The 50,112-nt window shown below is 68.6% G+C and carries 44 protein-coding genes and 1 pseudogene; 17 read left to right on the forward strand and 28 right to left on the reverse strand.

The annotated features are described in order from the left end of the window. The coding region (locus SCI24_RS06450) for an NnrS family protein (RefSeq protein ID WP_318724595.1) at window positions 1–393 on the reverse strand (393 nt) is incomplete at its 3' end. 149 nt (window positions 394–542) lie between these two features. Here SCI24_RS06450 and SCI24_RS06455 point away from each other — a divergent pair. The 10 genes from SCI24_RS06455 (at window position 543) to SCI24_RS06500 (ending at window position 10,397) form a co-directional block, all read left to right on the forward strand. Beyond that, window positions 543–995 (forward strand): Rrf2 family transcriptional regulator, encoded by a 453-nt coding sequence (locus SCI24_RS06455; RefSeq protein ID WP_318724596.1) that lies wholly within the window; start codon window positions 543–545, stop codon window positions 993–995. 184 nt (window positions 996–1,179) lie between these two features. Continuing rightward, window positions 1,180–1,497, forward strand: coding sequence for a cytochrome c (locus SCI24_RS06460; RefSeq protein WP_318724597.1), 318 nt, complete (start codon window positions 1,180–1,182; stop codon window positions 1,495–1,497). Window positions 1,498–1,580: 83 nt separating this feature from the next. Then, the gene (gene nosR, locus SCI24_RS06465; RefSeq protein ID WP_318724598.1) at window positions 1,581–3,719 is read left to right on the forward strand and encodes a transcriptional regulator NosR; all 2,139 of its coding nucleotides are present in this window, start codon (window positions 1,581–1,583) and stop codon (window positions 3,717–3,719) included. A 4-nt stretch (window positions 3,720–3,723) separates the two neighbouring features. Continuing rightward, a complete protein-coding gene (nosZ, locus tag SCI24_RS06470) occupies window positions 3,724–5,598 on the forward strand; it encodes a TAT-dependent nitrous-oxide reductase (RefSeq protein ID WP_318724599.1) in 1,875 nt (624 codons plus the stop codon). A gap of 55 nt (window positions 5,599–5,653) precedes the next feature. Further along, complete coding sequence (locus SCI24_RS06475; RefSeq protein ID WP_318724600.1) at window positions 5,654–7,000, forward strand: nitrous oxide reductase family maturation protein NosD; 1,347 nt, start codon at window positions 5,654–5,656, stop codon at window positions 6,998–7,000. After that, entirely contained in the window at window positions 6,997–7,941 is a 945-nt protein-coding gene (locus SCI24_RS06480) for an ABC transporter ATP-binding protein (RefSeq protein ID WP_318724601.1), read from the forward strand. Before SCI24_RS06475 ends, SCI24_RS06480 begins: the two co-directional genes overlap by 4 nt. Next, complete coding sequence (locus SCI24_RS06485; RefSeq protein ID WP_318724602.1) at window positions 7,938–8,762, forward strand: ABC transporter permease; 825 nt, start codon at window positions 7,938–7,940, stop codon at window positions 8,760–8,762. The genes SCI24_RS06480 and SCI24_RS06485 overlap by 4 nt, the downstream gene beginning before the upstream one ends. Before the next feature lie 41 nt (window positions 8,763–8,803). Next, window positions 8,804–9,355, forward strand: a complete 552-nt coding sequence (locus SCI24_RS06490; RefSeq protein WP_318724603.1) for a nitrous oxide reductase accessory protein NosL — start codon at window positions 8,804–8,806, stop codon at window positions 9,353–9,355. Window positions 9,356–9,436: 81 nt separating this feature from the next. Continuing rightward, complete coding sequence (locus SCI24_RS06495; RefSeq protein WP_318724604.1) at window positions 9,437–9,988, forward strand: hypothetical protein; 552 nt, start codon at window positions 9,437–9,439, stop codon at window positions 9,986–9,988. Between the two features lie 43 nt (window positions 9,989–10,031). Then, the gene (locus SCI24_RS06500; protein ID WP_318724605.1) at window positions 10,032–10,397 is read left to right on the forward strand and encodes a DUF6164 family protein; all 366 of its coding nucleotides are present in this window, start codon (window positions 10,032–10,034) and stop codon (window positions 10,395–10,397) included. A gap of 7 nt (window positions 10,398–10,404) precedes the next feature. On the opposite strand, the gene SCI24_RS06505 is transcribed toward SCI24_RS06500, so the two are convergent. Further along, the gene (locus SCI24_RS06505; RefSeq protein ID WP_318724606.1) at window positions 10,405–11,196 is read right to left on the reverse strand and encodes an EAL domain-containing protein; all 792 of its coding nucleotides are present in this window, start codon (window positions 11,194–11,196) and stop codon (window positions 10,405–10,407) included. Window positions 11,197–11,409: 213 nt separating this feature from the next. Here SCI24_RS06505 and SCI24_RS06510 point away from each other — a divergent pair, with 213 nt between their 5' ends. Beyond that, window positions 11,410–13,497, forward strand: coding sequence for a diguanylate cyclase (locus SCI24_RS06510; protein ID WP_318724607.1), 2,088 nt, complete (start codon window positions 11,410–11,412; stop codon window positions 13,495–13,497). A gap of 107 nt (window positions 13,498–13,604) precedes the next feature. On the opposite strand, the gene ahpF is transcribed toward SCI24_RS06510, so the two are convergent. The 3 genes from ahpF to SCI24_RS06525 form a co-directional block, all read right to left on the reverse strand. After that, complete coding sequence (ahpF, locus tag SCI24_RS06515) at window positions 13,605–15,176, reverse strand: alkyl hydroperoxide reductase subunit F (protein ID WP_318724608.1); 1,572 nt, start codon at window positions 15,174–15,176, stop codon at window positions 13,605–13,607. Window positions 15,177–15,348: 172 nt separating this feature from the next. Beyond that, window positions 15,349–15,912: an alkyl hydroperoxide reductase subunit C gene (gene ahpC, locus SCI24_RS06520; protein WP_106229529.1), complete on the reverse strand. Its 564-nt coding sequence runs from the start codon at window positions 15,910–15,912 to the stop codon at window positions 15,349–15,351. A gap of 137 nt (window positions 15,913–16,049) precedes the next feature. Continuing rightward, the gene (locus tag SCI24_RS06525) at window positions 16,050–16,442 is read right to left on the reverse strand and encodes a ribonucleotide reductase subunit alpha (RefSeq protein ID WP_318724609.1); all 393 of its coding nucleotides are present in this window, start codon (window positions 16,440–16,442) and stop codon (window positions 16,050–16,052) included. A gap of 112 nt (window positions 16,443–16,554) precedes the next feature. Between SCI24_RS06525 and SCI24_RS06530 the strand changes: the two genes are divergently transcribed. Then, a complete protein-coding gene (locus SCI24_RS06530) occupies window positions 16,555–17,130 on the forward strand; it encodes a biliverdin-producing heme oxygenase (protein WP_318724610.1) in 576 nt (191 codons plus the stop codon). Window positions 17,131–17,142: 12 nt separating this feature from the next. On the opposite strand, the gene SCI24_RS06535 is transcribed toward SCI24_RS06530, so the two are convergent. The 11 genes from SCI24_RS06535 to ltnD form a co-directional block, all read right to left on the reverse strand. Next, entirely contained in the window at window positions 17,143–18,063 is a 921-nt protein-coding gene (locus tag SCI24_RS06535; protein WP_318724635.1) for a DMT family transporter, read from the reverse strand. 16 nt (window positions 18,064–18,079) lie between these two features. Further along, window positions 18,080–18,958: an NAD(P)-dependent oxidoreductase gene (locus tag SCI24_RS06540; RefSeq protein ID WP_318724611.1), complete on the reverse strand. Its 879-nt coding sequence runs from the start codon at window positions 18,956–18,958 to the stop codon at window positions 18,080–18,082. Window positions 18,959–18,972: 14 nt separating this feature from the next. Further along, on the reverse strand, window positions 18,973–20,433 hold the full coding sequence (locus SCI24_RS06545) for an aldehyde dehydrogenase family protein (protein ID WP_318724612.1): 1,461 nt from the start codon (window positions 20,431–20,433) through the stop codon (window positions 18,973–18,975). Window positions 20,434–20,456: 23 nt separating this feature from the next. Then, window positions 20,457–21,731: a TRAP transporter large permease gene (locus tag SCI24_RS06550; protein ID WP_318724613.1), complete on the reverse strand. Its 1,275-nt coding sequence runs from the start codon at window positions 21,729–21,731 to the stop codon at window positions 20,457–20,459. Continuing rightward, window positions 21,728–22,327: a TRAP transporter small permease gene (locus tag SCI24_RS06555; RefSeq protein WP_318724614.1), complete on the reverse strand. Its 600-nt coding sequence runs from the start codon at window positions 22,325–22,327 to the stop codon at window positions 21,728–21,730. The genes SCI24_RS06550 and SCI24_RS06555 overlap by 4 nt, the downstream gene beginning before the upstream one ends. A 66-nt stretch (window positions 22,328–22,393) precedes the next feature. Next, window positions 22,394–23,395 carry a TRAP transporter substrate-binding protein gene (locus SCI24_RS06560; RefSeq protein ID WP_318724615.1) on the reverse strand — a complete coding sequence of 334 codons (1,002 nt, stop codon included), beginning with the start codon at window positions 23,393–23,395 and terminating at the stop codon, window positions 22,394–22,396. Window positions 23,396–23,457: 62 nt separating this feature from the next. Then, a complete protein-coding gene (denD, locus tag SCI24_RS06565; protein WP_318724616.1) occupies window positions 23,458–24,453 on the reverse strand; it encodes a D-erythronate dehydrogenase in 996 nt (331 codons plus the stop codon). Between the two features lie 7 nt (window positions 24,454–24,460). Next, window positions 24,461–25,255 (reverse strand): 2-oxo-tetronate isomerase, encoded by a 795-nt coding sequence (gene otnI / locus SCI24_RS06570; RefSeq protein ID WP_318724617.1) that lies wholly within the window; start codon window positions 25,253–25,255, stop codon window positions 24,461–24,463. Window positions 25,256–25,278: 23 nt separating this feature from the next. Beyond that, entirely contained in the window at window positions 25,279–25,926 is a 648-nt protein-coding gene (gene otnC, locus SCI24_RS06575) for a 3-oxo-tetronate 4-phosphate decarboxylase (protein ID WP_318724618.1), read from the reverse strand. Beyond that, window positions 25,923–27,230, reverse strand: a complete 1,308-nt coding sequence (gene otnK, locus SCI24_RS06580; protein WP_318724619.1) for a 3-oxo-tetronate kinase — start codon at window positions 27,228–27,230, stop codon at window positions 25,923–25,925. Before otnK ends, otnC begins: the two co-directional genes overlap by 4 nt. A gap of 2 nt (window positions 27,231–27,232) precedes the next feature. Further along, window positions 27,233–28,168: an L-threonate dehydrogenase gene (gene ltnD / locus SCI24_RS06585; protein WP_318724620.1), complete on the reverse strand. Its 936-nt coding sequence runs from the start codon at window positions 28,166–28,168 to the stop codon at window positions 27,233–27,235. 119 nt (window positions 28,169–28,287) lie between these two features. On the opposite strand from ltnD, the gene SCI24_RS06590 reads away from it, so the two are divergent. Further along, window positions 28,288–29,319 (forward strand): LacI family DNA-binding transcriptional regulator, encoded by a 1,032-nt coding sequence (locus SCI24_RS06590; protein WP_318724621.1) that lies wholly within the window; start codon window positions 28,288–28,290, stop codon window positions 29,317–29,319. A gap of 62 nt (window positions 29,320–29,381) precedes the next feature. Here SCI24_RS06590 and SCI24_RS21550 read toward each other — a convergent pair whose 3' ends face one another. After that, window positions 29,382–29,480, reverse strand: coding sequence for a helix-turn-helix domain-containing protein (locus SCI24_RS21550; RefSeq protein WP_412929206.1), 99 nt, complete (start codon window positions 29,478–29,480; stop codon window positions 29,382–29,384). Between the two features lie 121 nt (window positions 29,481–29,601). On the opposite strand from SCI24_RS21550, the gene SCI24_RS06595 reads away from it, so the two are divergent. Next, window positions 29,602–31,398 (forward strand): NAD(P)/FAD-dependent oxidoreductase, encoded by a 1,797-nt coding sequence (locus SCI24_RS06595; RefSeq protein WP_318724622.1) that lies wholly within the window; start codon window positions 29,602–29,604, stop codon window positions 31,396–31,398. 55 nt (window positions 31,399–31,453) lie between these two features. Here the strand turns inward: SCI24_RS06595 and SCI24_RS06600 are convergent, their stop codons facing one another. Further along, window positions 31,454–32,560, reverse strand: a complete 1,107-nt coding sequence (locus SCI24_RS06600; protein ID WP_318724623.1) for a hybrid-cluster NAD(P)-dependent oxidoreductase — start codon at window positions 32,558–32,560, stop codon at window positions 31,454–31,456. Between the two features lie 328 nt (window positions 32,561–32,888). Here SCI24_RS06600 and SCI24_RS06605 point away from each other — a divergent pair, with 328 nt between their 5' ends. Further along, entirely contained in the window at window positions 32,889–34,175 is a 1,287-nt protein-coding gene (locus tag SCI24_RS06605; RefSeq protein ID WP_318724624.1) for an aromatic ring-hydroxylating dioxygenase subunit alpha, read from the forward strand. 109 nt (window positions 34,176–34,284) lie between these two features. Here the strand turns inward: SCI24_RS06605 and SCI24_RS06610 are convergent, their stop codons facing one another. The 9 genes and pseudogenes from SCI24_RS06610 to SCI24_RS06650 form a co-directional block, all read right to left on the reverse strand. After that, a complete protein-coding gene (locus tag SCI24_RS06610) occupies window positions 34,285–34,536 on the reverse strand; it encodes a hypothetical protein (protein ID WP_318724625.1) in 252 nt (83 codons plus the stop codon). 18 nt (window positions 34,537–34,554) lie between these two features. Then, a complete protein-coding gene (fdhF, locus tag SCI24_RS06615) occupies window positions 34,555–37,404 on the reverse strand; it encodes a formate dehydrogenase subunit alpha (protein ID WP_318724626.1) in 2,850 nt (949 codons plus the stop codon). Between the two features lie 11 nt (window positions 37,405–37,415). Continuing rightward, on the reverse strand, window positions 37,416–39,134 hold the full coding sequence (locus SCI24_RS06620) for an NADH-ubiquinone oxidoreductase-F iron-sulfur binding region domain-containing protein (protein WP_318724627.1): 1,719 nt from the start codon (window positions 39,132–39,134) through the stop codon (window positions 37,416–37,418). Window positions 39,135–39,293: 159 nt separating this feature from the next. Next, on the reverse strand, window positions 39,294–39,692 hold the full coding sequence (locus SCI24_RS06625) for a RidA family protein (protein ID WP_318724628.1): 399 nt from the start codon (window positions 39,690–39,692) through the stop codon (window positions 39,294–39,296). A gap of 26 nt (window positions 39,693–39,718) precedes the next feature. Then, window positions 39,719–40,486, reverse strand: coding sequence for an Ldh family oxidoreductase (locus tag SCI24_RS06630; protein ID WP_318724629.1), 768 nt, complete (start codon window positions 40,484–40,486; stop codon window positions 39,719–39,721). Next, on the reverse strand, window positions 40,483–42,243 hold the full coding sequence (locus SCI24_RS06635) for a hypothetical protein (RefSeq protein WP_318724630.1): 1,761 nt from the start codon (window positions 42,241–42,243) through the stop codon (window positions 40,483–40,485). The genes SCI24_RS06630 and SCI24_RS06635 overlap by 4 nt, the downstream gene beginning before the upstream one ends. Beyond that, entirely contained in the window at window positions 42,236–43,822 is a 1,587-nt protein-coding gene (locus tag SCI24_RS06640; RefSeq protein WP_318724636.1) for a BCCT family transporter, read from the reverse strand. The genes SCI24_RS06635 and SCI24_RS06640 overlap by 8 nt, the downstream gene beginning before the upstream one ends. A 75-nt stretch (window positions 43,823–43,897) precedes the next feature. Beyond that, window positions 43,898–44,866, reverse strand: a pseudogene (locus SCI24_RS06645) (dipeptidase); the annotation flags it as partial. 10 nt (window positions 44,867–44,876) lie between these two features. After that, window positions 44,877–46,316, reverse strand: coding sequence for an aldehyde dehydrogenase family protein (locus tag SCI24_RS06650; RefSeq protein ID WP_318724631.1), 1,440 nt, complete (start codon window positions 46,314–46,316; stop codon window positions 44,877–44,879). A gap of 94 nt (window positions 46,317–46,410) precedes the next feature. On the opposite strand from SCI24_RS06650, the gene SCI24_RS06655 reads away from it, so the two are divergent. After that, complete coding sequence (locus SCI24_RS06655; RefSeq protein WP_318724632.1) at window positions 46,411–47,298, forward strand: LysR family transcriptional regulator; 888 nt, start codon at window positions 46,411–46,413, stop codon at window positions 47,296–47,298. A gap of 61 nt (window positions 47,299–47,359) precedes the next feature. Here SCI24_RS06655 and fdhA read toward each other — a convergent pair whose 3' ends face one another. Then, window positions 47,360–48,553, reverse strand: coding sequence for a formaldehyde dehydrogenase, glutathione-independent (gene fdhA, locus SCI24_RS06660; protein WP_318724633.1), 1,194 nt, complete (start codon window positions 48,551–48,553; stop codon window positions 47,360–47,362). A gap of 291 nt (window positions 48,554–48,844) precedes the next feature. On the opposite strand from fdhA, the gene SCI24_RS06665 reads away from it, so the two are divergent. Continuing rightward, window positions 48,845–50,112 (forward strand): BCCT family transporter (locus tag SCI24_RS06665; RefSeq protein WP_318724634.1); only part of this gene is annotated, 1,268 nt, incomplete at its 3' end.

Raw genomic sequence — 50,112 nt, forward strand, 5'->3', positions numbered from 1 at the left:
GCGCCACTTCTTGGCCGCCAGGAAGCGCGGCACCAATCGGGCGGCCAGCAGCAGGGCGAAGGCGGCATCGGCCAGCAGCACGGGCCAGGCCGGGTAGCCCGCCAGGCCCCCGAGCCGCCCGACCAGCCACAACCCCGCCAGGAGCGCCAGCCGGCGGGGCGGCAGCGGCCCCAGCAGGTAACCCGCGATCACCGCCAGGGCGAAGCCGAACAGCAGCTCGCGGCCATGGGCCGCCGGCGTTGCCAGCCCGCCGAACATCGCCACCAGCGACAGCGGCACCGTCAGGGCCGCGTGCAGGGCGGCGAGCGGAAAGAACAGCGCCCAGGCGGGGCGCCGGTCGTTGCGGCGGGAGCCACCGGCTTGACCTGGGTCACTGGCAACGAACCATAACATGCATATAAATTACATCTTACGGGTGGCCACGCCAATCGGCTGCCACGCGGCCGAATGCCGCGGTCGCGAACCAAACCGAACAGGCATGATGTTAGAATAAATGGTTTTCTCACCACGCCTTGCGAGGCGTCCGACGCGCCGGGACCCCCATGCACCTGACCCGATTCACCGACTATTCGCTGCGCGTGCTGATCTACCTGGCCGTCAAGGGCGAGCAGCGCTCGACCATCACCGAGATCGCCGAGCGCTTCGAGATCTCCCGCAACCACCTGATGAAGGTGGTGCAGGACCTCAACCACCGCGGCTATATCACCTCCATCCGTGGCAAGAACGGCGGCCTGCTGCTCAAGCGCGCCCCCGAGACGATCCCCCTGGGCGAGCTGGTCCGCGACACCGAACGAGACCTCTCCCTGGTGGAGTGCTTCGGCGACGAGAACGAGTGCATCATCACCCCCGCCTGCCGGCTCAAGCCGATCCTGGCCGAGGCGCTCGCCGCCTTCCTCGCCGTGCTCGACCACTACACCCTGGCCGACCTCCTCGGCCCGCAGCGTCCCAGGCTGGTGCGGCTGCTGCAGCTCGACGACACCCCGCCCGACGCCTGAGCCACCCTCGCAATTATGCATTAGCACCCTCTTTTACCTTTTGCGCCGCCGGGACTAGGCTGAACATGACGCACGTCAAGCCTCGCCCGGGCGACGACTGGCATCATGACCTCGATCGCCCGGTGCGGCCGTTGCCCAATTCGGGCTTTTTCAAGCACTTAAAGATGCATTTCGGAGGTATGTTATGAAGTCACTGCTCGTTGCCGCCCTGCTGGGCGGGGCCTTCCTGGCCATGGACGTCCAGGCCGCCGGTGACCCGGAGGCCGGTGAAGGCAAGATCGCCGCCTGCGCTGCCTGCCACGGCACCGACGGCATGGGCACCGCGCCGATCTATCCGAACCTGGCCGGCCAGTCCGCCGCCTATCTGGAGAGCGCCATGAAGGCGTACCGCGACGGCCAGCGTGGCGGCGGCATGTCCGCGATCATGGCGCCCCAGGCCCAGGGGCTCTCCGATGAGGACATCGCCGACATCTCCGCCTACTACGCCAACCTCGAGCCCTGATCCCCGGCCGGCCCTCGGGCCGGCCTCTGCTGACGGGCGGCCGCCGGGATGCCGCCCAGGCTCACGCCCCCAAGGACCTCGCCATGCCCGCACGACCCCCTCGGCCAGCCGGCGTCGCCGCCCTGCTGCTCGGCCTGCTGTTCCTGCTGATCACCCCGGCGCTCCACGCCCTGGAGCTGGAGCAGGTCCGCGAGGGCTTCCCCGCCGCCGAGCGCCTGGAACCGGCGGAGTCCCAGTGGCCGGTGAGCGAGGTGCGCGCCGGTGACGAGTTGCTGGGCTACGCCTTCGAGAGCGTCGACATCGCCCCGATCCCGGCCTACTCGGGCAAGCCGGTCAACCTCCTGGTGGGCATCGACCTGGAAGGGAAGATCGTCCAGGCCGACATCCTCGGCCACGAGGAGCCCATCATGCTGGTGGGCATCCCCGAGTCGAAGCTCGAGGGGTTTGCCGACGACCACGTCCCCGCCCATGTCAACGACCGCATGAAGGTCGGCGACAACCTCGACGCCATCTCCGGCGCCACCGTCACCGTCATCGTGGTCAGCGACACCATCATGCGCGCCGCCCGTCAGGTGGCCGCCGAACAGGGGCTGATCGCCGACCCCTCCGCCGCCCCGGCGGCGACGGTCCGCGAAGAGGTCTTCGAGCCCGCCGACTGGGCGACGCTCACCGGCGACGGCACCATTCGCCGCCTGCACCTGACCCACGGCGAGGTGGACGAGTCCTTCGCCGGCACCCCGGCCGAGGACTACCTGCACACCCCGCAGCCGGCCGACCGCACCTTCATCGAGCTCTTCTACACCTACCTGAACCCGCCCACCGCCGGCCGCAACCTGCTGGGCGACACCGGATACGACCAGCTGATGGCCGAGCTCGACGAGGGCGAGCACGCCATCGCCGTGATGGGCCGCGGCGACTACTCCTTCAAGGGGTCGGGCTACGTGCGCGGCGGCATCTTCGACCGCCTCGAGCTCTCCCAGGGCAACACCAACGTCAGCTTCCACGACCGCGACCATATCCGCCTGGGCAACCTCGGCATCGAGGGCGCGCCGCCGTTCGACGAGCGCGACATCTTCATCGTTCGCGACCAGGCCGCCTTCGACCCCGGCCAGCCCTGGCAGCTGGAGCTGCTGGTACGCCGCGCCTCCGGCCCCCTGGACACCGAGTTCAGCCGCTTCAGCGCCGATTACAGCGTCCCCGAGGCCTACATCGAACGCCCCGAGCCGCCGGTGGAGGAGGCGATCTGGGTGCAGGTATGGCGCGACAAGGCCTTCCAGATCGCCGTGCTGGCCGCCGGCCTGATCGTGCTCACCGGCATCATGCTGTTCCAGGACGTACTGGCGCGCCACCCGAGGATCCTGCGCCCGCTGCGCCTGGGCTTTCTGGTTTACACCCTGGTGTTCATCGGCTGGTACTCCCTGGCCCAGCTCTCGGTGGTCAACATCCTCACCTTCACCAACTCGCTGATCAGCGGCTTCAGCTGGAGCTCCTTCCTCATCGACCCGATGATGTTCATCCTCTGGTCCTTCGTGGCGGTAAGCCTGCTGCTGTGGGGCCGCGGCGTCTTCTGCGGCTGGCTGTGCCCCTTCGGCGCCCTCCAGGACCTGGTCAACAAGGCCGCCCGCAGGCTGGGCGTCAAGCAGATCGAGGTGCCCTTCGGCCTCCACGAGCGCCTCTGGGCCATCAAGTACATCATCCTGCTGGCACTCTTCGCCCTCTCGCTGCACTCGCTGGGCACCGCCGAGCGCTACGCCGAGGTGGAGCCCTTCAAGACCGCCATCACCCTGCGCTTCCAGCGCGACTGGGCCTTCCTGCTCTACGCCCTGGGCCTGGTGGCGATCTCCGCCTTCAACCACAAGTTCTACTGCCGCTACGTCTGCCCGCTGGGCGCCGGCCTCGCGATCCCCGCCCGCCTGCGCCTGTTCGACTGGCTGAAGCGGCATCGTGGCAGCTGCGGCACCCCGTGCCAGATCTGCGCCAACGAATGCGAAGTGGCCGCCATCCACCCCGATGGCCGCATCAATGCCAACGAGTGCCACTACTGTCTCGACTGCCAGATCACCTACCACGATGACCAGCGCTGCCCGCCGGTGATCAAGCGTCGCAAGCGCTACGAGAAGGCGGCACGCCTGGCCGCGGGACAGGGCGGCGTCGAGACCCACGACCCCGGCAGTGCCGGACAACGCAAGATGCAGCGAATCCCGACCCTTCAGGAGGAGTGAATCCATGAGTGACAAGAAGAAATCGATCGAGAACCTTGGCCGCCGCCACTTCCTGCGCAACAGCGCAGTGACCGGTGTCGCCGGGGCGAGCCTGGCCGGCGGCTTCGGCGCCGGGGCGCTGATGAGCAGTCGCGAGGCCCAGGCCGCCGAGAACGGTATCGAGGTCGCGCCCGGCGAGCTCGACGAGTACTACGGCTTCTGGAGCGGCGGCCACCAGGGCGAGGTCCGGGTGCTGGGCATCCCTTCCATGCGCGAGCTGATGCGCATCCCGGTGTTCAACATCGACAGCGCCACCGGCTGGGGCATCACCAACGAGTCAAGGCGTATCCTCGGCGACTCGGCGCGCTTCCTCAACGGCGACTGCCACCACCCGCACATTTCCATGACCGATGGCCGTTACGACGGCAAGTACCTGTTCATCAACGACAAGGCCAACACTCGGGTGGCGCGTATCCGTCTCGACATCATGAAGACGGACAAGATCACCACCATCCCCAACGTCCAGGCGATCCACGGCCTGCGCCTGCAGAAGGTGCCGCACACCAAGTACGTCTTCGCCAATGCCGAACTGCCGATTCCCCAGGTCAACGACGGCCGCGACCTGGAGACGCCGGAGAACTACTTCACCATGTTCAACGCCATCGATGCCGAGAGCATGGAGGTGGCCTGGCAGGTGATCGTCGACGGCAACCTCGACAACACCGACGCCGACTACACCGGCCGCTTCGTAGCCTCGACCTGCTACAACTCCGAGAAGGGCATGACCCTGGCCGACACCATGCGCGCCGAGCGCGACTGGGTGGTGGTGTTCGATGTCGAGGCCATCGAGGCCGCCGTGGAAGCCGGTGACCACGAGACGCTGGGCGACAGCGAGGTGCCGGTGCTCGACGGCCGCAAGGGCTCGAAGCTGACCCGCTACATCCCGGTGCCCAAGAACCCCCACGGTCTCAACACCTCGCCGGACGGCAAGTACTTCATCGCCAACGGCAAGCTCTCGCCGACCTGCACCATCATCGCCATCGACAAGCTCCCCGAGCTGTTCGATGACGCCATCGAACCGCGCGACACCGTGGTCGGCGAACCGGAGCTGGGCCTGGGGCCGCTGCACACCACCTACGATGGCCGCGGCAACGCCTACACCACCCTGTTCATCGACAGCCAGGTGGCCAAGTGGAACATCGAGGACGCCATCCGCGCCTACAACGGCGAGGAGGTGAACTACCTGCGCCAGAAGCTCGACGTCCACTACCAGCCGGGCCACAACCACGCCAGCCTCACCGAGTCCCGGGACGCAGACGGCAAGTGGCTGGTGGTGCTCTCCAAGTTCTCCAAGGACCGCTTCCTGCCGGTGGGCCCGCTGCACCCGGAGAACGACCAGCTGATCGACATCTCCGGCGAGGAGATGAAGCTGGTCCACGACGGCCCCACCTTCGCCGAGCCCCACGACTGCATCCTGCTGCGCGCCGACCAGCTCAACCCTGCGCGGACCTGGACGCGTGACGACCCCTACTTCGCCGAGACCGTGGCCATGGCCGAGGCCGATGGCGTCACCCTGGAAAGCGACAACAAGGTGATTCGCGACGGCAACCGGGTGCGGGTCTACATGACCTCCATCGCCCCGCAGTTCGGCCTCACCGAGTTCAAGGTCAAGCAGGGCGACGAGGTGACCGTGGTGGTGACCAACCTCGACCAGGTGGAGGACCTGACCCACGGCTTCGTCATGGTCAATCACGGGGCTTCCATGGAGATCGGCCCGCAGCAGACTTCCAGCGTCACCTTCACCGCCGACAGGCCCGGGGTGTACTGGTACTACTGCTCGTGGTTCTGCCATGCCATGCACATGGAGATGACCGGCCGCATGCTGGTCGAGAAGGCCTGATAGCACCCATCGGGGCCGGGCAGACGCCCGGCCCCGCCTTTTCCTGGAGAGATGCATGACCCGACGACTGCGAGACGTCGTCCCTCGACTATTTCTTGCCGCCTGGCTGCTCCTGTGGCTGCCGGGCGGCCTGCTGGCCGCCGACCTGACGGCTCGCCCCGGCGAGCCGCTGCAGCCGCTCATCGAGCAGGCCGGCAGCGGTGACCGCCTGATGCTACCCGAAGGACGCTACCCCGGGCCGCTGGTCATCGACCGTACCCTGACCCTCTCGGGCGAGCCGGGTGCGGTGATCGACGGCGGCGGCGAGGGCCACGCCGTGGTGCTCGAGGCCCCGGATATCGTGATCGAGGGCGTGGCAATCGAGAACTGGGGCGCCAACCTCACCGACATGGATGCCGGCCTCTTCGTCGAGGCCAGTGCCACCGGCAGCGTGATCCGCGACTCGCGCCTCGAAGGCCCCGGCTTCGGCATCTGGCTCGACGCCGTGACCGGGGTACGGGTGCTCGACAACGTGATCCGCGGCGACGAATCGCTGCGCTCCCAGGATCGCGGCAACGGCGTGCACCTGTTCAACGTCCGGGACGTCACCGTGGCCGGCAACGACATCCGCCACACCCGCGACGGCATCTACATCGATACCAGCAGCCACAGCCTGCTGCGCGATAACCACATGCAGGACCTGCGCTACGGCGTGCACTACATGTACGCCCACGACAACCGCCTGGAGGGGAACAGCACCCGCGACACCCGCACCGGGTACGCGCTGATGCAGTCCAAGCGACTCGAGGTGATCGGCAACCGTTCGGATGACGACCGCCACTACGGCATCCTGATGAACAACATCACTCACTCCACCCTGCGCGGCAACCGCGTCAGCGGCGTCCACCAGCGCCGCGACGCCCAGGGCCAGGGGCTGGTCAGCGGCGGCGAGGGCAAGGCGCTGTTCGTCTACAACGCCCAGTACAATCGCTTCGAGGCCAACCGCTTCGCCGACAGCGACATCGGCATCCACCTCACCGCCGGCTCCGAGGACAACGAACTGGTGGGCAATGCCTTCGTCGACAACCGCCAGCAGGTGATGTACGTGGCTACCCGGGCCCAGGAGTGGTCCGAGGCGGGGCGCGGCAACCACTGGAGCGACTACCTGGGCTGGGACCTGGCCGGCGACGGCATCGGCGACACCCCCTTTGAACCCAACGATGCCATGGACCGCCTGCTGTGGCGCTACCCGGTGGCGCGGCTGCTGATGCATAGCCCCGCAGTGCTGGCGCTGCGCTGGGTACAGCGTCAGTTCCCGGTGTTCCGCCCCCAGGGGGTCAAGGACAGCCATCCACTGATGAACGAACCCGACCTGGATGAACCCGGCTTGAACCAACACAACCTCGGAGACACCAGCGCATGACCGCGGTGATCGATTTCCAGGGCGTCACCCGCCGCGACGGCGAGCTGGTGCGCCTCGACGCCCTCGACCTCCAGGTGAGCGAGGGCGAGGTACTGGCCCTGCTGGGCCACAACGGCGCCGGCAAGACCACCACCATGCACCTGATCCTCGGGCTGCTCTCGCCAAGCGCAGGGCGCGTGGCGGTGCTCGGCGGCGCCCCCGACGGCAGCCACGCCGAGACGCTGCGCCGCCGCCTGGGCTACCTGCCCGAGAACGTCAGCTTCTACGAGCAGTTGAGCGGCCGCGAGGTGCTCGACTACTTCGCACGGCTCAAGCGGGTCGACCGACGCCAGGTGGACGAGCTGCTGGACCAGGTGGGCCTCGGCCACGCCGCCCGCCGACGCGTGAAGACCTACTCCAAGGGCATGCGCCAGCGCCTGGGCCTCGCCCAGGCGCTGCTCGGCGACCCGCGCCTGCTGCTGCTCGACGAGCCCACCACCGGCCTCGACCCGGCCGCCACCCGCGACTTCTACGACACGGTGCGAAGCCTGCGCGAGCGCGGCTGCACGGTGCTGCTCTCCTCCCATGTGCTGCCCGGGGTCGAGCCCTACATCGACCGCGCACTGATCCTCGGCGGCGGCAAGCGCCTGGCGCTGGGCAGCCTGGCGGAGCTGCGCCAGCAGGCTGCTCTGCCGATCACCGTGCGCGCCCGGGGCCATGGCAGCGACGGCGACCTCGCGGCGCGCCTGGCCGGCTGGGAAGACCCGCGCATCGCGGCCAACCCCGTCAACGGCCACGAGGTCACGCTGACGGTGCCGCCGGACGCCAAGCTCGCCGTGCTGCGCCGGCTCACCGACACCGCCGGCATCGAGGACATCGAGCTGCTGCCGCCGACCCTGGAGCACCTCTACACCCACTTCTCCGCCGGCCTCTCGCCCGAGCAACGAGGAGACGCCCGATGAATGCCATCCTGACCATCGCCGGCAAGGAGTTCCGCGACGGCCTGCGCAACCGCTGGGTGCTGGCCATCGCCCTGGTGCTGGCCTTCCTCGCCGTGGGCATCGCCTGGTTCGGGGCCGCCGCCAGCGGCGGCCTGGGCTTCACGTCGCTTGCCACCACCGTGGTCAGCCTGGCCACGCTCGCGGTGTTCCTGATCCCGCTGATCGCCCTGCTGCTGGCCTACGATGCCGTGGTCGGCGAACAGGAGGCGGGCACCCTGCTGCTGCTGCTCACCTACCCCATCAGCCGCACCCAGCTGCTGCTCGGCAAGTTCCTCGGCCACGGCCTGATCCTGGCCGCCGCCACGGCGCTGGGCTTCTCCGTCGCCGGAGCGGTGATCGCGCTGGGTGCCGAGGGCGTGGCGCTGACCGAGCTGGCCGCCGGCATGGCCCTGCTGATCGGCAGCAGCATCCTGCTCGGCTGGGTGTTCATCGCCTTCGCCTACCTGATCAGCGTCTGGGTCACCGAGAAGGCCCGCGCCGCCGGCCTGGCGCTGGTGGTGTGGTTCCTGTTCGTGCTGGTCTTCGACCTGGGCCTGCTGGCGCTGCTGGTCAGCGTCGAGCGGGGGGGCGACTGGCTGCCCTGGCTGCTGCTGCTCAACCCCACCGAATGCTTCCGCCTGCTCAACCTGGCCGGCTTCGAGGCCGCCCGCAGCTACACCGGCCTGACTTCCATCGCCGAGGGCGGCGCCTTCCGACCCGCCGTGGTCACCGCCATCCTGGTGGCCTGGATCCTGGTGCCCCTGGGCCTGGCGCTGCTGCGCTTCCGCCGCCGTGCCGCCTGACCGCTTGCCGATTCCTATCGCCACTCCCGTAGAGAGACCCCATGAAACGACTCATCCTGCCGCTGCTGCTGATCACCGCCCTGCTGCTCGCCGCCTGCGGTGAGTCCGAGCCCGAGGCGCTGGCCGCCGCCCAGCCCATCGAGGCGGGCGACAGCTGCCATGTCTGCGGCATGCTGATCTCCGAGCACCCCGGCCCCAAGGGCGAGGCCTTCATGGAGAAGCAGGGCGAGGCGCTGAAGTTCTGCTCCACCATGGACCTCTTCGCCTTCCTCAAGCAGCCCGAGAACGAGACCCAGGTCTCCCACGCCTATGTCCACGACATCGGCGTGACCCCCTGGGGGGAGCCGTCGGACGAGGCGTTCATCCGCGCCGAGGAGGCCTGGTACGTGGTAGGCCACGATCGGCGCGGCGCCATGGGCCACACCCTGGCCTCGTTCGCCGTCGAGGCCGACGCCGAGGCCTTCCGCGAGGCGCACGGCGGCGAGCTGGTGGTCTTCGATGAGATCGACCTCGACCTGCTGGGGCGCCTGGGCCGCGGCGAACTGGGTGGCGATGTCGACCAGGGCATGGGCGATATGTCCGGCCACGACTGACGCGCGCGGGCGCCGGGGGCAGGACAGCCCCTGGCCTCCGTGCTAGCCTCGGCGCATCGCCGCCCCAGGAAGCGCCACGCCATGCCCCGCCTCAACCGTCTCGCCCCCTTTCTGCTGCCGCTCTGCCTGGCCCTGGCCGGCGCCGCGTCGGCCACCGACTACAACACCGGCGATGTCCAGGCCCATGGCGGCTGGCACTCCCTCGTGCTGTCGCTGGGCGAGGAGCGCCACTTCCGCGCCATCGACCAGCAGAGCTACAGCGACGCCATCTTCAGCGTCAACGCCAGCGCCGGGGCCTGCGACGTGCCATGGCTGGAGCTGCGCGTGGCCCTCGCCGAGAACCAGGCCGAGAGCGCCACGGTGAACCGCGTGCCCGCCGACCTGCGCGTCGATCAGGCGACCATCCACAGTGGCATCGCCGCCTTCGTCACCGAGCGTGGCGACGATGGCTTCTACGTGCGCTTCGCGCTCCCCGACCTGGACCTGCTGCTCGAGGAGATGGCCGAGGGGGAACTGCTGCGCCTGCGCATGATGCGCGGCCCCGACGACCCCTGGTTCATGGTCTTCGGCCTGGAGGGCGCCGGCGAGGCGATCGAACGCCTGCGCCGCCTCTGCGACGAGGCCGGGCGCTGAGCGGACCGCACAGGGTTCGCAGGGATCGAGAGGAGGAGAAGGCGTGGCCGTGCTGTTGTTTCACCTGCGCAACGTGCCGGAGGAGGAGGCCGAGGAGGTTCGCCGGCTGCTCGACGAGCACGGCCTGGAGACCTTCGAGACCCGGGCGGGCTTCTGGGGGCTCGGCGTGGCCGCGATCTGGCTGCGGGACCCGCACGAGCTGGCGCGGGCCCGTGAGCTGATCGACGCCTACCAGCAGGCCCTCGGCGAGCGCATGCGGCGCGAGCATGATGCCCTCGCCGAACGCGGCGAGGCCCCTACCCTCTGGCGGCGCCTGGCGCGCCAGCCGATCCGCACGCTGCTGCTCGCCCTGCTCGTCGGCGCCGTGCTCGCCCTCTCGCTATTGCCCTTCCTGTGGCTGGTCGGCTGATGCCGCTTCAGCCGCGCGGCCGGCGACTCTCGTCGCGCAGCGCCGCCAGCGCCGGCCCCAGGTCCTCGGCCAGGGCGGCCACCGCCGGCCGCGCATGGAAGTAGCCCTGCTGACGGGTAATGCCGGCGCGCGCCAGCCACAGTGCCTCCTCCCGGGTCTCCACGCCCTCGGCGATCAGCAGGATGTCGAGCTCGTCGGCCAGTGACTTCACGGCCTGCAGCAGGACCTGGCGGCGCCGGTCGCCGTCGCAGCCCATGATCAGTTCGCGGTCGACCTTGAGGCGGTCGGGGGTGAGGTCGGTGAGCAGGTCCAGGTTGGCGTAGCCGTTGCCGAAGTCGTCCAGCGCCGTGGCGAAGCCCATGGCGCGATAGGCCTCGATGATGCTGCGCAGGTGCTGGCGGTCCCTGACCCGCTCGGTCTCGGTGATCTCGAAGACGATGCGCTCGGTGGGCCAGCCGACCCGCGCCGAGACGTCCAGGGTCGCCTGGATGCAGGCCTCGGGCTCGTAGACCGCGTTGGGCAGGAAGTTGATCGAGAGGTTCTCGCGCATGCCCAGCGCGCTGGCCATCTCGATGGCCCGCACCCGGCACGCCTGGTCGAAGCGGTAGAGCAACTCATCGGTGACCTGGGCGAGAACACTCCAGGCCGACTCCCCTCCCGGCCCCCGTACCAGCGCCTCGTAGGTGGTGACCCGCGCCGCGTCCACGTCGACGATCGGCTGGAAGGCCATGGTGAAGTCGAAGGGCAGTTCCCCTTCGCAGCGGCCGCAGTGCCCCGCGACTCGCGCACAGCTCGACATCGGCGACTCCTTGTCAGTGCTCGGCGGTCTCCTCCCCGGCAAACCGGTGCGGGGGAGCTGTCGGCCTGGCCGAGGGCAGGCAACGACGGCCCCACTATCCCAAGGGCGAGGGGGTGACGCAATCTTCGTGCCCGGGCCGGTAGTGCCAGGCAGTTCACGCCGCTCCGGCAAGGGTGTAGGGTCATCGCCAGACCCTACGAGGAACACCAACCCTTGAACGCCCCCACACGCTACAGCGATGCCCAGATCGCCGCCGCCCTGGAGGCCTGCGCGCGGGAGCCGGTGCACATCCCGGGGGCCATCCAGCCGGCGGGGTGCCTGATCAGCCTGGATGGCGCCATGCGCCAGGTCCGGCAGGTGAGTGCCAACCTCGAGGAGGTGCTCGGGATCGGCGTCGCCGAGGCCCTGCGCCGCGCGCCCCGCGAGCTCCTCGGCGAGCGGCTGTACGACCGGTTGCAGCGGGAGCTGACCGACCAGGAGCGACTCCCTGCGGCGCTCACCACCCGCTTCAGGGTGAAGGGGCATGAGCACCACCTGCACGTGGTCGCCTATCGCAGCGGCGCGCGGCTGGTGGTAGAGCTCGAGCCCCTTGCCCGCCCCGATGAGCGGCGCCTGCTGGCCCTGGTCAACGAATGGCTGGTCCAGGTGGGCGAGATCGATGACGAGGAGCGACTGCTCAACGCCCTGACCCGCATGGTCCAGCGACTCACCGGTCACGAGCGGGTGATGGTCTACCGCTTCGACGAACAGTGGAACGGCCGGGTGGTCGCCGAGCACCGCCTGCCCCCGACCGAGAGCTTCCTGGGACACCACTTCCCGGCCAGCGACATCCCCGCCCAGGTCCGCCGGCTCTATGACATCAACCGGGTTCGAAGCATCCCCGATGCCGCCGCGGACCCGGTCCCGCTGGTGCCCGCCACTGACCCGCAGGATCCCGCCCCGCTGGACCTCTCGCGGGGCGTGCTGCGCGCGGTCTCCCCCATCCACCAGGAGTACCTGCGCAACATGGGGGTGGGCGCCTCCCTCTCCATCGCCATGCATGACGAGGGACGGCTGTGGGGCCTGCTGGCCTGCCATGGCCTGCGCCCCAGTCCCCTGTCAGCGGCGGACCGGGATGCCGCACGCGCCCTGGTGCAGATCGCCCTTCCGCGACTGATGCTGATACGCGCCCGTGCCGAGGCCCGACTGCTGCAGAGTATCCACGACAGCCGCGACCTGCTGGCCGGGGAGCGCGGGCTGCTGGTCGACCCCGGCGAGATGGTCAAGCGCCACGGCCAGCAGTGGCTCGACCTGTTGCGTGCCGCCGGGGTGGCGCTGGTCCAGGAAGACAGGGTCCAGGGGGTCGGACGGCGGCCGGACGACCGTCGGCTCAAGGCGATGGCAGTGTGGCTCGGCCGCCACCAGCGCCACGACACGCCCTGGTCCACCCAGGCGCTGGGGGAGACGCCGCTGGCCGAGTGGCAGCAGGGTGACCTCTGCGGCCTGCTCGCCGCCCCGCTGCCCACCGACGAGCACCGGCCCGCCTGGCTGATGCTGTTCCGGCACGAGCAGCGCGAGGCGAGGCGCTGGGCCGGCAAGCCCGAGGACGTGCCCATGGAACGGGATGGCAGGCTGGTCATGACCCCGCGCCGCTCCTTCGCCCAGTGGCAGGAGGAGGTCGCGGGGCGCAGCCGGGCCTGGGGCGCCATCGAGCGCCGCGCCGCCGGCGACCTCGCCGAGGACCTCGCCGTGCTGGCCTCCGGCCACCAGATCCACCGGCTGAACGTTCAGCTGAGCCGAGTCAACGAGCAGCTGCAGTCGCTGGCCTTCAGCGACAGCCTGACCGGCAGCTGGAACCGCTATCGCATGGAGCAGGCCATCGATGCGGCCCTGAACGCCGCCGAGCGCTACGGCTACCCCTGCGCGGTGCTGCTGTTCGATGTGGACCACTTCAAGCAGTTCAACGACACCCACGGCCACGAGGCCGGGGATCGGGTGCTGGTCGAGATCACCCGGGCCCTGCAGGCCACCCTGCGCGACAGCGACACCCTGGGGCGCTGGGGCGGCGAGGAGTTCCTGGTGCTGGCCAGCCACTGCGACGGGCAGGGGGCGCTCCCCCTGGCGGAGCGCCTGCGCCGGTGCGTGGAGGAGGTCGAGCTGGGGGAGCTGGGCCGTGTGACCATCAGCGTCGGGGTGGCCAGCTGGCACCCCGGCGATACCCGCAAGCGCCTGGTCGCGCGGGCCGACGAGGCGATGTACCGGGCCAAGCAGAACGGGCGCAACCGCGTGGAGCAGGCGACGGAGAGCGCCGCTCAGGCGTAAGGCGCCGGCCATGAACGACCCTGCCCCCGCCGGTACACCGGCGGGGGCAGGGGAAGGGCCCAGGGGCGTCGACGACGCCCCGGGGGTGCATCACTGGCGAACGCGTGTCACTGACGAATGAGGTAGTCGAAGGCGCCCAGGGCGGCCTTGGAACCCTCGCCCATGGCGATGACGATCTGCTTGTAGGGCACGGTGGTCACGTCGCCGGCGGCGAAGATGCCGGGCACCGAGGTCATGCCGTGGGCGTCGACCACGATCTCGCCGCGCTCGGAGAGCTCGATGGGCGAATCCTGAAGCCACTCGGTGTTGGGCACCAGGCCGATCTGCACGAAGACGCCCTCGAGCTCGACCTGGCGGATCTCGCCGCTGGCGCGCTCTTCAAAGGTGAGGCCGTTGACCCGCGTGCCGTCGCCGTTCACCTCGGTGGTGCGGGCGCCGAGGATGATCTCCACGTTGGGCAGGCTCTTCAGCTTCTTCTGCAGCACGGCGTCGGCGCGCATCTCGTCCATGAACTCGATCAGGGTGACGTGGCCGACGATGCCGGCCAGGTCGATGGCCGCCTCGACGCCGGAGTTGCCGCCGCCGATCACCGCCACGCGCTTGCCCTTGAACAGCGGACCGTCGCAGTGGGGGCAGTAGGCCACGCCCCTGTTGCGGTACTCGGCCTCGCCGGGCACGCCCAGCTCGCGCCAGCGGGCGCCGGTGGCAAGCACCAGGGTCCGGCTCTTAAGGCTGGCGCCGGATTCGAACTGCACCTCGTGCTCCTCGCCGGGCCGGCCGGGCACCAGCTTGACCGCCCGCTGCAGGTTCATGATGTCGACCTCGTACTCCTTGACGTGCTCCTCCAGCGCCGCGGCCAGCTTGGGGCCCTCGGTATGGGGCACGGAGATGAGGTTCTCGATGGCCATGGTGTCGAGCACCTGGCCGCCGAAGCGCTCGGCGGCCACCCCGGTGCGGATGCCCTTGCGCGCGGCATAGACCGCCGCCGCGGCGCCGGCCGGGCCGCCGCCGATCATCAGGGTATCGAAGGTCGGCTTCTCGCCGAGCCTGGCGGCCTCGCGCTCGGCGGCGCCGGTGTCCACCTTCGCCAGGATCTGCTCCAGGCTCATGCGGCCCTGGTCGAAGGGCTCGCCGTTGAGGTAGATGCTCGGCACCGACATCACCTGGCGCTCCTCCACCTCGTCCTTGAACAGCGCGCCGTCGATGGCGACATGGTGGACGCCCGGGTTGAGGATCGCCATCAGGTTGAGCGCCTGGACCACGTCCGGGCAGTTCTGGCAGGAGAGCGAGAAGTAGGTCTCGAAGCGGAGCTCGCCCTCGAGGCCCTTGATCTGCTCGACGACCTCGTCGCTGGCCTTGGGCGGATGGCCACCCACCTGCAGCAGCGCCAGCACCAGGGAGGTGAACTCGTGGCCCATGGGCAGGCCGGCGAACACGACTCCAGTTTCCCGACTCGGGCCGGTCTCCTCGCCCGGGCGATTGAGCGCGAAGGAGGGGCGGCGCGCGTCCTGGCCATCGAGCTTGAGGGTGATCTTGTCGGTCAGGCCGACGATGTCGGTCAGCAGACCGTGCAGTTCCTTCGACTTGGCGCCGTCATCGAGGGACGCGACGATCTCGAAGGGCTGGGTGACCTTTTCCAGATAGGCTTTGAGCTGGCTTTTCAGATTGTCGTCCAACATGACAGCGACATTCCTTCATGTTCGGGTGTCGGGGTGGAGGCATGAGGGGGCCGGGACGTCCCGTGCGGGGAAGCCCAGTTCGCTCATGCTTCCGGAATCAGGGCCCGGGCAGGGGATACCCGGGCGGGGCAGGCGAGGCCGTGAGGGGCCTCGCCGGCGGGGGGCAGATCGCTTAGATCTTGCCGACCAGGTCCAGGGACGGAGACAGGGTCTCTTCGCCTTCTTCCCACTTGGCCGGGCAGACTTCGTTCGGGTTGGCGCGCACGTACTGGGCGGCCTTGACCTTGCGCAGCAGCTCCTCGGCGTTGCGGCCGATGTTGCCGGCGTTCAGCTCGATGATCTGGATCTTGCCGTCGGGGTCGACCACGAAGGTGCCGCGCTCGGCGATGCCGTCTTCCTCGATCAGCACCTCGAAGTTGCGCGAGATGGCGTGGGTCGGGTCGGCCAGCATCGGATACTGCAGCTTGTTGATGGTCTCCGAGCTGTCGTGCCACGCCTTGTGGGTGAAGTGGGTGTCGGTGGAGACGCTGTAGATCTCGACGCCCAGCTTCTTGAACTCCTCGTAGTTGTCTGCCAGGTCACCCAGCTCGGTGGGGCAGACGAAGGTGAAGTCGGCCGGATAGAAGAAGAAGATGTTCCACTGGCCCTTCAGGCTCTCCTCGGTGACGTCGATGAACTCGCCATTGTGGTAGGCAGTGGCCTTGAACGGCTTGACTTCGGTGTTCAGCAGCGACATTCGGTAGTGCTCCTTTCGACTTTCGTTGAATGGGTGACGGCGATACGGGGCGCATGGTAGCCCGTATCTCCCGATAGCGTAAATTGAATGGCGTCATGGACCTGATAATTCAACCCTATGGTCCATGACGGCAGGCGTCAGCCGATGCTCACCGCCTCGCCCTGGCGGTCGAAGGCCAGGAACTGCGAGATGTTGCCCATCTTGAGCGACTCCACCATGCGGTTGAGGTGCTGCTCGGCCTGGGCCTGGGCGTCCTCGCCGGCCAGGGCCGCCACGAAGACGATGTCCCAGTCGGCCCCGGTCTCCCGGGATTCCGCCACCAGCGCGGCCATGTCGGAGAGCTCCTCGGGGGCCTTGTCGACGCAGACCACCGGGGTCAGCACGCCGCCCTCGCCCTGCTCGAAGCGACGCCGCTGCTCCTCGCTGGGATGGTCCGGCAGCTCGGCGCGGGTGAAGACGAACAGCAGGCGCTGCGGCTCTGGCTGGGCACGCGCCTCGTCCAGCAGGTCGGCATAACAGGAAATGGCCACGGGCACTCCTCCGATTCGGGATGGTATCGTGGCAGGCAGCGTAACGGGCCGGCTCCGCTTCGGGAAGGGGGTTTCGCGGCCCATGCGACCCAGGTCACGTTCCGGAGCGCCGATGAGCCCCCCTACCCCACCGCTGGCCCGTCAGCTGCGCGATGCCACCCGCGATTCCCACCGCGCCCTGGACCATCACCCGGCGCTGCAGTGCCTGCTCGCCCCCACCCTGACCCGGGAGGCCTACGCCGCCTCGCTGCAGGCGCTCTATCCCGCCCATGCGGCGCTGGAGAACCGCGTCTGCCGCGAGATCTCCCGGCTCGGGCTGCGACTCCGGGTGCCACGGCGGCTGCCTCGCCTCGCCGATGACCTCGGCACCCTCGGCCTGACACCGGAGGCGCTCGCCGCCGATGCCGCACCTCCCCCGGCCTCCCCCGCCACCCTGGCGGGAGAGCTCTACGTGCTGGAGGGCTCCCGCCTGGGCGGCCGGGTGATTGCCGACCGGCTGCGCCGGACCCTGGGCCCCGGGGTGCCGCACGCCTTCTTCTCCCTGGCCATGCCCCCCGGGGAGTGGTCGCGGCGCCTGGCCGAACTCGAGGCGCTCTGTCCGCCGGGGGAGAGGGAAATCGCCCTGGCCAGCGCCCGCGAGGCCTTCGCCCGCTTCCACCATCGGCTGGACACCCACTTCCGGGCATAATCGGGTATATCTTCAACGGGAGGTCATCGCCCCGCGCAGGCGCAGTTCCAGGCGCCGCTCGTAGAGCCCCTTGGTCACCAGGGTGCCCAGCACCAGCCCGCCCCCGACCAGGGCGATCGGTGCCGGGGTCTCGCCCAGCAGCCACCAGGCCCAGAGGGTGCCCACCACCACCTCCAGCAGCAGCAGCAGGCCGACCTCGGCGGCGGGCAGGTAGAGGGGCCCGCGCTGCAGCAGGGTCACGCCCGTCGGCACGATGAACAGGCACAGCAGGACCACCAGCAGCCAGCGATCGATGGGCGGCATGTCGATCCCGCCACCGCCCAGACACAGCGCCAGGGCAGCGCCACCGCCCACGATGAGGCCGTTGAACACCAGCATCGGGCTCATGTCCACGCCGGGGCGCCGACGGCAGAGCGTGAAGTTGAGCGCCAGGGTGGTGGCGGCCATCAGGGCGAAGGCGTTGCCCACCCAGGAGCCGGCCCCGGTGTCGTCGATCACGATCATCCCGATGCCCAGCATGCAGAGCCCGATCGCCAGCCAGGTACGCCGCGGCAGTCGCTCGGCAAGGATCGCGCGGGACAGCAGGGCGGCGATCAGCGGCGCCCCCGCAAGGATCAGCAGGACGTTGCCCGCCTTGGTGTACTGGTTGCCCAGCACGAAGCCGCAGGTCGTCAGGCTGAAGAGCAGCGCCACGGCGATGCCGGTGCCGCCGCAGCGCCGGTAGGCGGCCAGGGTGCCGCGGCCGTAGCGCGCCAGGGCGATCACCAGGAACCCCAGCGCCGAGAGGAGCCCCCGCCACATCAGGATCTCGGCATCCGGCAGGGCCGCCAGCTTGATCAGCAGGGCATCCGGCGACATGATCAGCGCCCCGCCACCGGTCAGCAGCAGGCCCTGCTGGCGGTGGGAGAGCCCGGCGCCCGACCGCCCTGCCATCACGGGCGTGCCTCCATCAGCCCTTTTCCCCCTCCAGGACACGGATGACTTCCGGCACCGTCAGGCCCTGGTCGTCGATCCCCGCATACAGCGCCTCCACCGCCTCGGCGACCTTGCGACCGGCCCCCAGCTCGTCGGTCATGGCATGGTAGTAGCCCAGGTCCTTGGTGGCATTGGCCACGCTGAAGCGGAAGCCGGACGCGTCGCCCTCGGCGATGAAGGGCCGCAGGCGGTCGAAGACCACCCCGCCCCCGCCGCCCTTGCCCACCACCTCGAGGAAGGCCGCATCGTCGATGCCCGCCCGGCGCGAGGCCGCGGCCGCCTCGGCCAGCACCGCCGAGAAGCCCAGCGAGACGAAGTTGTGCAAAAGCTTCAGGGTGTGCCCGGCCCCCACCCCGCCGGCATGGGTGATGTTCTCGGCGAAGCTCTCGAGCAGCGGCCGCACCTGTGAGAACAGCGCCGGAGGGGCCCCCACGATCAGGTTCAGGCGCCCCTCCTCCGCCTCCCGGGGGGTCCGGGTCATGGCGGCATCCATGAAGTGGCCGCCGCCCTGAACCACCCGATCGGCGACCCGGGCCGTGGAGCTCGGCAGCGCCGTGGAGCAGTCGATCACCAAGCCCCCCGGCGCCAGGCCCTCCAGCACCCCGCCGGGCTCGAAGAGCACCGCCTCGACCTGGGGCGAGCCGGTCACGCAGAGCAGCACCGCATCCGCAGCCTCGGCCACCTCGCGCCCCGTGCTCGCCAGCTGGGCCCCCGCCTCTACCAGATCATCCACCGGCTGGTTGCCGGGATGCTCCAGGATCGTCAGCGGATAGCCGCCCCGGAGGATGTTGCGGGCGATGCCGTGGCCCATCAGACCGGCCCCGACCAGGCCGATACGCAGTGTCTGTGTCATCGTTGCCTCCCTGCTCATCCGTGGTGGATCGCGATGGTCTTGATGCGTGTATAGCTGCGCAGCCCCTCGAAGCCCTTCTCGCGACCATGCCCGGAGCGGCCGACGCCACCGAAGGGCAGCTCGATCCCGCCGGCGGCACCATAGTTGTTGACGAAGACCTGGCCGCTGCGCACGCCCTTGGCGAGGCGCAGCTGGCGACCGCCGTCGCGGGTCCAGATGCCGGCGCAGAGGCCGAAGTCGGTGCCATTGGCCAGTGCCAGGGCCTCCGCCTCGTCGTCGAAGACCTGCACCGCCAGGACCGGCCCGAACAGCTCCTCGCGCAGCACCTCGTGACCGGCGGGGATATCGACCAGCAGCTGCGGCACCACGAAGTGGCCGCCGGCGGGCGCCCCCTCCGCCAGCCGACCGCGGGCCAGGGTGCGGATGCCGTCGGCGCGGGCCGCCTCCAGGCGGGCCTCCAGCTTCGCCTTCTGGCGGGCATTGATCAGCGGGCCGCAATCGGCGTCCGCCTCGCCGGCATCGCAGCGCAGGACCTCGAAGCGCTCGGCCAGCCGCCCCAGCACCTCATCGGCCACCTCTCGCTGCACCAGCAGCCGGCTGCCCGCGGAGCAGGTCTGGCCGGCGTTCTGGATGATGCCGCGGACCACGAAGGGCAGCGCCGCCTCCAGGTCCGCATCGGCGAAGAGGATCTGAGGCGACTTCCCGCCCAGTTCCATGGTGACCGGCACATGGTGGACCGCCGCGGCCTGGGCCACCTGGGTGCCGGTTTCCGGGGAACCGGTGAAGGAGAGGTGATCGATGCCGGGGTGCGCCGACAACGCGGCACCGGCCTCGCGGCCAAGGCCGGGCACGACGTTTAGCGCGCCCGCCGGCAGGCCATGCTCCACGGCCAGCTCGGCCAGGCGAAGCACACTCAGGCAGGCGTCCTCGGCGGGCTTGAGCACCACGGTATTGCCGGCCGCCAGGGCCGCGGCGACGCAGCGACCGAAGATCTGCGCGGGGTAGTTCCAGGGAATGATCTGCCCGCAGACCCCATAGGGCTCGCGCAGCGTCATCACGGCGAAGTCGTTCTCGAAGGGGATCGTCTCGCCATGCAGCTTGTCGGCCGCGCCACCATAGAACCGGAAATAGCGGGCACAGGCGGTGATGTCGCCGCGCGCCTGGGTCATCGGCTTGCCGGTATCCACGCACTCCAGGGCGGCGAGCCGCTCGTGATCGGCCTCGATGGCCGTGGCGAAGGCCAGCAGCCACTCGCTGCGCCGGCGGGCCGTCCAGCGAGACCATTCGTCGAGCCGGCCGGAAAAGGCGCGGCCGGCCGCCGAGACGGCCAGCTCGATATCCGCCTGCTGGCTGCGCGCGATGGAGGTGATGCTCTCGCCGCATGACGGCGCCTCCACGTCCAGGGTCGCCTGGGTCGCGACCCACTCGCCACCGATCAGGGCCTGGCTCGGCGGCATCTGGGGAAGGGAATGCATGTTGTCTTTCCTTGTCATTGTGATCAGTAGAGCAGGTCGACCAGCCCCAGCGAGATCCAGGGCAGGTAGGTAATCGCGATCAGGCAGGCCAGCACCACCAGCACGAAGCGCATCAGCCAGGGCAGCAGCTGGTCGACCGACAGCTTCGCCACGGCGCAGGCGGCAAAGAGGTTCACGCCCAGGGGCGGGGTGAACATGCCAAGTGCCAGGTTGACCACGACGATCAGGCCGAAGTGCACCGGGTCGATCCCGTACTGGACCGCGATGGGGGTGAAGATCGGCGCCAGCACCAGGATCGCCGCCGACGTCTCGATGAACATCCCCACGATCAACAGCATCACGTTGACCGCCAGCAGGAAGGAGATGGGGCTGTCGAAGACCTTGGTCACCCAGCCGGCCACCTCGCCCGGCAGCCCCGAGCGGCTGATCAGGAAGCTGAAGAGCGCCGCCGCGGCGATGATCAGCATCACCGCCGCGGTCGAGATGACGCTCTGCTTGAAGATGGGCAGCAGCTCGGCCAGTGAGAGCTCCCGATAGATCAGCCCGCCGACGATCAGGGCATAGACCACCGCCACGGCCGAGGCCTCGGTGGGGGTGAACACGCCGCCGTAGATGCCGCCGATCACCACCACCGGCATCAGCATCGCCAGCCAGGCACGCTTGAAGGCCGTGGGAAAGTCGTGGCGGTCCTCGCGGTCCCGCAGGCCGTAGCCGCGCACCTTGCAGAACAGGTAGAGGAACAGCAGCAGGGCGCTCCCGATCAGCAGGCCCGGCCCGATGCCGGCAATGAACAGCTTGCCGATCGAGGTATCGGTGCTCACCCCGAAGAGGATCAACGGGATGGAGGGTGGGATCAGCACCCCCAGCTCGGCCGATGACGCCTGGATCGACGCCGCCAGCGGACGCGGGTAGTCGTGCTTGACCATGGCGGGGATCAGGATCGAGCCGATGGCGAAGGTGGTCGCCACGCTGGACCCCGATACCGCGGCGAACATCATGCAGGTCAGCACGCAGGTCATCGCCAGGCCCCCCTGCAGCCCGCCCACCAGCGACTTGGCGAGGTCCACGAGGCGGCGCGAGATGCCCCCCGCCGCCATCAGGTTGCCGGCCAGGATGAAGAAGGGGATGGCCAGCAGGGGAAAGTTGTCGATGCCGACGAACATCTGCTGCGGGACCAGCAGCAGGGGGAGCGGCGAGAAGAACTCGATGCCGATGATCGAGGCCAGCACGATGGACACGGCAATGGGCACGCCCAGGCTGAACAGGATGATCAGGGCCAGACCGATGGCGGCATTCATGGGCGTTCGCTCCTGTCACGGAATGGGGCAGCGGCGTCATCGGCCGCGCGTGCCTCGGGCCTTCCCACCCCGGCCGGTGTCTCGGGGATCGCCGCCTCCTCGTTGGCCGGCCCGATGGCTTCAAGGCCGCTGGCCTGGGCCAGCAGGCGGGCCAGGACGGCCACCAGGGCAAAGCTCGCCCCCACGGGCATGGCGGCGTATGCCCAGGCAATCGATACCTCCAGGCCGGAGAGCATCTGGCTGCGCACCCGCAGCATCATCGCCGTGCCGAAGTAGATCAGCACGACCAGCACGATCGAGCAGCACAGCGCGATCAACACCTCCAGCCAGACCAGGCGGCGTCCCGGCACCAACCTGTAGATGACCTCCACGGACATCATGAAGCCCCCCCGAAAGCCCGCGGCCGCCCCCAGGAAGACGCACCAGATCATGGCCGACCGGGAGATGACCTCGGACCAGGTCGAGGGGGCATCGAAGACGAATCGCGTCAGTACCTGGTAGAAGCCCAGCGTGACCGACACGATCAGCATGAGAACGGCACCGAGCAGGGCCAGACGCGTGGTCTGGCGCTCGATACGTAGAAAGAGTTGCAGCATCTCGTCCACCCGCAGTGAGGCAGGGCCCCGGCACCGCCAGGATGCCGGGGGAGTCGATTCGGCGGATCAGCAGTCGCTGGCACGGATCCGGTCGAGCATCTCGCTGCCGTACTGGTCGGTGTAGATCTGGTAGGCAGGCTTGACAGCCTCCTGGAACGGCGCCTTGTCGATATCCGTTTCCACGGTCATGCCGTTCTCGCGTAGCAGCTCCACGCCTTCCCGCTCGAGGCGCGAGACCTCCTCACGCGTGGCCTCGGCCGAGGCCTGGGCCGCCTGCTCAAACCAGCCGCGCTGCTCCTCGGAGAGCCCATCCAGGAGGATCGGGGAGCCCAGCACGGCCGCCGGCGAATAGACATGGCCGGTCAGGGAGAGGTGGTCCTGCACTTCCCAGAACTTGGTCGCCACGATCACCGTGATGGGGTTCTCCTGGCCATCCACGGTGCCCTGCTGAAGGGCCGTGAAGACCTCGGGGAACGCCATGGGCGTGGGATGCACGCCCATCTGCTCGAAGGCCTCCATGTGCACCTTGTTCTCCATGGTGCGAACCTTCAGGCCCTCGGCATCGGCGGGGGTCTTCACCGCGCGCTTGCTGTTGGTCATGTGCCGGAAGCCGTTCTCGCTCCAGGCGAGCCCCACCAGGTCATGGTTGCCCATCTTGTCGAGCAGTTCCTGGCCGATCTCGCTGTCCAGCACGCAGCGTGCCTGGTCGTAGTCCTCGAACAGGAACGGCAGGTCGAGTACATAGGTTTCCGGTACGAAGTTGCCCAGCGGCCCGGTGGAGGTGATCACGACGTCGACGGTGCCGATCTGCAAGCCCTCGATCATGGCGCGCTCGCCGCCCAGCGCGCCTGAGGTGTGCTCCACTACCTCGAACTCGCCGTCACTGAGCCGTTCGAGGGTCTCCTTGAAGGCATCGGCCCCCACCGAATAGTGCGAGCTGTCCGACAGGGTATGCCCCAGGTTGATGGTCTGCGCCGCCTGAGCATTCAGGGCGGTCATGGCCAGGGCGGCGCTGGTGGCACCGGCGATGGCGGTGGCGAGGGTACGGCGTGCGAAAGTGGCTTTCATTGTTATGACCTCGTTTTGCAGTGACACGCTTGGGAAGGACCCCGGGCCGGTTGGCCCCGGGGTCAGGCACGTTCGTCCAGGAATGCCTCGACGATCTCGCGGAAGTCCTTGTCGCTGTGGAAGCCCAGCTGATCGGCCCGCCGGGTAGTGAATCGCCTCGGCCAGCCGGAGACGATGGCCTGGATGCGCGCATCGGGCTCGTGGCGAACCCGCGCCAGGGCCTCGTCGCCGCCCACCTCGCGCAGGGTATCGAGCATCCCGGCAACGCTGACGGTAATGCCCGGCAGCATGAAGGCACGGAAGGGCCCCAGCGCCTCGCCCGGCAACTCGGCCCCGTGCAGCAACGCCTCGACCACCCTGCCCGGCGACATCACGAACATCTCCAGGTCGGTGGGGACCGGACAGACGGCCTCCTCGCCATTGAGCGGCTCGCGCAGGATGCTGGAGGCGAAGCTCGAGGCCGCCGCATTGGGGCGACCGGGGCGGATCACGATGGTCGGCAGGCGCAACACCAGCCCATCGACCAGGCCGCGACGGCTGTAGTCGTTGATCAGCAGCTCGCACATCGCCTTCTGGGTGCCGTAGGAGTTCTGCGGGTACAGCGCCGTCATGTCGTCGAGGATATCGGGCAGGTCGCCTCCATAGGCCGCCACGGAGCTGGCCATGATCAACCGCGTGCCGGCCAGGCCATGGGCCCGGCAGCCCTCGAGCAGGGCACGGGTGGCATCGAAGTTGACCCGCATGCCGAGATCCAGGTCCGCCTCGGCGGCACTGCTCACCACCGCCGCCAGGTGATAGATCACCTCGGGCCGGGCCCGCAGGACCGAGTCGAGGGCGCCGGGAACCGTGATATCGAGCGCCAGGCAGTCGCTCTCGATCCCGGCAGCCTCGGGCCTGGGGGCCTCGACCTGGTCGATCAGCGTCAGGCGAGTGATCGCCTTGCCGTTGAGCTCGCCCCGGGCCAGCAACTGGTTGACGAGTCGCTGCCCGAGAAAGCCGGCCGCACCGGTGATGACGATATGCATGGGGTCTGGTGTCCTCTTGTTGTCTTGGTTCATGCGTCGCTCATGGCCTCAGGCCATGTTCCCGGCCCCACCCGAGGCCCTCGCGGGTGCCAGCGGCCGGCCGATATTCACAGCCGACCCAGCCACCGTAGCCGAGGGCCTCGAGACGATCGAAGATGGCCGGATAATGCACCTCGCCGACATCCGGCTCGTGACGCTGGGGTACCCCGGCGATCTGGACATGACCGATCCGGTCGAATTGCCGTTCCAGGTGCTTGATCAGGTCACCGTCCATGACCTGGCAGTGGTAGAGATCGAACTGAAGACGCAGGCTGGGCTGGTTCACTTCCTCCAGCACCGCCATGGCCTGGGCCTGGCGGGACAGAAAGAAGCCGGGCATGTCGCGGGTATTGATTGGCTCGATCAACAGCTCTCGACCCGCCCGGGCCGCTTCCCCGGCGGCGAAGCGAAGGTTGTCGATATAGGTCGCGTGGTGGTCCGTTCGGGTCGCCTCGTCGGCATCCGGCGGCAGCAGGCCCGCCATGGCATGCACGCGGGGGCAGTCGAGTGCCTCGGCATAGCGCAGCGCCTCGGCCACGGAATCACGGAACTCCGCCTCCCGGCCCGGCAGGCTGGCCAGGCCACGCTCGCCCGCCTCCCAGTCACCGGGCGGCAGGTTGAACAGCACCTGCTCGAGGCCGGCCTCATCCAGGGCGGTCTTGATGTCCTCGGGGGAATGGGCATAGGGAAACAGATACTCCACTCCACGAAAGCCGGCCTCGGCGGCCGCAGCAAAGCGGTCGAGGAAATCATGCTCGGCAAACAGCATGCTCAGGTTGGCGGCCAGTCGGATCATGGTCGGGTCCTTGTGGAATCGGATCAGTCGCGGGGGAAGCGAGCCTCGAGCTCGACCACCTGTTCCGGTGTCAGGGCGCGCGGATTTCGGCCGTGCAGCAGCAGATAGAGCTTGGCGGTCTCCTCCAGTTCCTCGGTGGCATAGACCGCCGCTTCCAGGCTCTTGCCAGCCACGACCGGGCCGTGATTGGCGAGCAGCACGGCACTGTGCTGCCCCGCCAGGCCGCGCACCGCATCCCCCAGGGCAGGATCGCCCGGCAGGTGGTAGGGCACCAGCGGCAGCTTGCCCACTCGCATCACGTAATAGGCGGTCAGGGGAGGAATGCAGTCACAGGGGTCGATATCGGGCAGGCAGGAGACCGCGACCGAATGGGTCGAATGCAGGTGCACGATGGCCTCGGACTGGGGGCGTTCGGCATACATGGCCATGTGCAGGAAGTGTTCCTTGGTCGGTCTGTCGCCTTCCTGCCAGCGCCCCTCGCCGTCGAGCCGCGAGATGCGCGCCGGGTCCAGCCGACCCAGGCAGGCGTTGGTGGGGGTCATCAGCCAGCCGCCGTCATCCAGCCGCAGGCTGATGTTGCCGCTGGAGCCCATGGTCAGGCCCCTGTCGAACAGCGACTTGCCCAGCGTGGTGATCTGTTCACGCAGTCGCGTCTCGTCGTGTCGGCTCATGCGCTCCCCTCCCCTGCGGTCAGTTCCTCCAGCACGGTGAAGGCCCGGGTGAAGAAATCCTCTGCGCCGAAGTTGCCGGACTTGAGCGCCAGCGACAGCGGTGCCGCGCGGCCCGCCAGAGGCGCCTGGGTCCAGGGCACCCCGGGGTCGATCTGGCCACCGATACGCAGCTGGCGGACGTCCAGCGCAGAGACCACCGCACCGGACGTCTCGCCGCCGGCGACCACCAGCCGGCCGACGCCCTCGTCGACCAGGGTGCGCGCCAGCTGGCCCATGGCCTGCTCCACCTCCCTACCGGCACGCTCGACCCCGAGCGCCGCCTGGGCCTCCTTGACGCGCTGGGAATCCGCGGAGGCATAGACCAGTACCGGGCCGCCGTCGGCCAGATACTCGCGGGCGAAGGCCAGGGCCTCGGCGAGGTGGGACTCGCCCTCCGCCAGCGCCAGCGGGTTCAGGGCGAAGCCGGGATGGTGCTCGAGGAAGTGGTCGACCTGGCCGAGCGTGGCACGCGAGCAACTGCCCGACAGCACCAGCGCACTGCCGGCGGCCGGCGACAGTCGCCCCGGCTCGGAAACCTCGTCAAGCCAGCCCCGGCGGCGATACTGCTCAGGCAGCGCCTGCCCCAGCCCTGACCCACCGGTCACCAGGGGGTAGTCGACCAGTGCCTCGGCGAGCACCTCGAGATCCCGTTCGTCCAGGGTGTCGCAGATCACATGACGCACGCCCTGTTCCGACAGGCCACGAAGATGGTCGCGTGTGGCATCGGCACCACGGGCCAGCACCGGCTGCGCCGCCAGGCCCACCGCATGGGGAGTCTGGCGGCTCAGGAAGCGCACCAGGTCGGCCTCGGTCATCGGATTGAGCGGATGGTGCTCCATCCCACTCTCGTTGAGCAGGCGATCGCCAACGAACAGGTGGCCCTGATAGACGGTACGGCGATTGGCCGGGAAGGCCGGGACCATCACCGTCTGGGCACTCCCCAACCGCTCCAGGAGGGCATCGGCCACGGGCCCGATATTGCCGGCGTCGGTGGAGTCGAAGGTCGAGCAGTACTTGAAGAAGATCTGCCTGGCACCCCGGGCCTGCAGCCACTCCAGTGCTGACAGGGACTCCGTCACCGCCTCGCCTGCCGGGCAGGAGCGGGACTTCAACGCCACCACCACCGCATCGACATCACCGATGTCTGCCTCGGCGGTCGGCACGCCGATGGCCTGCACACAGCGCATGCCGGCGCGCACCAGGTTGTTGGCGAGATCCGTGGCCCCGGTGAAGTCGTCGGCGATGGCACCCAGCACGATGGCCATGATCAGGCTCCTTCGGCGTCGTTGGCGGCCTCGGGCAGCGTGATGCCCGACAGCCGCTCGTAGACCTTGATCACGGCCGCGTCGTCCTCTCGGCCGAAGCCGGCGCCCTTGGCCGCGGTGAACTGCTGCAGTGCCGAAGACGCCACCGGGGTCGGCAGCGCCAGCTCACGCCCGGTCTCGTGGACGATATTGAGGTCCTTGACGAAGATGTCGACGGCGGAGAGCGGCGTGTAGTCGCCCTTGAGGATATGCGGCACCCGGTTCTCGAACATCCAGGAGTTGCCCGCCGAGTGGGTGATCACCTCGTAGACGGTCTCCGGGTCGAGCCCCATGCGGATGCCCAGGGCCATCGCCTCGGCGGCGGTGGCGATATGCACCCCGGCGAGCAGCTGGTTGACGAGCTTCATGCTCGAGCCCACGCCGGGTGTGTCCCCCAGCCGATAGACGGTGGCGGCCATGGCCTCGAGGACGGGCGCCGCCATGGCGAAGGCGCTCCCGGCGCCCGAGGCCATGACCGACAGCTCGCCGCTGCGTGCCTTGGCGGCGCCACCGCTGATCGGTGCGTCGAGCATCTCGAGTCCCGCGTCGGTGAGCCGCTCTCCCAGGCGACGCGCGATGCTGGGGGCCACCGTGGCGCATTGCATGATCAGGCCGCCGTGGCGAAGGGAACCCACGACCCCCTGGTGGCCGAACAGCACTTGCTCGACCTGGTCGGCATTGACCACCACCAGCAGCACGATGTCGCTGCGGGCCGCCAGTGCCGCCGGCGTCTCGGCGCTCTGCCCGCCCCGCGCCTCGAAGGCCTCGCGTGCCGCGGCGGAGATATCGCAGCCCGTGACCTCAAGGCCACTCTCGAGCAGCGCAGTGGCCGTGCCCATGCCCATGGCCCCCAGGCCGATGACGCCAATCCGGGGCGCCCCTGTGGTTGCATCGCTCACCTGCTGACCTCCTGATGACGGATCCATCCCCGTGACTGGTAGCGCTAACATGTTAGCGCTAACATTGTTGTAGATGATCCATCATCAGGCAGCAAGGGCCGAGAGGGAGGGTGCGACCAATGTCTAAAAACAAGACACAGTCACGTCAGAGACGAGGCTCCCACCAACCGACGCTCGCCCAGGTGGCTGAAGTGGCGGGCGTGTCCTCCATCACGGCTTCACGAGCCCTCAACGACCCCGAACGCGTCAATGCCTCGACGCGGCAGCGTGTCCTGGAGGCCATGGAGCATCTCGGATACGTACCCAACCTGATCGCAGGCAGCCTGGCGTCGGCTCGATCCCGCTTCATCGCAGTGATCGTACCGTCGCTGGCCAACACCGTCTTCATCGAGGTCATCAAGGGGCTCCAGGCCACCTTCGAGGCTGCCGGCTATCAGATCCTGCTGGGTAACACCGACTATGACATCGAGCGAGAGCATCAGCTGGTAAGAACGTTCCTGGGCTGGTCCTGCTCGGCGCTGGTCACCGCGGGACTCAAGCACACCCCGGCGTGCCGTCGATTGCTGAAGGAGTGTGACCGACCCGTGATGGAGGTGATGGAACTCGGGGAGGCGCTGGATCTCAACGTCGGCCTGGACCATCAGGAAGCGGGCCGCTGCATGGCCAGGCATCTGCTGGGGCGCGGCTATCGCCAGCCGGTCTACGTCGGCGCACGACTCTCGGACGACTATCGCGCAAGCATGCGTTATGCGGGACATCGTGAAGTGCTGCAAGACGCCGGGATCGAGCCCTTGCTGATCGAACTCGACCAGCTCGGCAGTCTCGAAGAGGGGGCTAGAGGGCTGGAGCGCGTTCAAGCGCACTATCCCGGGGCCGACGCCATCCACTTCGCCAACGATGATCTGGCATCCGGCGCCTTGCTCCATGCCCAGCGTCTCGGCCTGCGGGTCCCCGGTGATATCGCCATCGCCGGCTTCAATGGGCTGCCGCTGGGTCAGTACGTCACGCCGCGCCTGACCACCATCCAGTCACCCCGCGAGGCCATGGGGCGACTGGCGGCAGAGCAGGTCTTGAGAAGACTGGACCACCAGCCGGTGACGCAACCGCAGCAGGATGTGGGTTTCACGCTCATGATCGGCCAGAGCACCTGAGGCAGGGAATCCCGCGGTCGGCCTTCCGCCTCTGCGCTGACAGGGTCAGGTCACGAACGCCCTCACCCTCTCCGGTTCGGTGGCACCAGGCCGTGGCGCTGCATCCGCCGATAGACGGTGGGACGCGACACGCCCAGCCGCCGGGCCCTGGCCCTGCCCAGGGAACTTTATTTCCTTGTTGTTCAATGCATTGAAAGCCATGCCGGCCATCGCGTCCCGTGCCTGGCATGAATGCTGCTTCAGTCAGGGGGCATACCCCATGACGAGCAGTGGAGAACAATGATGACAACACGCACGCCGACCCAAGACGTCACCCAATGGTTGGAGCAGTTCGAGGCCGCCCTGCACGAGAGAGACCTCCAGCAGGTCGTGGACCTGTTCGGCGAGGAGTGCTACTGGCGGGACCTGGTCACCTTCACCTGGAACCTCAAGACGCTGGAGGGCAAGGAGGAGATCCAGGCCATGCTGGAGGCCACCCTGGACGAGGCGCGCCCCACGAACTGGCGCCTGGACGGCGAGGCCAACGAGGCCGATGGCATGATCGAGGCCTGGATCACCTTCGAGACGGCGGTAGCCAGCGGCAAGGGGCTGCTGCGCTTGAAGGACGGCCGGTGCTGGACGCTGCTGACCACCATGCAGGAGCTCAGGGACCATCCCGAGCCCAGCCGGGAGCGCCGCCCCAAGGGGGCCCAGCATGGGGCCAGCAAGTCACGCGAAACCTGGCTGGAGGCACGCCAGCGCGAGCAGCAGGAGCTGGGCTACACGCGCCAGCCCTACTGCGTGATCATCGGCGGCGGCCAGGGTGGCATCGCGCTCGCCGCACGCCTGCGCCAGCTGGACGTCCCCACCATCGTGGTGGAGAAGAACCCGCGGCCCGGCGACTCCTGGCGCAACCGCTACAAGTCGCTCTGCCTGCACGACCCGGTCTGGTACGACCACCTGCCCTACATCCCCTTCCCCGAGAACTGGCCGGTCTTCGCGCCCAAGGACAAGCTGGGCGACTGGCTGGAGATGTACACGAAAGTGATGGAGCTCAACTACTGGGGCGCCACCGAATGCGAGAGCGCCCGCTACGACGAGACCAGGGGCGAGTGGATCGTCGAGGTCAACCGCGACGGCGAGCGGGTCACGCTGCGCCCCCAGCAGCTGGTGCTGGCCACCGGCATGTCGGGCATGCCCAACGTTCCCCACTTCCCGGGCGCCGAGACGTTCGAGGGCGAGCAGCAGCACTCCAGCCAGCACCCCGGGCCGGACGCCTATCGCGGCAAGAAGGTGGTCGTGGTGGGTGCCAACAACTCCGCCCACGACATCTGCGCGGCGCTCTGGGAGAACGAGGCCGACGTCACCATGCTGCAGCGCTCCTCGACCCACATCGTGAAGTCCGACTCGCTGATGGACGTGGTGCTCGGCCCGCTCTACTCCGAGGAGGCCGTGCGCAGCGGCATTACCCACGACACGGCCGACCTGATCTTCGCCTCGATCCCCTACAAGGTGCTGCCCGACATCCAGAAGCCGGCCTTCGACGAGATCCGCGAGCGGGATGCCGAGTTCTACCAGCGGCTGGAGGAGGCCGGCTTCCTGCTGGACTTCGGTTCCGACGACTCGGGCCTCTTCCTCAAGTACCTGCGGCGGGGCTCGGGCTACTACATCGACGTGGGCGCCTGCGACCTGGTCGCCAACGGCGAGATCAAGCTGCGCAGTGGCGTCGGCATCGAGTGCATCAACCCGCGCTCGGTGACCCTCACCGACGGCACCGAGCTACCCGCGGACCTCATCGTCTATGCCACCGGCTACGGCTCCATGAACGGCTGGGCGGCGCGCATCATCTCCCAGGAGGTGGCCGACAAGGTCGGCAAGTGCTGGGGCCTGGGCTCCGACACCCCGAAGGATCCGGGGCCCTGGGAAGGCGAGCTGCGCAACATGTGGAAGCCCACCCAGCAGGAGGCGCTGTGGTTCCACGGCGGCAACCTGCACCAGTCGCGTCACTACTCCCGGTACCTGGCCCTGCAGCTCAAGGCCCGGATGGAGGGCATCCCGACCCCGGTCTACGGCCTGCAGGAGGTCCACCACCTGTCTTGATCCCCGGAACGGTCCGGCACGCCGGGCGCCGGCCATGGGGACATGGCCGGCGCGGTCAATACTCCACCACCACGTCGCCCAGCGGCTTGCTGCAGCAGGAGAGGATATAGCCGTCCGCCACGTCCTCGTCGGTGATGCCGCCGTTGTGCTCCATGTCGACCTGGCCCGCGGCCAGCGGCACCCGGCAGGTCCCGCAGATCCCCATGCCGCAAGCCTTGGGAATATGCAGGCCCAGCTTGGCCGCCGCGGTGTGCACCGTGTCGCCCGGCTGGATGCGCACGCTCTTGCCGGACTGGCGGAACTCGACGCTGATCATGTCGGCGACATCGAGCTCCTCGGCCTCGGCCTCGGCCTGCTCGACGTGCTCGATCACCTCCTCCTGGACCTCCAGCGGCGTGGCCCCGAACGACTCCTCGTGGTAATGCGCCATGTCGAAGCCCTGGGCCCGGAGCAGCTGCTTGATGGCCGCCATGTAGGGCGTGGGGCCGCAGCAGAAGATCTCGCGGTCCATGAAGTCCGGCGCCATCAGCTCGAGCATCGGCAAACCGAGGTAGCCGCGAAAGCCGGCCCAGGCATCGCCCAGCTCATCGCTGCGCTCACACACGATATGCAGCCTGAACTCGGGGATCCGCGAGAAGATGTGCTCGAGCTCGCGGTGGAAGATGATGTCCCGCGGCGTCCGTGCGCTGTGCACGAACTGCAGGTCCACCGCCGCGTTGGTGTCGAAGAACCAGCGTGCCATGGACATCAGCGGCGTGATTCCCACCCCGCCGGAGAGCATCAGCACCTTGTCGGCGGGATAGTCGATGACGTTGAAGTTGCCCACCGGCCCATGCACCGCCAGCTCGTCGTTGACCCCGAGGTTGTCGTGCAGCCAGTTGGAGACCATCCCCCCCGGGATGCGCTTGACGGTGATCGAGAAGCTGTAGGGCACGGAGGGCGAGCTGGAGATGGTGTAGGAGCGCATCACCTGCTGACCATCGATCTCCAGCTCCAGGGTCACGAACTGTCCCGGCTTGAAGAAGAACATCACCGGCTGTTCGGCCATGAAGCAGAAGGTGCGGGTATCCCAGGTCTCCTGGATCACCTTGACGCAGCGCACCAGGTGGCGGCCGTTGGTCCAGGTCTGGGTCGTGACGGGATTGAGAAAGCTCATTGTCATTGTCGAGTCGCCCGGGCTGCAGCATGAGGGTCTCCGACCGCGGTACCACCGCCTGCCGTTGAGCGCATTCTGCGCAGCCTGAGGGGCCGCGACTTGCCTGCCAGCGACACGGACATGCCCGTGGCCTCCTGCCTCCCCTCCCACCATGGCCTGTCACGTCGCTGCAGCGTCATCGCGCGTCGCGGCCAGACAACTGCCCCCCGGGCCGCTGATCCACACTCGCCGCAATCCGCCACCATCATCGTCCGTGAGCGGCCATCCACAGCACCCCGGTTTCCCTGAACAACCCCGAGGCCGCCCGAGCGGCCCAGCAAGAGGACGTATCGTCATGGACCCCATGTCTCCCGCTCGCCTGGATGACCCCCTAGCATCGGCACGCGAAGCCACCGTCGAGATGCTGCTGCACCGCCGGAAAAACTTCTCGCTGCCCCAGCCCTTCTACAACGATGTCCGGCTGTTTGCCCTGGACATGCAGGAGATCTTCGAGAAGGAGTGGCTGTTCGCCGGGATGACCTGCGAGATTCCCGCCAAGGGCAACTTCATGACCCTGGAGGTGGGCGACAACCCGGTGATCATCGTGCGGGGCGATAAGGGCGAGATCCATGCCTTCCACAACGTCTGCCGGCATCGCGGCTCCCGGCTCTGCGTCAGCGACAAGGGCAAGGTGGCCAAGCTGGTCTGCCCCTACCACCAGTGGACCTACGAGCTGGACGGCCGGCTGCTGTTCGCCGGCAGCGACATGGGCACGGCCTTCGACCTCGCCGCCTACGGGCTCAAGCCCGTCAACGTGCGCAGCGCCGGCGGCTACCTCTTCGTCAGCCTGGCCGAGGAGCCGCCGGCCATCGACGACTTCCTCGAGCGCCTGGAGCACTACCTCGCCCCCTACGACATGGAGAACGTCAAGGTCGCGGTGGAATCCAGCATCGTCGAGCAGGCCAACTGGAAGCTGGTGATCGAGAATAACCGCGAGTGCTACCACTGCAACGGCGCCCATCCGGAGCTGCTCAACTCGCTTCAGGAGTTCGACGACAGCGACGACCCGCGCGCCACGCCGTCCTACAGGGCGCTGGTGGCGCGCAAGCAGCAGCAGTGGGAGGCGATGGGCGTGCCCTGGCGGCTCAGCCGCCTGGGCAAGCGCAACCGCCTGACCCGCACCCCGCTGCTGGAGGGCACGGTGTCGATGACCATCGATGGCCGGCCGGCATGCGGCAAGCTGATGGGCCAGCTCGAGAGCCCTGACATGGGCTCGCTGCGCATCCTGCACCTGCCCAACTCCTGGAACCACTTCATGGGCGACCATGCCGTGGTGTTCCGGGTGATGCCGCTGGGGCCCCAGCAGACGGTGGTGACCACCAAGTGGCTGGTCCACAAGGACGCCGTGGAGGGCGTCGATTACGACCCGACCCAGCTGCGCCGCGTGTGGGACGCCACCAACGAGCAGGACCGCCGCCTGGCGGAGGAGAACCAGCGCGGGATCAACTCCCGGGGCTACGAGCCCGGGCCCTACTCGGAGACCTACGAGTTCGGGGTGATCGACTTCATCGACTGGTACAGCGAGAGCCTGCTGGAGAACCTCGGCCATACCGCCCCGCACCTGAAGGTGGTGGAGGGCTGAGTCCTCCCCCGCCTTCAGGAAAAGGAAAAACGGCCCCCGGTGATCGCCACCGGGGGCCGTGTCGTTGTCAAGCATGCGCCCTGGTCAGGACCTGACAGGCGCCGTCGGGTCAGCGAACCAGCGGCAGGAGATGGGTCTCCAGCGCCCGGCGGACCGAGGGCAGCAGGATCTCGCGCTTGCTCTCGAGTTCGCCGACCAGCTCGGCAACCGACTCGGCAAGCCCCGGCACGCCTCCCTCGAGGGCGCAGCGCCGGGCCAGCCGGGCGCTGCTCTCGGGACAGGCGCCCTCCGAGATACGGATGCCCAGCGCCACCAGGCGATCGCGGAAATCATCGCCATCGATCAGCTCAACGATCATCATGGGTCGCCCTCCTCCGTCTCAGTCGCTGTCCGCCAGCGCCGCCTCGGCACGGCCCAGGCGACAGGCCGCATACTTGAATTCGGGGATCTTGCCGTCGGGGTCGAGCGCCGGGTTGGTCAGGATGTTGGCCGCCGCCTCCACGTAGCAGAAGGGCACGAACACCATCCCCTCTGCCATCAGCGGGTCGACCCGCGTCTTCAGGGTGATGGCGCCCCGCCGGGTGGTGATGGTGATCGGCTCCCCCGGCGCCATGCGCAGGCGCACCAGCTCGGCGGGCGCGAGGCTCGCCACCGCCTCGGGCTCGAGGTCGTCGAGCACCCGGCTGCGACGGGTCATGGAGCCGGTATGCCAGTGCTCCAGCTGGCGCCCGGTGATCAGTACCGTGGGGTAGTCGCCATCGATGGGCTCGTCCGGCGGCAGCGGGCGGGTGGGGGTGAAGGTCGCCCGCCCGCTCGCGGTGGGGAAGGCATCACTGAACACCACGTCGGCCCCGGGCGCGTCGTCGGCGGGACAGGGATAGGTCACCGAGCTCTCGCGCTCCAGGCGCTCCCAGGTGATGTGATCGAGCGAGGCCATGCCCTGCTTCATCTCGGCGAACACCTCGCGGGGGTGCGTATAGTCCCAGCCCAGGCCCAGCCGATTGGCGATCTGCTGGATGATCCACCAGTCGGTCTTGGCCTCGCCGGGCAGCGGCACGGCAGCGCGGCCCAGCTGCACCTGGCGGTTGGTGTTGGTGACGCTGCCGTCCTTCTCCGGCCAGGCTGAGGCCGGCAGGATGACGTCGGCGAACTGGGCGGTCTCGGTGACGAAGAGATCCTGCACCACCAGGTGCTCGAGCCGGGCCAGGGCCGCCCGGGCATGGTCGAGGTCCGGGTCGGACATCGCCGGGTTCTCGCCGAGGATGTACATCCCCCTGATGGTCCCGGCGGCGATGGCGTCCATGATCTCCACCACGGTGAGCCCCGGCGTCGCGTCGAGCGGGGTGTGCCACAGCTCCTCGAAGGCGGCGCGTACCTGGGCGTCGGTCACCGGCTGGTAGTCAGGCAGCACCATGGGGATCAGGCCGGCGTCGGAGGCACCCTGGACATTGTTCTGGCCGCGCAGCGGGTGCAGGCCGGTGCCGGGGCGGCCGGTCTGGCCGCAGGCCAGCGCCAGCGAGATCAGGCAGCGGGCGTTGTCGGTTCCGTGGACGTGCTGGGAGATGCCCATGCCCCAGAAGATCATCGCCTTGTCGGCGGTCGCATAGAGCCGGGCAAGCTCGCGGATCTGCTCGGGGGCAACGCCACAGGCCGGTGACATCGCCTCGGGGGTCAGGTCGCGCACATGGGCCTTGAGCGCCTCGAAGCCCTCGGTGTGGGCGTCGATGTAGGCCTGATCATAGAGCCCCTCGCTGACGATGACGTTGAGCATGGCGTTGTAGAGCGAGACGTCGCCGCCGGGGGTGAAGCGCACGCTGCGGTGGGCATAGGCGTCCAGCGCCTGGCCACGGGGGTCGAGGATGATCAGCTTGGTGCCATTGCGCGCCGCCTGCTTGAAGTAGGTGGCCGCCACCGGGTGGTTGATCGCCGGGTTGCAGCCGGTGAGGATCACCACCTCGGCCTCGAGCGCCTGCATGAAGGAGGCCGTCACCGCCCCGGAGCCGATGCACTCCATCAGCGCCGCCACCGAGCTGGCGTGACACAGCCGGGTGCAGTGGTCGACATGGTTGCTGCCGAAGCCTGTGCGCACCAGCTTCTGGAACAGCCAGGCCTCCTCGTTGGAGCACTTGGCGCTGCCGAAGCCGGCCAGGGCGTCGGGACCGTGGGCCGCCTTGAGCGCGCCGAGCCCATTGGCGGCGACGTCCAGCGCCTCCTCCCAGCTCGCCTCGCGGAAATGGGTCAGCGGATCGAGGGGGTCGAAGTCGGGATCGAGCCCCTTGGGCACGCCCGGCCGGCGGATCAGCGGCCGGGTGATCCGCGTAGGGTGGTTGGGGTAGTCGAAGCCGAAGCGTCCCTTGACGCACAGCCGGTTCTGGTTCGATGGCCCGTCGCGGCCCTCGACGAAGAGGATCTTCTCGTCCTTGATATGGTAGGTGAGCTGGCAGCCCACCCCGCAGTAAGGACAGACCGAATCCACGGTGCGATCGGCCACCTGCGAGTCGCCGCGCCCCGCGGCGTCGACCAGGGTCGCCGGCATCAGTGCCCCGGTGGGACAGGCCTGGACGCACTCGCCGCAGGCCACGCAGGTACTCTCGCCCATGGGGTCGTCGAAGTCGAAGACGATCTTCGCGGCGGCGCCGCGATGGGCCAGGCCGATGACGTCGTTGCCCTGGACCTCGCGACAGGCCCGCACGCAGAGGTTGCACTCGATGCAGGCATCGAGGTTGACGTTCATCGCCGAATGGGTGGCGTCATGGCCTCCGGCATGGGGAAGCGCGGCGGAGCGTTCGGCGACATGGTGCACCGTGGGGGCGGCGCGCTCGGCGCGCGCCGGCAGCCGCTCGCGCACCGCGCTGGCGTCGATGGCCAGCGACTCGGCCATGGCCCAGAAGTGGCTCGAGCGGTCGGGACCATCGTCGCGCTCGGGCTGGTCGGCGACCAGCAGCTCCATCACGCCCTCGCGGGACACCCGCGCCCGCTCGGACGTGGCGCTCTTCACCACCATGCCGGGGGTCGCCTCGCGCAGGCAGCTCGCCGCCAGCACGCGCTCGCCCTCGATCTCCACCATGCAGGCACGACAGTTGCCGTCGCTGCGGTAGCCGGGGGCATCCTTGAAGCAGAGGTGGGGGATGGTCTCGCCGGCGCGCCTGGCCACCTGCCAGAGGGTCTCGCCGGGAAAGGCGCTGACCTCGGTGCCATCCAGGGTCAGGGTAAAGGTCTCTTGTGCCATCATCAGTCTCCCTACCCTTTCACGATCACGTTCTGGCCGGCGAGCTCGCCGCGGAAGTCCCGCAGCAGGCCCAGCACCGGATTGGGCGCCGCCTGGCCCAGGCCACAGATGGAGGCATCCATCATCACCTGGGACAAGCGCTCGAGCTCCTCGACGCGCCACTCGTCGCGCTCGAGCAGGGTCAGCATCTTCTCGGTGCCGACCCGGCACGGCGTGCACTGGCCGCAGGACTCGTCGGCGAAGAAGGCCAGCAGGTTGGTGGCCACCGCCCTGAGGTCATCCTGGTCAGAGAGCACGATGATCGCCGCCGAGCCGATGAAGCAGCCCGCCTCCTGCAGGGTATCGAAGTCCAGCGGGATATCGGCCTTGCTCGCCGGCAGGATCCCCCCGGAGGCGCCCCCCGGCAGGTAGCCGGCCAGGCGATGTCCCTCGGCCATGCCACCGCCATACTCCTCGACCAGCTCAGCGAGGGTGATGCCGGCGGGCGCCAGGTGGACCCCGGGGCGCCGCACCCGCCCGGAGAGCGAGAAGCTGCGCAGGCCCTGACGCCCATGGCGACCGTGGCCGGCGAACCAGTCGGCGCCCTTCTCGTGGATCAGCGGGATCCAGTAGACGGTCTCGACGTTGTTGACCAGGGTGGGACGGTCGAAGAGCCCCTTCTGGGCGACGAAGGGCGGGCGGTGGCGCGGCTTGCCGGGCTTGCCCTCCAGCGACTCGATCATCGCCGACTCCTCGCCGCAGATGTAGGCCCCGGCCCCCCGGCGCAGCACGATATAGCCCGCCTCGACCAGCCCCGCAGCCTCGAGCTCGGCAATCGCCTCATGCAGCACCCGGTGCAGGCCGGGGTACTCGTCACGCAGGTAGATGTAGAGCGCCTCGGCCTCCACCGCCCAGGCGCTGACCAGGGCCCCCTCGAGGAAGCGGTGCGGCGAGCGCTCCAGGTAGTAGCGATCCTTGAAAGTGCCTGGCTCGCCCTCGTCGGCGTTGATCGCGCAGTAGCGCGGCCCCGGCTCCTGGCGCACGAAGTGCCACTTCTTGAAGGTGGGGAAGCCGGCACCGCCGAGGCCGCGCAGGTTGGCCCGCTCGAGCGTCTCCATCAGCGCCTCGACGGTGGTGCGTCCCTCGCGGCAGTCGGCGAGCAGTCGGTAGCCGCCCGCGGCGCGATAGTCCGCCAGGCGCTGCCAGACGATCGCCTCGGGATGGAAGTGGCCGGTATCCACCACCGCCTCCACGCCCTCGGCGGTGGCGAAGAGCACGTGGTGGTGGCCCACCTCGACGACCGGTGCGGTCTCGCAGCGGCCCATGCAGGGCGCCCGCAGCACCCGCACCGCCTGCGGGTCGACACCGGCCTCCAGCTGCGCCTTGAGCGTCGCGGCCCCGGCCAGCTGGCAGGAGAGCGAATCGCAGACCCGCACCGTGACCTCCGGCGGCGGCGACTGGTCGTCGTGCACCACGTCGAAGTGGGCGTAGAAGGTTGCCGTCTCGTAGACCGCCGCCATGGGCAGGTTCATGTAGGCGGCCAGCGCCCGCAGCGCCACCAGCGGCAGGTGGCCCTGGGCATCCTGGATGGCGTGCAGGTGCTCGATCAGCAGGTCACGGCGCCGCAGCCCGGTGTCGCTGCGCTCGTCGCCGAGCAGCTGGCGCAGCGAGGCGAGGGCGACGGGGGGCAGGTCACGGCCACGGGGCCTGCCGCGGAAGCGGCGCTTGGGGGTGACGGTCTCGACGGTCATGGCGGGCTCGTTGTAATGCTTGTGAGGTGGCGCGATATCGACAGCTTGCTGTCCCTTGGCGGGCGACGACGGCCATCATCGGCATGGTGTCACCCGCCCGAGATCAGGACAATGGCCGGGCGACGGGCCGGTGAGCGAATGGATACGAGGATGTCGCTCTCAGCACGTCTCGCCGTCGGCTGTCTCCTGCATCACAGCATAGGCCACCATCTCGACGAGCATCTCCTCCCGGGCGAATCCCGAGACGATGATCGCCGCGCGATTGGGATAGGGCGCGCTGACGTATTCGGCATAGAGGCGATTGACCGTGGCGAGGTCCTCGCGACGGGTCACGTAGATCAGCACCTGGGTCAGGCTGGCCATGCTTCCCCCGGCACAGGCCAGGGTATGGCGCAGGTTCTCCAGGGTCTGGCGGGTCTGGGGCTCGATCCCGCCGTCGACGACGGCGCCATCGGCACCGATGGGGATCTGGGCGGTGAAGAGGATGCCATTGCCGATGACGGCCCACTCCAGCGGGGCCTTCGCGGCATAGAGGTCGGTGGCGACGGGTTGGATCATGGAAGCGTCTCGTGAGGATGTAGGGGTCAGTCGTTGTCGTGGTCGCCGGCACCGGCGCCGCCCCGGGAGGCGTCGCTGGACTCCACCAGGATGCGGTGCGCCAGGGTCTTGAGGCGCGCCCAGATGGCATCGTCCACCTCGATGCCTTCCTTGAGGGCCAGCTGTCGGCAGGCCAGCAGTTCGGACTCGGGATGATGGGCCAGCAGGTCGAGGTCGTGGTCGGCGCCCAGGGAGGGCAGCAGCTCCACATGGTTGGCCATCACCAGGGTGATGCCGTCGTTGGGCTCGTTCTCCTCGGGCACGTCGCGTACCGAGTAGACGCGCACCTCCGGCGTGGCATGCCCCGCACGGAAGCCCACCACCTGCTCGGTGAGGGGCACCTGGGCATTGCGCCAGAAGGCGGTGATGTTCATGCCGCGCCCGGCCAGCCGCGACAGGTAGCCCATGATCAGCTGGCGGTTGTGGCAGCGGCGGATCTTGACCACCGAGAGGCCGCGGGCACGCGCCTTGGCAAAGCCGAGCTCGGTGGCCAGGCTGATGCTTCGCAGCACGCTGTGGCCCTGGCCGTCGAGCACTGCCAGGTCACCATCCTGATAGATCAGCCGCGGCCGCGCCTCGGGATCCTCCTCGAGCAGGTAGTCCAGGCCCCGGTTGAGCTGCTCGACGCCGTGCAGGCCGTGACACTGCATCCAGGCGACCATGTCGGCGGCATCGGCGGCATCTCCCTCCTCGAAGCCGATCCCGCTGAAGGCCTTGCGGCACAGGCCCTGGAGTTCGTTGTAGGAGACGATCATTGTGCTGCCACTCCCGTACGCCCATGGAAGGAGCTGACTTCCCCCTCGCGGGCGGGCTCGAGGGGGAAGCTCCAGTCGTCGAAGCCGGCGAGGTCCTGCGGCTCGGCATTGAGCTCCTCGACCAGCGGCGCACCCTGGAAGAGGGTGATCCGCACCCAGCGGTCCGACTTGGGGTCGAAGCGACTGGCCCCGAAGAAGGAGAGCTTGGTGCGCAGCAGGTGCATCGGCTTCATGTCGCGATGCCAGAGGTTGGCGTGGATGTCGCCGTAGGGCGCCCTGACCAGCGTCTGGATGCGGCGCACCACCTCCTTGTGGCGGGGGTGCTCGAGCAGGAAGTCGACCACCGAGGCCCGCGGATGGCCCTCGAGGAAGTCACATAGTGCCTGGTGGGTGCGCGCCACGCGGGGCCCGATGGCAATGGGCATCTCCTTTTCGGCGCCGGGCTCGGCATGGCGCACCCCCAGCCTCGGCTCCTCCTTCTCGGCGGAGCGATACCAGAACCAGTAGGCGCCCTCGCGGCTCGCGTAGTCATGGGCCAGCGCCCAGCCATAGTGGGTCTCGACCAGCTGACGCAGGCGCATCAGCGGCATGTCGGGCTCCAGGTCGAGGTTCTCCGACACCCCCATCCGGTCCTCCAGGGCGTCGACCTGATCCGGATAGAGCTCGATCAGCAGGGTGTTGATCAGCTCCTGGGCCTCCAGCGGCAGGGTGCGGGCGCTCCACTCCACCAGCTGCTGCCAGATATCGGCCTCCAGCGGCACGCTGGCAAGCCAGGTCAGTACGTCAGGCAGCGCGGCCACCGTGGCCGCATTGCGCTCGGCCTGTTCGGCGTCCTCGGTGACGGTCTCGCCGAGATGCTGCATGGCACGGCGGGTCAGCGCGATCAGTCGCTCGCGCTCGGCCTCCTCCGGCGCCTGGCGCAGGGCGAGGGTCAGGGCCGTCTCGCGCTGGGTGATCCACTGGGCAATCAGCTGGGGATGGTTGATCAGGAAGGGCGCCATGCCGAGCCCGGTGGAGTTGCCGATGCCCAGGTAGCGCCGCAGCTCGCTGGCCAGTGGGCAGGCGGTGTCCGGTGAGCGACAGGCCGCGAGGTGCTCCACCTGTTCGATGGAGAAGTGCCGCAGCAGGTAGACGCCGGCCATCTGCGCCGAGAAGGGCCGACGGAAGTCGGGGTTGTCCAGCAGGCGGGCGAAGTCGGCGATGCCGAACTTGCCGTTGCCGTAGACCGCCGTGGTCCGGTAGAGGTAGCCGACCCGGGTCAGCCAGGCGGGATCGGGCTGCTCGCCACGGGCCAGGGCCTCCACGAAGTGGGCGAAGTTGCGCAGGCTCTTGTTGGCCCGCGACAGCACCAGCACCCTGGGGTGCTGACGCCCCGCCTCCTGCAGGGGCACGTTGGCGGCCATCTGCGCCAGCAGGCTGTCATCCACGTCGCCCTCCACCAGGCCAAAGGTCACGTCCCAGGCCTCGGCGATGACCCGGTCGGAGCGGCGTGCGTCCTCCAGCGGCTGGGCGAACATCACCCCGTGGTAGCGGCCATGGGGCGTCTGCAGCCGGTAGATGGCCGTGCCATGGCCGTTGGCATCCAGGTCGAAGCGCACCCGGCTGACCTGCCAGCGCTGCCGGGCCATCTGGCGCACCAGGCTGCGCACGAAGCTCAGCCGGGTGGCATGCAGGCTGCCGAGCCGCTCGAGCCGCATCACCTCATCGGCGGGACGCAGGCCGAGGGGAGCCGCCGAGACGAGATCCGCGCTAGTCATTGACGATCACCTTGGGCCGGGTGGTGAGACCCTGCTGGCGCGCCATGGCGTAGGCCGCCTGTGGCCCGGTCCACAGCGACGGCAGCAGGATCAGGGAGACGGGAATCGCGGTGATCACGATGAACTGCTGCAGCACGCTGATCTGCCCCGCACCCATGTAGAGCAGGATGGCCGCCATCAGCGACATGGCCACGCCCCAGAAGATACGCACCCCCGTATGGGGCTGGTCATGCCCGGTGCAGACCACGGCGATGGCATAGCTCATGGAGTCGCCGGTGGTGGCCACGAAGATGGTGGTCAGCAGCAGGATGGCCAGCGCCATGAGCATGCCGCCCGGCAGGGCCTGGGCCACGGTGAGCGTCGCCACGTCGAACTGGAAGTTGTTGAGCGCCTCGCCGAGGTCGATCGCGCCGGTCAGCTGGAAGTGGATCCCCGAGCCGCCGAGCAGGGTGAACCAGACGGTGGTGGCGATGGGGGCCATCACCGCCACGGCGAGGATCATCTGGCGGATTGTCCGTCCCCGCGAGATGCGCGCCACGAAGATGGCCATCAGCGGGCCATAGCCGATGAACCAGGCAAAGAAGAACACCGTCCACCACTGCATCCACCAGGCGGGGGCGGTCTCCGAGGTCATGGTGGCCATGGCCAGGAAGGAGCTCACGTACTCGCCGAAGCCCTGCAGGTAGGCGTTGGTGAGGAACAGGGTAGGACCGAACAGGAAGATGATGACGGCGATGGCCAGCGCCAGGAAGACATTGAACCGGCTGAGCAGCTGGATGCCCCGGTTGATGCCGGTGGCGGCCGAGGTGACGTAGACCGCCCCCAGCACCACCAGTATCACCAGCTGGGTCCCGTAGCCCTCGGCGACGCCGAGCAGCTCGTGCAGGCCGAAGCTGACCTGGGTGGCCAGGAAGCCGATTGGGCCCACGGTGCCCGCCACCACGGCGATCACGCAGCAGGCATCGACCACGCCACCGATCCAGCCCCGCAGCAGGCGCTCGCCGAATACCGGATAGAGCAGCGTGCGCGGCTGCAGCGGCAGGCCCTTGTCGTAGTGCCAGTGGGCCAGCACCACGGCGGTCAGCGAGCCCAGCACGGCCCAGGCCAAAAAGCCCCAGTGCATGAAGGACTGCGCCAGCGCCCCGGCCACCGCCTCCACGCTGCCGGCCTCGGTGTCGAAGGCCGGCGGCGTGACCACGAAGTGATAGACCGGCTCGCCGGCGGCGAAGAAGACGCCACCGCCGGCCAGCAGGGTGCACATGATGATCGACAGCCACTTGAAGGTGCTCAGCTCGGGGGTGTCGAGGTTGCCCACCTTGGCGCTGGCCGCCGGGGACACGGCGAGCCCCATGGCGATGAAGAAGGTCAGCAGCAGCAACAGCTGGAAATAGGAGCCGAGCATGGCGGCGGTCCAGGCGAAGCCGGCGCTGATGCTGCTGGCCACGGCATCGATGTCATACAGCGACAGCGCCACGAACAGCACGATGAAGCCGCCGCTCAGGGCCAGCACGACGGGGTCGCCCAGGGGCTGGCGGCGCGATTCGGCGCGGGACGCCGGGGGTTGGGATCGGGAGCTCATGAGGGGTGCCTCGTTGTGTCGTTGTTGTGATGGGATGGCTGGCGTCGGCGTGGTGCGTGTCAGGGTGAGGGCGGCGCGCTCGAGCAGGGCCACCCAGTTGCGGCCCATGATGCGTTCGACCTCGGCCTCGTCGAAGCCGCGCTGGCGCAGCCCGTCGACCAGGTTGGGGAAGTCCCGGCTATCGCGCAGCCAGGGCAGCGGGCGCGGCCAGCCGGCGTTGCTGGCACTGCCCTCGCCGTAGTCCATCTCCTTGGACCAGCGCCCGTTGCGCATCCATTCCAGCACCGAGACGGGCTGCGCCTGGCAGAGGTCGGTGCCCAGGCCCACATGGTCGATGCCCATCAGGTCGACGGTCCGCGCGATCATCTCGCAGTAGGCCTCGAGGGTGCAGTCCGGGCCATCCTTGAGGTGGAAGGGGTAGGCGGAGAAGCCCAGCAGGCCATCGCACTCGGCGATCGCGGCGAGCACGCGGTTGGACTTGTTGCGCTTGGCCGCGTGGAAGAACTCGGGATTGGCATGGGAGATGATCACCGGGCGCTCGGAGAGCTCGATGGCCTCCAGGGTGGAGCGCTCGGCGCTGTGGGACATGTCGATGACCATGCCGACCCGGTTCATCTCGCGAATCACCTGGCGGCCGAAGCGGGTGATGCCGCTGTCCTCGCTCTCGTAGCAGCCACAGGCCAGCAGGCTCTGGTTATTGTAGGTCAGCTGCATGATCAGCAGGCCCAGCCGGCGCATCACCGCCACCATGTCGATGTCGTCCTCGATCGGCGAGCAGTTCTGGGCACCGAGGAAGACGCCCACCTTGCCGGCGGCGCGGGCACGCTCGATGTCACCCGGCTCGCGCACCGGCATGATCAGGTCGTGATGCTGCTCGAAGCGGCGGTTCCATTCGCCGAGCCGCGACAGGGTCTCGCGGATGTTCTCGTGATAGACCAGCGTCGCATGCACGGCGTCGAGGCCACCCTCGCGCATCTGCCGGAAGATCTCCCTTGACCAGTTCGAGTACTGCAGGCCATCGACGGTCAGCATTTGCTTGGACATGGAGCGCTCCTCAGGCCTTGACATAGCAGGTCTTGACCACGGTGTAGAACTCGCGGGCATAGCGACCCTGCTCGCGGGGACCGAAGCTCGAGTCCTTGCGGCCCCCGAACGGCACGTGGTAATCGGTGCCAGCGGTGGCCAGGTTGACCATCACGCAGCCGGTCTCGGCGCTGGCCTTGAAGGCGTTGGCCAGTTTCAGGGAGTCGGTGATGATGCCGGCGGTCAGGCCGAAGTGGGTGTCGTTGAGGGTCTCGATGGCCTCCTCGGCATCCGCGACCTTGATCACGCAGGCGATGGGGCCGAAGACCTCCTCGCGGTTGATCGCCATGTCGTTGGTGGTGTCGGTGAACAGGGTCGGCGCCATGTAGTAGCCCGGTGTCTCCCGCTCGAGACGCTCGCCCCCGTAGGCCAGTATGGCGCCCTGCTCGCGGGCCCGCTCGATCCAGGCCAGGTTGGATTCGAGCTGGCGGGCATCCGCCACCGGGCCGATCTGCACGCCCTGTGCCAGGGCATGGCCCACCGTCGCCCGATCCAGCCGGGCGATGAGCTTCTCGACGAAGGCGTCGTGGACCGCCTCGGTGACGATCAGCCGCGAGGAGGCCGTGCACTTCTGCCCGGTGCCGGAATAGGCACCGGCGAAGGCCGCCTCAACGGCGAGGTCGAGGTCAGCATCGTCGGCCACGATCAGCGCGTTCTTGGAACCCATCTCCAGCTGGCACTTCACCAGGTTGCCGGCGGTAGCGGCCGCCACGCGCCGTCCCACCTCCAGCGAGCCGGTGAAGCTCAGGGCATGGATGTCGGGGCTGGAGATCAGGGCATCGCCGACGCTGCCGCCGGGGCCCATCAGCAGGTTGAAGGTGCCGGGCGGCAGCGCCTGGCGGCTGATGATCTCGGTCAGCGCCCAGGCACTGGCCGGGACCAGGTTGGCCGGCTTGAAGACCACCGCATTGCCGAAGGCCAGCGCCGGGGCGATCTTCCATACCGCCGTGGCCATGGGGAAGTTCCAGGGGCTGATCACGCCCACCACACCGACCGGCTCGCGGCGGGTCTCGATCTCGACACCGGGGCGCACGGAGTCCACCCGCTCGTCGAGCTGGCGCAGCACCTCGGCGGCGTAGTAATGAAAGAACTGTGCCGAGCGGTAGACCTCGCCCACCCCCTCGGCCAGCGGCTTGCCCTCCTCTCGGGAGAGCAGGTGGCCCAGCTCGTCCTTGCGGGCGACCAGCTCGTCGCCGATGGCCATCAACAGGGCATAGCGCTGCTCCAGGCCGCTCCTGGCCCACTCGCGCTGCCCCTGCCGGGCCGCGGCAATGGCCTCGCCGACCTGTGCGACGCTGGCCTGGGCGTAGTGGCCGATCAGGTCATTGGTGTCCGAGGGGTTGTGGTTGGCGATGGCGCTCTCGCCCTCGCGCCACCGGCCGGCAATGAAAAGCGGATGGGATTGGGACATGGGATACCTCCTGGATAGCGTTGACGCCATCCTAGGAGAGCCACCAAGATAAGGATAATCAATAAATCCGATAAAATGATCAGGAAGCCTTACCATGCTGCCCGAACTGAAGCTGCAGCCGCTGCGCTGCGTGCTGGCCATCGCCGACCAGGGCGGCTTCCATGCCGCGGCCAGGCACCTGCATCGCAGCCAGCCGGCGATCTCCATGGCGGTGCGCGACCTCGAGGAGCGCCTCGGTCAGCCCCTCTTCGAGAAGGGCAACGGCAAGGCCGCGCTGACGCCCTTCGGGCAATGGTGCCTGCCGCGCTTTCGCGAACTGGTGGCCCACCACGACCGGGTCAGCCGCGACGCCCTGGCCATGGCCAGCCACCAGGCCGGTCGCGTGGATATCGCCACGGTGCCCTCGGTGGCCAGCCGCATCATGCCCGGTATCCTGGCGAGCTTCGTGATCGACTACCCGGGCATCGAGATCAACCTGCAGGATGGCCACTCCGAGCTGGTGAGCCAGAGGGTGCTGAGCGGCGAGGTGGAGCTGGGCATCACCAGCCTCTGGCAGGCCGAGGAGGGGCTCGACTTCATCCCGCTGCTGCACGACGAGATCGGCGTGGTGTGCCGGGACGACCATCCCCTGGCCGGGCGCGATCGACTGCACTGGCGCGAGCTGGCCGGCCACGCCCTGATTCGCAACGGCACCTCGCGGCTGCTCGAGGGCTCACCCGCGGCCGAACTGCTCGAGCACAGCGCCCTGTACATCTCCAACATGATCTCGCTGACCGCCATGCTCGAGGCGGGCATCGGCATCACGACCCTGCCGCGCCTGGCGTTCCAGGAGGAGCATGCCCGGCTGCGCTTCGTGCCGCTGGCGGAGCCCCGGCTGGAGCGCCGGATCGGGCTGATCTGCCGGGCCGGCGTCAGCCTGTCGCCGGCGGCAGCGGCCATGCAGCGACACGTGATGGCCTACCTGGCAGAAGGGGGAGACTGAGGGAGGGCGACGGGATGGGCCCGGTCGAGCGCTGGCTCGACCGGGCCTGCGTCGCTGCCGCTTACGCGGCGACGCTGCCGTGGGGGTCAATGACGAATTTCTTCGCCGCACCGCCGTCAAAATCGGCGTAGCCACGCGGGGCGTCGTCCAGGGTGATCATCTGGACATTGACCGCATCGGCAATATTCACCTTGCCGAAGAGGATCGCCTGCATCAGCGGACGGTGGTACTTCATCACCGGGCACTGGCCGGTATGGAAGCTATGCGACTTGGCCCAGCCCAGGCCAAAGCGCATGCTCAGGGCCCCCTGCTTGGCGGCAGCGTCGGCCGCGCCGGGGTCCTCGGTCACGTAGAGGCCGGGAATGCCGATCTGGCCGCCGGCCCGGGTCAGCGACATGGCGGAGTTGAGCACGGTGGCGGGGGCCTCCTTGCCGTGGTTGCAGCCACAGGCATGGGCCTCGAAGCCGACGCAGTCGACGAAGGCATCGACCTCACGCTCGCCGAGGATCGCCTCGATCCGGTCGGCCATCTCGCCCTCCTGGGTCAGGTCGAGGGTCTCGCACCCGAAGCTGCGCGCCTGGGCCAGGCGCTCCTCGATCATGTCGCCCACGATCACGCAGGCGGCTCCCAGCAGCTGGGCGGAGACCGCCGCCGCCAGGCCCACCGGGCCGGCACCGGCAATGTAGACCGTGCTGCCCGGCCCGACGCCCGCAGTCACGCAGCCATGGAAACCGGTGGGGAAGATGTCGGAGAGCAGGGTCAGGTCACGGATCTTCTCCATGGCCTGGTCGGCATCCGGGAACTTCAGCAGGTTGAAGTCCGCATAGGGCACCATGACGTATTCGGTCTGGCCGCCGACCCAGCCGCCCATGTCCACGTAGCCGTAGGCCGCCCCCGGACGCGCCGGATTGACGTTGAGGCAGATCCCGGTCCGGCCCTCCTTGCAGTTGCGGCAGCGCCCGCAGGCGATATTGAACGGCACGGAGACCAGATCCCCCGGCTTGATGAACTCGACGTCGCGGCCGGCTTCGATGACCAGGCCGGTGATCTCGTGGCCCAGCACCAGGCCGGACGGCGCGGTGGTGCGCCCGCGCACCATGTGCTGGTCGCTGCCGCAGATGTTGGTGGTGACGACCTTCAGGATCACGCCGTGGTCGCACTTGCGATTGCCAAGGGCGAGTTCTGGATAGGCGATGGATTCGACGGCGACGTTACCCGGGCCCTTGTAGACGACTCCGCGGTTGGCTGCACTCATGGCTGGCTCCTCGATGTTGTTGTAACGGACGGCGTTGTGGCGTGGCGGAGGCTTCCGCTGCTCCAGCCTAGGCCCTCCAGAGCGGTCCATTTTCTCCACAGAGGCACCCGCATGCCTGTTCGAGACATCGTCGCTGGCTGATGAGCCGACAGGCAGTTGCAGGTCGCTTTCAGGACACTGCTGCCCACCCCCGGACCCAACAATGCTCGGGCCCGCGGGTAGCGACACTCCCGAGGGTTCCCCATCGCCGTTTCCAGAAGCGGCGTCCAACAACAACAGCGAGATCCCTCGATGCGCGACAACGACGATGCCCTTGTCCTGTCCCCGGGACAGGACAACACACAGATACTGGGGCTGGACTTTCACAACCCCGTCTTTCCCCTCTCCGCCCTGGCCATCCTGGCCTTCATCCTCTACGCCCTGGTCTACCCCGATGCCGCCAATTCCCAGCTGACCGAGGCCCGAGGCTGGTCCATCGAGCACTTCGATTGGCTGTTCATGATCGCCGGCAACCTCTTCGTGCTGCTGTGCCTGGCGCTGATCGTGCTGCCGGTGGGGCGGATACGGCTGGGCGGCGACCAGGCGCGCCCCGAGTTCTCGACGATCTCCTGGTTCGCCATGCTGTTTGCCGCCGGCATGGGCATCGGCCTGATGTTCTGGAGCGTGGCCGAGCCGGTGGCCTACTACACCGACTGGTACGGCACGCCGCTGAACGCCGCCTCCGGCACCCCGGAAGGGGCTCGGGCCGCCATGGGCGCCACCATGTTCCACTGGGGCCTTCACCCCTGGGCCATCTATGGCGTGGTGGGCCTGTCGCTTGCCTTCTTCGCCTACAACCGTGGGCTACCGCTGAGCCTGCGCTCGGCCTTCACCCCGCTGCTGGGTAATCGGGTACGTGGCTGGCCCGGCCACCTGATCGATATCACCGCGGTGCTGGCGACCATCTTCGGCCTGGCCACCTCGCTGGGCTTCGGGGCCTCCCAGGCCGCCGGCGGCCTCAACTACCTGTTCGACGTGCCCAACACCCTCGGCACCCAGCTGGCGATCATCGTCGGCGTCACGGTGGTCGCGCTGTTCTCGGTATGGCGGGGCATCGACGGGGGCGTGAAGCTGTTCTCCAACATCAACATGGTGATCGCCTTCGCCCTGCTGGCCTTCGTGGTGATCACCGGCTCCACCCTGCTGTTCCTCAACGGCCTGTGGGATACCACCCTGGCCTACGCCAGCCATGTCGTGCCGCTCTCCAGCTGGATCGGCCGCGATGACACCACCTGGTACCACGGCTGGACGGTGTTCTACTGGGCCTGGTGGATCTCCTGGTCGCCCTTCGTCGGCATGTTCATCGCCCGGGTCTCGCGCGGGCGCACGGTCCGCGAGTTCCTGACCGCCGTGCTGCTGGTGCCGACCCTGGTCACCATCGTGTGGATGAGCGCCTTCGGCGGCACCGCCCTGGCCCAGTCCGCGGCCGGCGTCGGCGAACTCGCCAATGGCATCAGCGACGTCTCCCTGGCGATGTTCCACATGCTCGAGCAGCTGCCGCTGACCACCCTGACCTCCAG

Origin of the sequence: Halomonas sp. (genome assembly GCF_033549285.1) — a bacterium.
Classification (GTDB): Bacteria; Pseudomonadota; Gammaproteobacteria; order Pseudomonadales; family Halomonadaceae; genus Halomonas.

What these genes read in the sequence shown, in the direction of transcription:
- SCI24_RS06455 (WP_318724596.1), top strand. Translation starts at nt 543, where the DNA reads ATGCACCTGACCCGATTCACCGACTATTCGCTGCGCGTGCTGATCTAC.
- SCI24_RS06460 (WP_318724597.1), top strand. Translation starts at nt 1,180, where the DNA reads ATGAAGTCACTGCTCGTTGCCGCCCTGCTGGGCGGGGCCTTCCTGGCC.
- nosR (WP_318724598.1), top strand. Translation starts at nt 1,581, where the DNA reads ATGCCCGCACGACCCCCTCGGCCAGCCGGCGTCGCCGCCCTGCTGCTC.
- nosZ (WP_318724599.1), top strand. Translation starts at nt 3,724, where the DNA reads ATGAGTGACAAGAAGAAATCGATCGAGAACCTTGGCCGCCGCCACTTC.
- SCI24_RS06475 (WP_318724600.1), top strand. Translation starts at nt 5,654, where the DNA reads ATGACCCGACGACTGCGAGACGTCGTCCCTCGACTATTTCTTGCCGCC.
- SCI24_RS06480 (WP_318724601.1), top strand. Translation starts at nt 6,997, where the DNA reads ATGACCGCGGTGATCGATTTCCAGGGCGTCACCCGCCGCGACGGCGAG.
- SCI24_RS06485 (WP_318724602.1), top strand. Translation starts at nt 7,938, where the DNA reads ATGAATGCCATCCTGACCATCGCCGGCAAGGAGTTCCGCGACGGCCTG.
- SCI24_RS06490 (WP_318724603.1), top strand. Translation starts at nt 8,804, where the DNA reads ATGAAACGACTCATCCTGCCGCTGCTGCTGATCACCGCCCTGCTGCTC.
- SCI24_RS06495 (WP_318724604.1), top strand. Translation starts at nt 9,437, where the DNA reads ATGCCCCGCCTCAACCGTCTCGCCCCCTTTCTGCTGCCGCTCTGCCTG.
- SCI24_RS06505 (WP_318724606.1), bottom strand. Translation starts at nt 11,196, where the DNA reads ATGTCGAGCTGTGCGCGAGTCGCGGGGCACTGCGGCCGCTGCGAAGGG.
- ahpF (WP_318724608.1), bottom strand. Translation starts at nt 15,176, where the DNA reads ATGTTGGACGACAATCTGAAAAGCCAGCTCAAAGCCTATCTGGAAAAG.
- ahpC (WP_106229529.1), bottom strand. Translation starts at nt 15,912, where the DNA reads ATGTCGCTGCTGAACACCGAAGTCAAGCCGTTCAAGGCCACTGCCTAC.
- SCI24_RS06530 (WP_318724610.1), top strand. Translation starts at nt 16,555, where the DNA reads ATGAGCCCCCCTACCCCACCGCTGGCCCGTCAGCTGCGCGATGCCACC.
- SCI24_RS06535 (WP_318724635.1), bottom strand. Translation starts at nt 18,063, where the DNA reads ATGGCAGGGCGGTCGGGCGCCGGGCTCTCCCACCGCCAGCAGGGCCTG.
- SCI24_RS06540 (WP_318724611.1), bottom strand. Translation starts at nt 18,958, where the DNA reads ATGACACAGACACTGCGTATCGGCCTGGTCGGGGCCGGTCTGATGGGC.
- SCI24_RS06545 (WP_318724612.1), bottom strand. Translation starts at nt 20,433, where the DNA reads ATGCATTCCCTTCCCCAGATGCCGCCGAGCCAGGCCCTGATCGGTGGC.
- SCI24_RS06550 (WP_318724613.1), bottom strand. Translation starts at nt 21,731, where the DNA reads ATGAATGCCGCCATCGGTCTGGCCCTGATCATCCTGTTCAGCCTGGGC.
- SCI24_RS06555 (WP_318724614.1), bottom strand. Translation starts at nt 22,327, where the DNA reads ATGCTGCAACTCTTTCTACGTATCGAGCGCCAGACCACGCGTCTGGCC.
- SCI24_RS06560 (WP_318724615.1), bottom strand. Translation starts at nt 23,395, where the DNA reads ATGAAAGCCACTTTCGCACGCCGTACCCTCGCCACCGCCATCGCCGGT.
- denD (WP_318724616.1), bottom strand. Translation starts at nt 24,453, where the DNA reads ATGAACCAAGACAACAAGAGGACACCAGACCCCATGCATATCGTCATC.
- otnI (WP_318724617.1), bottom strand. Translation starts at nt 25,255, where the DNA reads ATGATCCGACTGGCCGCCAACCTGAGCATGCTGTTTGCCGAGCATGAT.
- otnC (WP_318724618.1), bottom strand. Translation starts at nt 25,926, where the DNA reads ATGAGCCGACACGACGAGACGCGACTGCGTGAACAGATCACCACGCTG.
- otnK (WP_318724619.1), bottom strand. Translation starts at nt 27,230, where the DNA reads ATGGCCATCGTGCTGGGTGCCATCGCCGACGACTTCACCGGGGCCACG.
- SCI24_RS06590 (WP_318724621.1), top strand. Translation starts at nt 28,288, where the DNA reads ATGTCTAAAAACAAGACACAGTCACGTCAGAGACGAGGCTCCCACCAA.
- SCI24_RS06595 (WP_318724622.1), top strand. Translation starts at nt 29,602, where the DNA reads ATGACAACACGCACGCCGACCCAAGACGTCACCCAATGGTTGGAGCAG.
- SCI24_RS06600 (WP_318724623.1), bottom strand. Translation starts at nt 32,560, where the DNA reads ATGACAATGAGCTTTCTCAATCCCGTCACGACCCAGACCTGGACCAAC.
- SCI24_RS06605 (WP_318724624.1), top strand. Translation starts at nt 32,889, where the DNA reads ATGGACCCCATGTCTCCCGCTCGCCTGGATGACCCCCTAGCATCGGCA.
- SCI24_RS06610 (WP_318724625.1), bottom strand. Translation starts at nt 34,536, where the DNA reads ATGATGATCGTTGAGCTGATCGATGGCGATGATTTCCGCGATCGCCTG.
- fdhF (WP_318724626.1), bottom strand. Translation starts at nt 37,404, where the DNA reads ATGGCACAAGAGACCTTTACCCTGACCCTGGATGGCACCGAGGTCAGC.
- SCI24_RS06620 (WP_318724627.1), bottom strand. Translation starts at nt 39,134, where the DNA reads ATGACCGTCGAGACCGTCACCCCCAAGCGCCGCTTCCGCGGCAGGCCC.
- SCI24_RS06625 (WP_318724628.1), bottom strand. Translation starts at nt 39,692, where the DNA reads ATGATCCAACCCGTCGCCACCGACCTCTATGCCGCGAAGGCCCCGCTG.
- SCI24_RS06630 (WP_318724629.1), bottom strand. Translation starts at nt 40,486, where the DNA reads ATGATCGTCTCCTACAACGAACTCCAGGGCCTGTGCCGCAAGGCCTTC.
- SCI24_RS06635 (WP_318724630.1), bottom strand. Translation starts at nt 42,243, where the DNA reads ATGACTAGCGCGGATCTCGTCTCGGCGGCTCCCCTCGGCCTGCGTCCC.
- SCI24_RS06640 (WP_318724636.1), bottom strand. Translation starts at nt 43,822, where the DNA reads ATGAGCTCCCGATCCCAACCCCCGGCGTCCCGCGCCGAATCGCGCCGC.
- SCI24_RS06650 (WP_318724631.1), bottom strand. Translation starts at nt 46,316, where the DNA reads ATGTCCCAATCCCATCCGCTTTTCATTGCCGGCCGGTGGCGCGAGGGC.
- SCI24_RS06655 (WP_318724632.1), top strand. Translation starts at nt 46,411, where the DNA reads ATGCTGCCCGAACTGAAGCTGCAGCCGCTGCGCTGCGTGCTGGCCATC.
- fdhA (WP_318724633.1), bottom strand. Translation starts at nt 48,553, where the DNA reads ATGAGTGCAGCCAACCGCGGAGTCGTCTACAAGGGCCCGGGTAACGTC.